33 protein-coding genes, 1 tRNA gene and 1 rRNA gene are annotated in these 43,009 nt (G+C 71.0%); 19 read left to right on the forward strand and 16 right to left on the reverse strand.

Annotated features, from left to right (window positions below; all coding sequences use genetic code 11):
- The first annotated feature begins 201 nt into the window (after window positions 1–201).
- The 3 genes from rrf to ACV530_RS34340 all read left to right on the forward strand — a co-directional run bounded on the left by rrf (window position 202) and on the right by ACV530_RS34340 (window position 1,252).
- A 5S ribosomal RNA gene (gene rrf / locus ACV530_RS34330) occupies window positions 202–318 on the forward strand.
- 119 nt (window positions 319–437) lie between these two features.
- Complete coding sequence (locus ACV530_RS34335; protein ID WP_494336627.1) at window positions 438–1,127, forward strand: DegT/DnrJ/EryC1/StrS family aminotransferase; 690 nt, start codon at window positions 438–440, stop codon at window positions 1,125–1,127.
- A gap of 52 nt (window positions 1,128–1,179) precedes the next feature.
- Window positions 1,180–1,252, forward strand: a tRNA-Thr gene (locus ACV530_RS34340).
- A gap of 65 nt (window positions 1,253–1,317) precedes the next feature.
- Here ACV530_RS34340 and ACV530_RS34345 read toward each other — a convergent pair.
- Window positions 1,318–3,948 carry a SpoIIE family protein phosphatase gene (locus ACV530_RS34345; RefSeq protein ID WP_494336628.1) on the reverse strand — a complete coding sequence of 877 codons (2,631 nt, stop codon included), beginning with the start codon at window positions 3,946–3,948 and terminating at the stop codon, window positions 1,318–1,320.
- Between the two features lie 363 nt (window positions 3,949–4,311).
- On the opposite strand from ACV530_RS34345, the gene ACV530_RS34350 reads away from it, so the two are divergent.
- The 11 genes from ACV530_RS34350 to ACV530_RS34400 all read left to right on the forward strand — a co-directional run bounded on the left by ACV530_RS34350 (window position 4,312) and on the right by ACV530_RS34400 (window position 18,928).
- Window positions 4,312–9,801, forward strand: coding sequence for a hybrid sensor histidine kinase/response regulator (locus tag ACV530_RS34350; protein WP_494336629.1), 5,490 nt, complete (start codon window positions 4,312–4,314; stop codon window positions 9,799–9,801).
- Window positions 9,802–10,075: 274 nt separating this feature from the next.
- Window positions 10,076–10,762, forward strand: a complete 687-nt coding sequence (locus ACV530_RS34355; protein ID WP_494336630.1) for a response regulator — start codon at window positions 10,076–10,078, stop codon at window positions 10,760–10,762.
- A 121-nt stretch (window positions 10,763–10,883) separates the two neighbouring features.
- Window positions 10,884–13,508: a DNA translocase FtsK gene (locus ACV530_RS34360; RefSeq protein WP_494336631.1), complete on the forward strand. Its 2,625-nt coding sequence runs from the start codon at window positions 10,884–10,886 to the stop codon at window positions 13,506–13,508.
- 183 nt (window positions 13,509–13,691) lie between these two features.
- Window positions 13,692–14,513 carry a helix-turn-helix domain-containing protein gene (locus tag ACV530_RS34365; protein ID WP_494336632.1) on the forward strand — a complete coding sequence of 274 codons (822 nt, stop codon included), beginning with the start codon at window positions 13,692–13,694 and terminating at the stop codon, window positions 14,511–14,513.
- A 113-nt stretch (window positions 14,514–14,626) separates the two neighbouring features.
- Window positions 14,627–16,111, forward strand: coding sequence for a 30S ribosomal protein S12 methylthiotransferase RimO (gene rimO / locus ACV530_RS34370; protein WP_494336633.1), 1,485 nt, complete (start codon window positions 14,627–14,629; stop codon window positions 16,109–16,111).
- Window positions 16,108–16,737, forward strand: a complete 630-nt coding sequence (pgsA, locus tag ACV530_RS34375; protein ID WP_494336634.1) for a CDP-diacylglycerol--glycerol-3-phosphate 3-phosphatidyltransferase — start codon at window positions 16,108–16,110, stop codon at window positions 16,735–16,737. Before rimO ends, pgsA begins: the two co-directional genes overlap by 4 nt.
- Window positions 16,734–17,273, forward strand: a complete 540-nt coding sequence (locus ACV530_RS34380; protein ID WP_494336635.1) for a CinA family protein — start codon at window positions 16,734–16,736, stop codon at window positions 17,271–17,273. The genes pgsA and ACV530_RS34380 overlap by 4 nt, the downstream gene beginning before the upstream one ends.
- 94 nt (window positions 17,274–17,367) lie before the next feature.
- The gene (locus ACV530_RS34385; protein WP_494336636.1) at window positions 17,368–17,751 is read left to right on the forward strand and encodes a helix-turn-helix domain-containing protein; all 384 of its coding nucleotides are present in this window, start codon (window positions 17,368–17,370) and stop codon (window positions 17,749–17,751) included.
- 152 nt (window positions 17,752–17,903) lie between these two features.
- Window positions 17,904–18,374, forward strand: coding sequence for a Dps family protein (locus tag ACV530_RS34390; RefSeq protein ID WP_494336637.1), 471 nt, complete (start codon window positions 17,904–17,906; stop codon window positions 18,372–18,374).
- A 63-nt stretch (window positions 18,375–18,437) separates the two neighbouring features.
- A complete protein-coding gene (locus tag ACV530_RS34395) occupies window positions 18,438–18,650 on the forward strand; it encodes a hypothetical protein (RefSeq protein ID WP_494336638.1) in 213 nt (70 codons plus the stop codon).
- Between the two features lie 44 nt (window positions 18,651–18,694).
- Window positions 18,695–18,928 (forward strand): hypothetical protein, encoded by a 234-nt coding sequence (locus tag ACV530_RS34400; RefSeq protein WP_494336639.1) that lies wholly within the window; start codon window positions 18,695–18,697, stop codon window positions 18,926–18,928.
- Between the two features lie 99 nt (window positions 18,929–19,027).
- Here ACV530_RS34400 and ACV530_RS34405 read toward each other — a convergent pair whose 3' ends face one another.
- Window positions 19,028–23,773: an ATP-dependent helicase gene (locus ACV530_RS34405; RefSeq protein WP_494336640.1), complete on the reverse strand. Its 4,746-nt coding sequence runs from the start codon at window positions 23,771–23,773 to the stop codon at window positions 19,028–19,030.
- A gap of 71 nt (window positions 23,774–23,844) precedes the next feature.
- The gene (locus tag ACV530_RS34410) at window positions 23,845–24,765 is read right to left on the reverse strand and encodes a hypothetical protein (RefSeq protein ID WP_494336641.1); all 921 of its coding nucleotides are present in this window, start codon (window positions 24,763–24,765) and stop codon (window positions 23,845–23,847) included.
- Window positions 24,766–24,911: 146 nt separating this feature from the next.
- Here ACV530_RS34410 and ACV530_RS34415 point away from each other — a divergent pair, with 146 nt between their 5' ends.
- The 3 genes from ACV530_RS34415 to recX all read left to right on the forward strand — a co-directional run bounded on the left by ACV530_RS34415 (window position 24,912) and on the right by recX (window position 27,038).
- Entirely contained in the window at window positions 24,912–25,106 is a 195-nt protein-coding gene (locus ACV530_RS34415; RefSeq protein ID WP_494336642.1) for a DUF3046 domain-containing protein, read from the forward strand.
- Between the two features lie 198 nt (window positions 25,107–25,304).
- Window positions 25,305–26,417, forward strand: coding sequence for a recombinase RecA (gene recA, locus ACV530_RS34420; protein WP_494336643.1), 1,113 nt, complete (start codon window positions 25,305–25,307; stop codon window positions 26,415–26,417).
- Between the two features lie 18 nt (window positions 26,418–26,435).
- Window positions 26,436–27,038 carry a recombination regulator RecX gene (recX, locus tag ACV530_RS34425; protein ID WP_494336644.1) on the forward strand — a complete coding sequence of 201 codons (603 nt, stop codon included), beginning with the start codon at window positions 26,436–26,438 and terminating at the stop codon, window positions 27,036–27,038.
- A 72-nt stretch (window positions 27,039–27,110) separates the two neighbouring features.
- On the opposite strand, the gene ACV530_RS34430 is transcribed toward recX, so the two are convergent.
- The 8 genes from ACV530_RS34430 to ACV530_RS34465 form a co-directional block, all read right to left on the reverse strand.
- Entirely contained in the window at window positions 27,111–27,485 is a 375-nt protein-coding gene (locus tag ACV530_RS34430; protein ID WP_494336645.1) for a rhodanese-like domain-containing protein, read from the reverse strand.
- Window positions 27,482–27,964: a cupin domain-containing protein gene (locus ACV530_RS34435; RefSeq protein ID WP_494336657.1), complete on the reverse strand. Its 483-nt coding sequence runs from the start codon at window positions 27,962–27,964 to the stop codon at window positions 27,482–27,484. The genes ACV530_RS34430 and ACV530_RS34435 overlap by 4 nt, the downstream gene beginning before the upstream one ends.
- A gap of 117 nt (window positions 27,965–28,081) precedes the next feature.
- Window positions 28,082–28,168: a putative leader peptide gene (locus tag ACV530_RS34440; RefSeq protein WP_494336658.1), complete on the reverse strand. Its 87-nt coding sequence runs from the start codon at window positions 28,166–28,168 to the stop codon at window positions 28,082–28,084.
- Window positions 28,169–28,201: 33 nt separating this feature from the next.
- Entirely contained in the window at window positions 28,202–29,866 is a 1,665-nt protein-coding gene (locus tag ACV530_RS34445) for an FAD-dependent monooxygenase (protein WP_494336646.1), read from the reverse strand.
- 140 nt (window positions 29,867–30,006) lie between these two features.
- A complete protein-coding gene (locus ACV530_RS34450) occupies window positions 30,007–30,906 on the reverse strand; it encodes an amino acid ABC transporter permease (RefSeq protein ID WP_494336647.1) in 900 nt (299 codons plus the stop codon).
- On the reverse strand, window positions 30,903–31,553 hold the full coding sequence (locus ACV530_RS34455) for an amino acid ABC transporter permease (protein WP_494336648.1): 651 nt from the start codon (window positions 31,551–31,553) through the stop codon (window positions 30,903–30,905). The genes ACV530_RS34450 and ACV530_RS34455 overlap by 4 nt, the downstream gene beginning before the upstream one ends.
- Before the next feature lie 29 nt (window positions 31,554–31,582).
- Complete coding sequence (locus tag ACV530_RS34460; RefSeq protein WP_494336649.1) at window positions 31,583–32,503, reverse strand: glutamate ABC transporter substrate-binding protein; 921 nt, start codon at window positions 32,501–32,503, stop codon at window positions 31,583–31,585.
- Window positions 32,504–32,580: 77 nt separating this feature from the next.
- Entirely contained in the window at window positions 32,581–33,357 is a 777-nt protein-coding gene (locus ACV530_RS34465) for an amino acid ABC transporter ATP-binding protein (RefSeq protein ID WP_494336650.1), read from the reverse strand.
- 252 nt (window positions 33,358–33,609) lie between these two features.
- On the opposite strand from ACV530_RS34465, the gene ACV530_RS34470 reads away from it, so the two are divergent.
- Together ACV530_RS34470 and ACV530_RS34475 are read left to right on the forward strand one after the other, a co-directional pair.
- Complete coding sequence (locus tag ACV530_RS34470) at window positions 33,610–34,323, forward strand: response regulator transcription factor (protein ID WP_494336651.1); 714 nt, start codon at window positions 33,610–33,612, stop codon at window positions 34,321–34,323.
- A gap of 15 nt (window positions 34,324–34,338) precedes the next feature.
- Complete coding sequence (locus tag ACV530_RS34475; protein WP_494336652.1) at window positions 34,339–35,730, forward strand: sensor histidine kinase; 1,392 nt, start codon at window positions 34,339–34,341, stop codon at window positions 35,728–35,730.
- 1 nt (window position 35,731) lies between these two features.
- Here ACV530_RS34475 and ACV530_RS34480 read toward each other — a convergent pair whose 3' ends face one another.
- From ACV530_RS34480 to ACV530_RS34500, 5 genes are all read right to left on the reverse strand, one after another.
- Entirely contained in the window at window positions 35,732–36,733 is a 1,002-nt protein-coding gene (locus tag ACV530_RS34480; RefSeq protein ID WP_494336653.1) for a TAXI family TRAP transporter solute-binding subunit, read from the reverse strand.
- Between the two features lie 18 nt (window positions 36,734–36,751).
- Window positions 36,752–38,080, reverse strand: a complete 1,329-nt coding sequence (dpgC, locus tag ACV530_RS34485) for a (3,5-dihydroxyphenyl)acetyl-CoA 1,2-dioxygenase DpgC (RefSeq protein WP_494336654.1) — start codon at window positions 38,078–38,080, stop codon at window positions 36,752–36,754.
- Complete coding sequence (gene dpgB / locus ACV530_RS34490) at window positions 38,080–38,790, reverse strand: enoyl-CoA-hydratase DpgB (protein ID WP_494336655.1); 711 nt, start codon at window positions 38,788–38,790, stop codon at window positions 38,080–38,082. Before dpgB ends, dpgC begins: the two co-directional genes overlap by 1 nt.
- Window positions 38,791–38,849: 59 nt before the next feature.
- Window positions 38,850–39,953 (reverse strand): 3,5-dihydroxyphenylacetyl-CoA synthase DpgA, encoded by a 1,104-nt coding sequence (gene dpgA, locus ACV530_RS34495; RefSeq protein ID WP_494336659.1) that lies wholly within the window; start codon window positions 39,951–39,953, stop codon window positions 38,850–38,852.
- An 87-nt stretch (window positions 39,954–40,040) separates the two neighbouring features.
- Window positions 40,041–43,009: non-ribosomal peptide synthetase (locus tag ACV530_RS34500; RefSeq protein WP_494336656.1), on the reverse strand; the 2,969-nt coding region annotated here is incomplete at its 5' end.

The following is a 43,009-nucleotide window of genomic DNA, read 5'->3' on the forward strand; positions in this document are numbered from 1 at the left end:
AGATGAGGACTCCCACCACCTTAGAGTGGGTAAGGCTCCCAGTAGACGACTGGGTTGATAGGCCAGGTGTGGAAGACCGGTAACGGTTGGAGCTGACTGGTACTAATAGGCCGAGGGCTTGTCCTCAGTTGCTCGCGTCCACTGTGTTTGTTCTGAAGTAACGAACTCGCCTTTGCTGGCTGGAGTTCAACTTTATAGTGTTTCGGTGGTCATTGCGTTAGGGAAACGCCCGGTTACATTCCGAACCCGGAAGCTAAGCCTTTCAGCGCCGATGGTACTGCATGGGGGACCGTGTGGGAGAGTAGGACGCCGCCGAACAATTTTTCAAATGAGCTCTGGTGTCTGAACGTTGGTTCAGACACCAGAGCTTTTTTGTTTCCGTAATGCAGTGCGGAGCGTCATGTCGAGTTAACGTTCCGCGTCCACCATCCGCTGGTATGGGGACAGCGGAGATGCTGATGGCGGCGGGAGTGCGGGGCGGCAGCGAGGTCATTGTGCCCTCGTACGCAACGGCCGGGGCTGCCGAGGCAGTTCGGAGCGTGGGGGCGGTGCCCGTGTTCGCGGACATCGATGCGGACAGCTTCTGCCTGGAGCCCGCGGCTGTGGCGCAAGCGGTGACACCGCGTACCGCCGCTGTTGTCCCCGTCAGCCCCTTCGGGCAGCCGATTGAACTGACGTCCCTTCAAGTTCGGGCGTACAACGGCATGTTGTTGCCAGTTGTCGAACATGTCGAGCGTGCGGTCCCGGACGCGGAAGTCCGGCGGCAGCGGCGGCTGAATGCCGTGTATCTCGGCGCCCGTCTGACCGGAGTCATAACACCGCGCGTGGCGAGCGGGATTGAGCACAGCTACCACTGCTACGTGGTCCGGGTTCCCGGCAATGGCCGGCCCGACCGGGACGCCTTCGCGCGTGCCCTGCATGCGCGCGGAGTGCGGTGCCACGTGCCCGTACTGACGCCCGTACACCGAACTCCCGCGTACAGGCGGGAATTGTGGCTCCCCGAGACCGAGCGGGCCGCCGACGACTGCCTCGCTCTTCCCGCGGGAGAGGGTGTGACGCGGCGTGAGCTGCAGCGTCTGGTGTCGGTGTGCAACGGGCTCGGCGGGCTCTTGCCCATGGCCGCATAGGTGGTTGGTCAAAAGCACGTGCGAAAGTCGGGTATGCTTTATCTCGTTGCTGGCCCCAATAGCTCAGTCGGCAGAGCGTCTCCATGGTAAGGAGAAGGTCAACGGTTCGATTCCGTTTTGGGGCTCAGAGTAAGGAAGGCCCTCGCCATTCGGCGGGGGCCTTCCTTGTATGTACGGGGAGTTGGGGCGGTCAGGCCTTCGGGGGCTCGGGCACGCGCATGGCGAGGATCGCCATGTCGTCCGAGGCGGGCTCGGCGGCGAACCGTTCGACTGCTCGCAGCACCCGGGCCGCGACCGCGCCGGCGGTGAGGCCGGTGCAGGTGGTGAGGACCTCGGCCAGGCCGTCGTCCCCGAGCATGCGGGTGCCCTCGCGGCGTTCCGTGACCCCGTCCGTGACGCACAGCAGGACATCGCCGGGGTCGAGGGTGACCGTCTGCTCGTACAGCTCCAGGTCCTCCATGACGCCCAGCAGGGGCTGGGGCTCGGCGGCCGCTTCGACGGTGCCGTCCTGGCGCAGCCGCAGGGGCAGCGGGTGGCCCGCGCAGACGACCTTCAGCCGGGCACTGCCGTCCTCCTGGGGCCACAACTCCCCGTAGAGCAGCGTCAGGAAGCGGCTGCGGGCGCCCTCGTCGAGGATGGCGGCGTTGAGCCGCTCGAGGACCGCGGGGCCGCCGAAGCCCTCGCGGGCGAGGAGACGCAGCGCGTGCCGGGCGAGGCCGGTGACGGCGGCGGCCTCCGGGCCCGTACCGCAGACGTCGCCGATGGCGAAGCCGTACGCGCCGTCGCGGATCGGGAAGAGGTCGTAGAAGTCACCGCCGACTTCGTTGCCCTCGCCGGCGGCGCGGTAGATGACCTCGACCTCCACTCCCGGGATGTCCGGCATGCCGGGCGGGAGCAGGCTGCGCTGGAGGCTCTGGCTGATGGCCGTGCGCTCGCTGTAGAGGCGGGCGTTGTCGAGCGCGAGGGCGGCACGGCGGGAGAGGTCCTCCGCGAGTTCGAGGATCTCCTGGCGGAAGTGGTCGTCGGTGGGCTTGCCGAGGGTGAGCATGCCGATGACGCGGTTACGGGCCACGAGCGGCAGGACGACGGTCTCGCCGCCGACGGCCGACGCCGTGGCGAGCGAGATGCCCGGGGCGGGGGAGTGGTGCGTGATGTCCGCGAGGCTCAGGCTGCGCAGTGCGGCGCGGAGCCCCTTCGCGTGGGCGGCATCGGAGGGGGCGGTCCAGATGCGGGCGCCGGGCGTGGGGACCGGGTCGGGCGGTGCGACCTTGGCCAGCAGGGCCTTGAGCCCGTCGATGAGGTCCTCGTCCTCGTGGAGGACGTAGGAGAGCTCGGGCTCCGAGGCCTGGTCGGCAATGGTGTAGACGGCGCACCAGGTGGCGAGCGTGGGGACGGTCATCTGGGCCATGAGCGCCAGCGTCTGGTCGCGGTCGAGGGTGCCGGCCAGCAGGTCGGAGGCCTCGACGAGGAAGGAGAGAGAGCCGCGGCGGAGCCGCTCGAGCTCGCCGAGGCGGGCGGACTCGACGGCGAGGGCGATGCGGTCGGCGGCGAACTGCAGCCGCAGTGCCTCCTCGTTGCCGTACCGGTGGGGGGATTCGGCGGCGACGCCGAGCGAACCGGTGAGCCGGCCCTCGACCTTGAGCGGCACCGTCACGACGGAGCGCATGCCGGTGTCGATGAGAAGGGGCACGGCGCCGGGGACGGCGCTGAGGTCGTCGTGGACGGCGGGCATCCGGGCGGAGCCGTAGCGCCCCGTACCGGCCTCGACGGGGACGCGGGCGAAGCGCTGGCGGGCGGAGGGCAGCCCGGTGGAGGCGCGTACCTCGAGCTCGGTCTCGTCGTCCGTGGCGAGGAGCAGATAGGCGGCGTCGCCGTCGAGCATGTCGCGGGCGCGCTCGACGGTGCGCTGGAGGAGGCCGTCGAGGTCGTCGGGGGCGGGGGAGCCGATGAAGACCTCGAAGGGGTCGGTCGCCGTGCCGCGGTCGGCGGCGGAGTCGGTGGCCGGGGAGCGCTGGGGGCTCTGCAGGACGGCACGTTCCTCGTCGCGCACCAGCAGACAGACGGTGGAGGGGGCGCCCTCGTTGTCACGGACGCGCAGGTGGGAGCCGTAGACGGGGATGACGCGCCCGTCGGCGCCCCTTATGCCGTACGAGCCCTCCCAGCGCGACAGGCGCAGGGCCTCGGCGATGCCGGTGGAGGTGCCCGGGGTGTGCGGCCAGGCGGCGAAGTCGGCGAGGGACTTGCCGGTGACCTGGTCCGCGCTGTGGCCGAAGAGGTGCTCGGCGTCGTCGTTCCAGGCGCTGATGCCGCCTGTCCGGTCGATCTGGACGACCGCGACGCGTACGCGGGCGTCGGCGGCCGGCAGGGCCTCGGTGGGGAGCGCGGGGCCCGCGGAGCGGGTGCCGGCGGGACGGTCGTCGAGGTCGAGGCGGAACCACACCTTTTTGTGGGTGGAGGTGTACTCGACGCCCCAGTGCGCGGCCAGCGCGGTGCACAGCAGCAGGCCGCGCCCGCCCTCGCGGTCGATCCCGCCGAACTGGCGGGCGGGACTCTGCAACGGGAGCTCGCGCTCGGGGTAGCGGTCGCAGACCTCCACGCGCACGCCCGCGTCCGTACGGACGCACAGGACGTCGGCCGCGGTGCCGGCGTGGACGACGGCGTTGGTGACGAGCTCGCTGGTCAGGACGACGGCGTCGTCGATGATGTCGGGGAAGCCCCAGCCCTGGAGCGTGTCCCGGACGAACGCACGGGCGGAAGCGACCGAGCGTCCGACCGGTTCGAAGGTGGCGGCTGCCCGCGCGGTGATCACAGCACTCCCCATTGGCCTCTCATCGCTCCCCCGAGTCCTGTGCCCGATTCCCATGACGGCATTCGTCCGCCAGGCTAAACCGTCGGCCCGGGCAGTGGGGAACGGAGCAGGGGAATGCGGGAGTGAATGCGGTGGTCCTGCGACCCGTCGTGCTTTCTTTCGGTATATGCGAGGGGGAACCGGGAGAGGAGCCCGCACAGTCACGCCGGGTGTGGGGATGCTGTCGCACAAGCCGGATCCGGACAGCTCCCGAACGCGAGCCCGGAGGTCTGGTTAGGCTCTGACGGGCAGCGACTCCGGCGCACCCGGGTGAAACACTGGGAAAGCTGGAAGCGAAAACCCTACGAGGATCGGCGACCCCGCGGGAGGGACACGGTGGAGTCTGGCGCAGCGGCGCGAAGTGGCAGCACGCGCGCGAAGGGCGGACGGCCCCGGCCCAATGGAACGACGGAGGTGGACACGGCGGCCCTGCACCGTCTGCTGGCGGCGCTGGAGGCCATGCGCGACGGTAACTTCCGCAAGCGCCTGACCGTGTCCGGTGACGGAGTACTGGCCGAGATCGGGGCGGTCTTCAACGAGGTCGCGGACCGTAACCTCCAGCTCACGGGTGAGCTGGCGCGGGTACGGCGCGTGGTCGGCCGGGAGGGCAAGCTCACCGAGCGGCTGGAGGTCGGTGCCTGCGAGGGCGCCTGGGCGGCGGCGATCGACGCGTCGAACGCCCTGGTGGACGACCTGGTGCGGCCCGTCTCCGAGGTGGGCCGGGTGCTGTCGGCGGTCGCGGAGGGCGATCTCGAGCAGCGGATGGACCTGCGGGCGCAGGCGCCGGACGGTTCGGCGCACCCGCTGCGCGGCGAGTTCCTCAAGGTCGGGCGTACGGTCAACGGCCTCGTGGACCAGCTGTCGGCGTTCACCGACGAGGTGACGCGGGTCGCGAGCGAGGTGGGCACCGAGGGCAAGCTCGGCGGGCAGGCCCGGGTGCGCGGTATGTCGGGTTCGTGGAAGGACCTCACGGACTCCGTCAACACGATGGCATCGCGACTGACCGCTCAGGTGCGTGACATCGCTCTGGTGACGACGGCGGTGGCGAAGGGCGATCTCTCCCGGAAGGTCACGGTTCATGTGGCCGGGGAGATGCTCGAGCTGAAGAACACCGTCAACACGATGGTCGACCAGCTGTCCTCCTTCGCCTCCGAGGTCACCCGGGTCGCCCGCGAGGTGGGCACCGAGGGCGAGCTCGGCGGGCAGGCGCAGGTGCCGGGCGTGGCGGGGGTCTGGAAGGACCTCACCGACTCGGTCAACCTGATGGCCGGGAACCTCACGGCCCAGGTGCGCGGGATCGCCCAGGTCACGACGGCGGTCGCCAACGGCGACCTGTCGCAGAAGGTCACCGTCAGCGCGCGGGGCGAGATCGCGCAGCTGGCCGAGACGATCAACCAGATGACCGAGACGCTGCGCACGTTCGCCGACGAGGTGACGCGGGTCGCGAGCGAGATCGGTGCCGAGGGGCTGCTGGGCGGTCAGGCGCAGGTGCCGGGTGCGGCGGGGACGTGGAAGGACCTCACGGATTCGGTGAACACGGCCTTCCGCAATCTCACCGGGCAGGTGCGTGACATTGCCCAGGTGACGACGGCGGTGGCCAATGGTGATCTGGGGCAGAAGGTCACCGTCGATGTCTCCGGCGAGATGCTGGAGTTGAAGAACACCGTCAATTCCATGGTGGACCAGCTCCAGTCCTTCAGCGGCGAAGTGACGCGTGTGGCGCGCGAGATCGGTGTTGAAGGCGAGCTCGGTGGTCAGGCGCAGGTGGCCGGTGCGGCGGGGACGTGGAAGGACCTCACGGATTCCGTGAACACCGCCTTCCGCAATCTCACCGGCCAGGTCCGCAATATCGCCCAGGTGACGACGGCGGTGGCCAACGGTGATCTGGGGCAGAAGGTCACCGTCGAAGTGTCCGGCGAAATGCTGCAGTTGAAGAACACCGTCAACACGATGGTCGACCAGCTTTCCGCCTTCGCCGAGCAGGTCACGCGGATGGCCCGGGACGTGGGCACGGAGGGCCGTCTGGGCGGTCAGGCGCGCGTCCCCGGTGTCAGCGGCACCTGGAAGGAGTTGACCGACTCGGTCAACTTCATGGCCGGCAACCTCACTTCGCAGGTGCGGCAGATCGCCCAGGTGACGACGGCGGTGGCGCGGGGTGATCTGTCGCAGAAGATCGATGTGGACGCCCGGGGCGAGATCCTGGAGCTGAAGAACACCATCAACACGATGGTGGATCAGCTCTCCTCCTTCGCCGAGCAAGTGACGCGGGTGGCCCGTGAGGTGGGCACCGACGGCCGTCTCGGCGGTCAGGCGCAGGTGCCCGGAGTGGCGGGCGTCTGGCGCGACCTGACCGACTCGGTGAACGGGATGGCGGGCAACCTCACCACCCAGGTCCGCAACATCGCCCAGGTCGCGACGGCGGTGGCGCGGGGTGATCTGTCGCAGAAGATCGATGTGGACGCCCGGGGCGAGATTCTCGAGCTGAAGAACACCCTCAACACGATGGTGGATCAGCTCTCCTCCTTCGCCGAGCAGGTCACGCGGGTGGCGCGCGAGGTCGGCACCGAGGGCATCCTGGGCGGCCAGGCGGAGGTCCAGGGCGTCTCGGGCACCTGGAAGGACCTCACCCAGTCCGTCAACTTCATGGCGAACAACCTGACATCGCAGGTGCGCAACATCGCCGAGGTCACGACGGCGGTCGCCAAGGGCGACCTGTCGAAGAAGATCACCGTCGACGCGAAGGGCGAGATCCTCGAGCTCGTCACCACGGTGAACACCATGGTCGACCAGCTGTCGGACTTCGCCGAGCAGGTCACGCGGGTGGCCCGTGAGGTCGGTACGGAAGGCCGGCTGGGCGGCCAGGCGCGGGTGCGCGATGTCACCGGCATCTGGAAGGACCTCAGCGACAACGTCAACCTGATGGCCAACAACCTGACCAGTCAGGTCCGTAACATCTCGCAGGTCGCGGGAGCGGTCGCCAACGGCGACCTCACCAAGAAGGTCACCGTCGAGGCGCGCGGCGAGGTCGCGCAGCTGGCCGACACCGTCAACACCATGGTGACGACGCTGTCGTCGTTCGCCGACGAGGTCACCCGCGTCGCGCGCGAAGTGGGTACGGAGGGCCGCCTGGGCGGTCAGGCGCGCGTCCCCGGCGTGAGCGGCACCTGGAAGGACCTCACCGAGTCGGTGAACTCGATGGCGTCCAACCTCACCGGTCAGGTCCGCAACATCGCGATGGTGACGACCGCCATCGCCCAGGGCGACCTCACCAAGAAGATCGACATCGACGCCCGCGGCGAGATCCTCCAGCTGAAGACGACCATCAACACGATGGTCGACCAGCTGTCGGACTTCGCCGAGCAGGTCACGCGCGTCGCCCGTGAGGTGGGCACCGACGGCCAACTCGGCGGCCAGGCGCGGGTGCGCGACGTCGACGGCACCTGGCGCGACCTGACCGAGTCCGTCAACGAGATGGCCGGCAACCTCACCCGTCAGGTGCGCGCCATCGCCGAGGTGGCCACCGCGGTGACCCGCGGCGACCTCAACCTCCGCGTCGACGTGGACGCGGCCGGCGAGATCCTGGAACTCCAGGACAACATCAACACGATGATCGCCAACCTGCGCGAGACCACGCTCGCCAACAAGGAGCAGGACTGGCTCAAGGGCAACCTCGCCCGCATCTCCGGCCTGATGCAGGGCCGCCGGGACCTCGAGGACGTCGCCGGGCTGATCATGAGCGAGCTGACCCCGGTGGTCTCCGCGCAGCACGGCGCGTTCTACTGCGCGATGCCGGCGGGCGGTCTGGAGGCCGACGGCGGCCAGGACGCGTACGAGCTGCGCATGTTCGGCTCGTACGGCTGCTCCCTGGACTCGATGCCCACGTCCTTCAGGCCGGGCGAGACGCTCATCGGGCAGTCCGCGAAGGAGAAGCGCACGATCCTGGTGGAGGATGTGCCGCCGGGCTACCTCAAGATCGCCTCCGGGCTGGGGGAGGCACCGCCGGCCCATCTCATCGTGCTGCCGGTGCTGTTCGAGGGGCAGGTCCTCGGCGTCATCGAGCTGGCGTCGTTCCAGCGCTTCGCGCAGATCCAGCGGGACTTCCTCAGCCAGATCGCCGAGATGATCGGTACGAGCGTCAACACGATCAGCGTCAACACCAAGACCGAGGTGCTGCTCAAGCAGTCGCAGGAGCTGACCGAGCAGCTGCGCGAGCGGTCGGCGGAGCTCGAGAACCGGCAGCGGGCGCTGGAGATGTCCAACGCCGAGCTCGAGGAGAAGTCCGAGCGGCTGGCCCGGCAGAACCGCGACATCGAGGTCAAGAACACCGAGATCGAGGACGCCCGGCAGGTGCTCGAGGAACGGGCCGAGCAGCTCGCCGTCTCGATGCGCTACAAGTCCGAGTTCCTCGCCAACATGTCGCACGAGCTGCGCACCCCGCTCAACTCGCTGCTGATCCTGGCGAAGTTGCTGGCCGACAACGCGGACGGCAACCTCTCCCCGAAGCAGGTGGAGTTCGCCGAGACGATCCACGGCGCGGGCTCCGACCTGCTCCAGCTGATCAACGACATCCTGGACCTGTCGAAGGTCGAGGCGGGCAAGATGGACGTGAGCCCGACCCGCATCGCACTGGTCCAGCTCGTCGACTATGTGGAGGCCACCTTCCGGCCGCTGACCGCGGAGAAGGGACTCGACTTCTCCGTACGGGTCTCGCCGGAACTGCCGGCCACGCTCCACACCGACGAGCAGCGGCTCCTCCAGGTGCTGCGCAACCTGCTGTCCAACGCGGTGAAGTTCACCGACACGGGCGCGGTCGAACTGGTCATCAGGCCGGCCGGTACGGACGTACCGGACTCCATCCGCGAGCAGTTGCTGGAGGCCGGTGCGCTGCGCGAGGCGGACGGGGAGCTGATCGCCTTCTCCGTCACGGACACCGGCATCGGCATCGCGGCGAGCAAGATGCGGGTGATCTTCGAGGCGTTCAAGCAGGCCGACGGGACCACCAGCCGCAAGTACGGCGGCACGGGCCTCGGGCTGTCCATCAGCCGGGAGATCGCGCGGCTGCTCGGCGGCGAGATCCACGCGGCGAGCGAACCGGGCCGGGGCTCCACCTTCACGCTCTATCTGCCGCTCAACGCCGGTGAGTTGCTCACCGAGGGCTACCCGCAGCTCACGTCCGGCGGCCAGATGATCGACGAGGAGGGCATGCCGGTGGCACCGGGGACGGGCGCGGTGGACGAACCGGGCGTCGGCCCGGACACGTTCGCGAGCGGTGCGGCGGGGCTCTTCCTGCGCCGCCGCCGGGCCGCGCAGGCGGCCGGCCGGGCCGCGTCCGGTGCCGGGCAGGCCGCGAAGGCCCCGCAGCCGCAGGCCCCGGCTCCGCACGAGCAGTGGCCGCCGGCCATGGGCGGTGCGGAGGAGGGGACACCGGTGTCCGGCGGCGGGCGCGGTTTCCACGGCGAGAAGGTGCTGATCGTCGACGACGACATCCGCAATGTGTTCGCCCTCACCAGCGTGCTGGAGCAGCACGGACTGTCGGTGCTGTACGCGGAGAACGGCCGGGAGGGAATCGAGGTCCTGGAACAGCACGACGACGTCGTGGTGGTCCTGATGGACATCATGATGCCGGAGATGGACGGCTACGCCACGACGGCCGCGATCCGCAGGATGCCCCAGTTCGCGGGTCTGCCGATCATCGCGCTCACCGCGAAGGCGATGAAGGGCGACCGGGAGAAGAGCATCGAGGCCGGAGCGTCCGACTATGTCACCAAGCCCGTCGATACCGATCAGCTGCTGACGGTGATGGAGCAGTGGATGCGCGCAGAGTGACAGGCGGCCGTCCCGGCTTCGACTGCTCGTTGACAGAGTGTGGCCGAGGACATGTGGGACTGCGGCATTCCGGGAACTTTCACGTCTCCCGGCACGTTTCCGCTAAGTGCGCAGTGACATCGTGGTGACAGGGTGTGGTGACGGCCGGGGTACGGCTACCATGACCGGCACAAGGACGGGCGGCGCAAGGGAGCTGTCCCCTGGGGTGGCGCCCGGAGCTTCCCCAAGCTCTTCGAGCAGGGGAAGCTCCACGCCGGGGCGAGGAGGACGGGCCATGGTGCAGAAGGCCAAGATCCTCCTGGTCGATGACCGGCCGGAAAATCTGCTCGCGCTGGAGGCCATCCTCTCGGCGCTCGATCAGACACTGGTGCGGGCATCGTCAGGGGAGGAAGCGCTCAAGGCGCTGCTGACGGACGACTTCGCGGTGATCCTGCTGGACGTCCAGATGCCTGGGATGGACGGCTTCGAGACCGCGGCGCACATCAAGCGGCGGGAGAGGACGCGGGACATCCCCATCATCTTCCTCACCGCCATCAACCATGGCCCGCATCACACCTTCCGCGGTTACGCCGCGGGTGCGGTGGACTACATCTCCAAGCCCTTCGACCCGTGGGTGCTGCGGGCCAAGGTCTCGGTCTTCGTCGAGCTGTACATGAAGAACTGCCAGCTGCGCGAGCAGGCCGCCCTGCTGCGGCTGCAGCTGGAGAACGGCAGCCAGTCCAGCCGCAGCGTGGCCGAACCGCCCGAGTCCGCGGGTCTGCTCGCCGAGCTCTCGGCGCGGCTGGCGGCCGTCGAGGAGCAGGCGGAGGCGCTGTCCAAGCAGTTGGACGACTCCGCGGACGCGGCGGCCGTCGCCACCGCCGCTCACCTGGAGCGCAAGCTCAACGGCCTGCGGCGCGCGCTGGACGCGCTCGAGCCGGGCGCGGGGAGCAGTGTGCCGCCGGTGCCGTCCCAGACCTGACTGGGCTCGGTGTGCGGCTGCTTGACGCCGCGTCACCGTTCCTGTCGTCGGATCGCGACACGAATGGGTGAACACCGAGGCGCAGGTGTCCCACGCGCCGGACGACGGTAACCTCGGCACCATGGCTTCACGTACGTCCGGCAAGGGTTCCCAGAGCACGGCGGGCAACTCCAGGCAGCGCGCCGGACGCGCGGGGGGTGGCGCCGCGAAGAAACCGGTGGCGAAGAAGGCGGCGGCCAAGCCCGCGGCCAGGAAGGCGCCCGCCCGGAAGCCCGCCGCCAAGGCGGGCGCCGCCCGCGGCGCGGCGCGGGGCGTCGGCTCGATGTTCCGCGGTGTGGGCCGTGGCGCCAAGCGCCTCGACCCCGCGCACCGCAAGGACGGGCTCGCCCTCCTGCTGCTCGGCCTGGCCCTGGTCATCGCCGCCGGCACCTGGTCCAACCTCGACGGCCCGGTGGGCAACCTGGTGAAGATGCTCGTCACCGGGGCGTTCGGCCGGCTCGACCTGGTCGTGCCGATACTGCTCGGTTTCATGGCGATCCGGCTCTTCCGCCACCCCGAGCGGCCGGAGGCCAACGGGCGCATCGTGATCGGCCTGTCCGCACTGGTCCTCGGCGTGCTCGGCCAGGTGCACGTGGCCTGCGGAGCACCCGGCCGTGGCGACGGTTCCCAGGCGATGCAGGACTCCGGCGGCCTGATCGGCTGGGCCGCGTCGAAGCCCTTGATCTACACGGTCGGTGAGGTTCTCGCCGTACCGCTGCTCCTTCTGCTCACCGTCTTCGGGCTGTTGGTGGTCACGGCCACCCCGGTCAACGCCATCCCGCGGCGGCTGCGGCAGCTCGGGATACGGCTCGGGGTCATAGAGCCGATGCCCGGGGAGTACGACGACGACACGGACGGGCACAGCGCCGAGTGGCGTGACGCACCGGCTCGCAAGCCGCGGCGTACGGCCGCTGACAGGGCATCGGATCCGGAGCGGGCCGAGGAGGACGCGCTCGACAGGCGCCGCCGCCCGCGCCGCGCGGACCGTGAACCGGACGCCGTGGACGTGGCGGCGGCCGCCGCGGCCTCGCTCGACGGCGCGGTGCTGCACGGCGTGCAGCCGTCCCCGCTCGTCGCCGGGCTCAGCAGCGGCATCGCGCCGGAGGACGAACGTACGGTCCCCGTCCCGCAGCCCGAGGAGCCCTCCGCCCCCGTCCTCGACCTCACCAAGCCCGCGCCCGAACCGGCCCAGGGCCTGCCCTCGCGGGCCGAACAGCTCCAGCTCGCGGGCGACATCACCTATGCGCTGCCCACGCTCGACCTGCTCGAGCGCGGCGGCCCCGGCAAGGCCCGGAGCGCCGCGAACGACGCCATAGTGGCCGCGCTGACGAACGTCTTCGCGGAGTTCAAGGTCGATGCCAAGGTCACCGGCTTCACCCGGGGCCCGACGGTCACGCGCTACGAGATCGAGCTCGGCCCCGCGGTCAAGGTCGAGCGGATCACCGCGCTCGCCAAGAACATCGCCTACGCCGTCGCCAGCCCGGACGTACGGATCATCAGCCCGATCCCCGGCAAGTCCGCGGTGGGCATCGAGATCCCCAACAGCGACCGGGAGATGGTCAACCTCGGCGACGTGCTGAGGCTCGCGGAGGCCGCCGGCGACGAGCATCCGATGCTGGTGGCGCTGGGCAAGGACGTCGAGGGCGGCTATGTGATGGCCAACCTGGCGAAGATGCCGCACATCCTGGTCGCCGGTGCCACCGGCTCCGGCAAGTCGTCCTGCATCAACTGCCTGATCACCTCGGTGATGGTGCGTGCCACCCCCGAGGACGTACGGATGGTGCTCGTCGACCCCAAGCGCGTCGAGCTGACCGCGTACGAGGGCATCCCGCACCTGATCACGCCGATCATCACCAACCCCAAGCGGGCGGCGGAGGCCCTCCAGTGGGTCGTGCGCGAGATGGACCTGCGCTACGACGACCTCGCGGCCTACGGCTTCCGGCACATCGACGACTTCAACGCCGCCGTGCGCGCGGGCAAGGTGACCCCGCCGGACGGCAGCGGCCGGGAGCTCGCGCCGTACCCGTACCTGCTCGTCATCGTCGACGAGCTGGCGGACCTGATGATGGTGGCGCCGCGCGACGTCGAGGACTCGATCGTCCGCATCACCCAGCTCGCGCGGGCGGCCGGCATCCACCTCGTGCTCGCCACCCAGCGGCCCTCGGTCGATGTCGTCACCGGTCTCATCAAGGCGAACGTGCCGTCCCGGCTCGCCTTCGCGACCTCCTCGCTGGCCGACAGCCGGGTCATCCTGGACCAGCCGGGTGCCGAGAAGCTGATGGGCAAGGGCGACGGCCTCTTCCTGCCGATGGGGGCGAGCAACCCGGTCCGTATGCAGGGAGCCTTCGTCACGGAGGCCGAGGTCGCGTCCGTCGTCCAGCACTGCAAGGACCAGATGACGCCGGTCTTCCGGGAAGACGTCACGGTCGGGACGGCGAAGAAGAAGGAGATCGACGAGGACATCGGGGACGACCTCGATCTGTTGTGCCAGGCGGCCGAACTGGTCGTCTCCACCCAGTTCGGTTCGACTTCGATGCTCCAGCGCAAACTGCGTGTGGGCTTCGCGAAAGCGGGCAGGCTCATGGACCTGATGGAGTCGCGCAATATCGTGGGCCCGAGCGAGGGTTCCAAGGCCCGGGACGTGCTCGTCAAACCCGACGAACTGGACGGGGTCCTCGCGCTGATCCGCGGTGACGGCGGTTCCTGACACCGGTTCCGTTTCCCTGGGCCACGCACACAGTTGAGAGGGCGGGGAGGGGCGAAGAGCCACTGTCGGTCCGGCAGGGCCTTCTGTTGGCGTACAAAGTCCGGCTTTCCGCTTGCCGGACCCTTTCGCATCCCCCCTAGACTGATATTCCAGCAGGTGGCTGCACGCTCGAAAGGCGCCCACGTGTCCATCGGCAACTCTCCCCCGGATACTCCGGACGACGAGCGGCCCTCGATCGGCCGTTCCCTCCAGCAGGCCCGAATCAACGCCGGACTGACGGTAGACGAGGTCAGTTCGACCACCCGTGTACGCATTCCGATCGTGCATGCGATCGAGCAGGACGACTTCTCCCGCTGCGGCGGCGACGTCTATGCCCGAGGCCATATCCGTACGCTGGCGCGCGCCGTCGGCATCGATGCCACGGACCTCGTGGCGCGGTACGACGCCGAGCACGGCGGGCGTCCCAGGCCCAGCCGGGCCGCACCGGTCTTCGAGGCCGAGCGGATCCGGTCCGAACCCCGGCGACCCAACTGGACGGCCGCCATGGTCGCTGCGATCGTCGCGGTCGTCGGCTTCGTCGGGTTCACGCTCTTCAACGGCGGGGCGAAGGGGTCCGACGACCCGGTCGCGGCTCCGTCCGGCAAGCCGTCGAAGGCCCCGGGCAAGCCCGCCGCCAGCAAGCCGGCGGACGCGAAGCCGGACCCCTCCAACAGCGCGGACAGCGCCATCGCCGGCGTCCCGGCCAACAAGGTCACGGTCAAGCTCACGGCCGAGAAGGATCAGACCTGGGTGTCCGCCAAGGACCACAACGGCAAGACCCTGGAGGAGGGCGTGCTCAAGCGCGGCGTCTCCAGGACCTTCACCGACAGCAAGCGGATCGATCTGGTGCTGGGCAACGCCGGAGCCGTACAGCTGTTCGTGAACGGCAAGCAGATCAAGAAGGTCGGCGGCGACGGCCAGGTCCAGAAACTGACCTACACCAAGGGTGATCCGGTGGCGGGCTGACCGGCCGGGCGGCACCTGCGGGCGGGCGCGGAGAGCCATGGGTGACCAGGCTCTCCGCGCAGGCATGCCACTCGGCAGCGGAAGGGGTGCCGGGACAAAGTAGGCTGAGCCCTATGCCCGAACGCCGTACCGTCGCTCTTGTCACACTTGGCTGCGCCCGTAACGAGGTGGACTCGGAGGAGCTGGCAGGCCGCTTGGCGGCGGATGGCTGGGACCTCGTCGAGGACGCCGCCGACGCCGACGTCGCCGTCGTCAACACCTGCGGCTTCGTCGAAGCCGCGAAGAAGGACTCCGTCGATGCCCTCCTCGAGGCCAACGACCTGAAGGACCAAGGACGTACCCAGGCCGTGGTGGCGGTCGGCTGCATGGCCGAGCGGTACGGCAAGGAGCTCGCCGAGGCGCTGCCCGAGGCCGACGGAGTGCTCGGCTTCGACGACTACGCCGACATCTCCGACCGGCTCCAGACCATCCTCTCCGGCGGCGTCCACGCCTCCCACACCCCGCGCGACCGGCGCAAGCTGCTGCCGATCAGCCCCGCCGAGCGCCAGGCCTCCGCCGTGGCCCTGCCGGGGCACGCCCAGGACACTCCCCCCGCCGACCTGCCGGACGGGATCGCCCCGGCCTCCGGGCCGCGGGCCCCGCTGCGCCGCAGGCTCGGCACCAGCCCCGTCGCCTCCGTGAAGCTCGCGTCGGGCTGCGACCGCCGGTGCTCGTTCTGCGCCATCCCCTCCTTCCGCGGGTCCTTCATCTCCCGCCGCCCCTCGGACGTGCTGGGCGAGACCCGCTGGCTCGCGGAGCAGGGCGTGAAGGAGATCATGCTGGTCTCCGAGAACAACACCTCGTACGGCAAGGACCTCGGCGACATCCGGCTGCTGGAGACCCTGCTCCCCGAGCTCGCGGCCGTGGACGGCCTCGAGCGGGTGCGGGTGAGCTACCTCCAGCCCGCGGAGATGCGGCCCGGCCTGATCGACGTGCTGACCTCCACGGAGAAGGTCGCCCCGTACTTCGACCTCTCCTTCCAGCACTCGGCCCCCGGCGTGCTGCGGGCGATGCGCCGCTTCGGCGACACCGACCGCTTCCTCGGCCTGCTCGAGCAGATCCGTGCCAAGGCGCCGCAGGCCGGCGCCCGCTCCAACTTCATCGTCGGCTTCCCCGGCGAGACCGAGGACGACCTCGCTGAGCTGGAACGTTTCCTGTCCGAGGCGCGGCTGGACGCCATCGGCGTCTTCGGCTACTCCGACGAGGACGGCACCGAGGCGGCCGGCTACGGGAACAAGCTCGACCCCGAGGTCGTCGCGGAGCGCCTCGCGCGCGTCTCGCGGCTGGCCGAGGAGCTCACCGCGCAGCGCGCCGAGGAGCGGATCGGGGAGACAATCGAAGTACTGGTCGACCGCGTCGACGACGAGGACGGGGTCATCGGCCGGGCCGCCCACCAGGCGCCCGAGACCGATGGCCAGGTGCTCCTCACCATGGACAGCACGCCCGTCCCCGGTCGTATGGTCGTGGCAAAGGTGGTGGCGAGCGAGGGAGTCGACCTCGTCGCCGAGCCCGTCGGGTACGACGGGGACGGCGGGTGTACCGAGGAGGCGGGCAGATGAGCGGAGTCCCGGCCTCGGCCGCGGGCGGGCCGGCCAGGGCGGCCGCCGCCAGGCGTCCGGTTCGGTTGTGGAACATCGCCAACATCCTCACCATGGTGCGGCTGTGCCTGGTGCCGGGATTCGTCCTGCTGATGATGCACGACGGTGGCGAGGACCCGGCCTGGCGCTCGTTCGCCTGGGCCGCGTTCGCCGTCGCCATGATCACGGACCTCTTCGACGGCCATCTGGCCCGTACGTACAACCTGGTCACCGACTTCGGCAAGATCGCCGACCCGATCGCGGACAAGGCGATCATGGGTGCGGCCCTGATCTGCCTGTCGGTCCTGACGATCCTGCCCTGGTGGGTCACGAGCGTGATCCTCTTCCGCGAGATCGGCATCACCCTGATGCGCTTCTGGGTGATCAGGCACGGGGTCATCCCGGCCAGCCGCGGCGGCAAGATGAAGACGCTCGCGCAGGGGGTGGGCGTGGGGATGTACATCCTGCCGCTCACCGAGTGGCTCGCCACCCTGCGCTTCTGGGTGATGGCGGTCGCCGTGGTGCTGACCGTTCTCACCGGGCTCGACTATGTGCGGCAGGCGATCGTGCTGCGCCGCGCCTCCCGTGCGGGGGAGTCCGGGAAGTGAGCGCGGCGGGCCCCGGCGCCGCCGGGGAGGTGCTGGCGGCGCTGGTGCGGGCGGGGCGTACGGTCGCCGTCGCCGAGTCGCTCACCGGTGGTCTGGTCGCGGCCGCGCTCACCACCGTCCCCGGCGCCTCGCGTGTGGTGCGGGGTTCGGTCACCGCGTACGCGACCGAGGTCAAGCGCGATGTGCTGGGCGTGGACGCGCGGCTGCTCGCCGAGCGCGGAGCGGTCGACGCCGAGGTCGCCCGTCAGATGGCCCGGGGCGTACGGTCGCTGCTGGCCGCGGACTGGGGACTCGCCACGACCGGGGTCGCCGGTCCCACCGCGCAGGACGGCAAGGCCGTCGGGACGGTGTTCGTCGCGGCCGTGGGTCCGGGCGGCGCCGAGACGGTGCGCGAGCTGTCGCTCGACGGGGACCGGGAGCGCGTCAGGACCGCGAGCGTCACCGCGGTGCTCGCCCTGCTGCTGGGCGAACTGGCCGGGAACACGGGGGCAAAGGATAAGGAACACAACGGGGGGAATGGATGTTTGCAGCCCTGAGTGAACACGACATAGCTCCCCGCACGGCCGCACCCCGAGGCGGTACGGTGGGGCGTGAAGGATCCGGATTCGCGGTCCAAGGAGGGAGCCACCGATGATTCTGCTCCGTCGCCTGCTGGGTGACGTGCTGCGTCGGCAGCGCCAACGCCAGGGCCGCACTCTGCGCGAGGTCTCCTCATCGGCCAGGGTCTCGCTCGGTTACCTCTCCGAGGTCGAGCGCGGGCAGAAAGAGGCGTCCTCCGAGCTTCTCTCCGCAATCTGCGACGCTCTGGACGTACGGATGTCCGAGGTCATGCGCGAGGTGAGTGATGAACTGTCGCTCGCCGAGCTGGCGCAGTCGGCGGCGGCGAGCGAGCCGGTACCCGCGCCGATGCGGCCGATGTTCAATTCCATGTCCGTGGCGTCCGTTTCGGGCGTTCCGGGCGAGCGTGTGACCATCAAGGCACCGGCGGAAGCCGTGGATGTGGTCGCGGCCTGACGCCGTTCCAAAGCGTTTGGATATCTCCACCGGGAGCCCCGGTCAGCAGGAAGGCTGACCGGGGCTCCGGCGTATTCGGGCCCCATTCCCGCCTTTGTGTCATGGTGGAAAAACGGGAGTAAACGGATCGGACGCTGGAGAGGAGAAACCGGATGTCTGTCGTGAAAAGCCCGTTGCCGGAACAGGACCGCAAGGTCGTCGCCGATGCCCTCCAGGGTGCGCTCGTCGACCTGGTGGATCTCTCCCTCGTCGCCAAGCAGGTTCACTGGACCGTGCTCGGCGCCCACTTCCGTCCCGTGCACCTGCAACTCGACGAGGTCGTCGCGTCAGCACGCGAGCACGCGGACACGGTGGCGGAGCGCGCCTCGGCGCTGGGCGTCGCCCCGGACGGCCGGGCCGGGACGGTGGCCGAGACCAGTGGGATCGCCCCGGTCGGGGGCGGGTGGAACGAGGACGCGGAGGCCGTGCGCATCCTCGTCGCGGCACTCGCCGTCGTGATCAAGCGGATGCGCGAGCGCATCGCCGCCACGGACGAGCCGGATCCGGTCACCCAGGACATCCTGATCGGGCTGACGGCCGATCTGGAGAAGCACCACTGGATGTTCCAGGCGCAGACCGGCTGAGGGCGGTGCGGTGCGGTGGCGGCCCGGGTGGCGGGTGGGCACCGGAAGAGTTCTCCTGGGGGCATGAACGAGCAGCCCGTCGTCCGCTTCACCGAGGAGCTGATGGTGGTCACGGAGCTCGACCAGCGGACGGCCGGGGCCTTTGTGCGCAGCGTCTACCAGGAGGGCATGCACGAGGGCGAGCAGCGGGTGATCGTCGAACTGCACCGGCGGGACCGCCTGATCCGGGAGCTCGAGCAGGAGCTGGAGCTGCTCCGCGGGCAGTCCTTCGGCTGACGGCGGGGAGGACGGGTCCGGGAGGTCAGCCGAAGGAGGCAGCCATGCTGTGGCACGGCATACGGAGCCGCCTTCGGTCGTGCGGGCCGGTGCGCGGGCTGCTCGCGCTCGTCGCCTGCGGGGTGTGGGCGTGGACGGTGCTCCGGCTGATGATGCCGCCGGGCGGCCGGGGCGGGATCGTGGAAGGGCTGGTGGCGGCGGGGGGTTGGGGGCTGAGCCTGCTGCCCGTGCATTGTGTGCCGCGCCCGCGGAAGCGGGGACGGGCGCGGAGGCGATGAGTCTGCGGGGGCTCGGCTTCACTCGAACGGCTTATTCACGTTTCCCGCGTGATGGCCCCTCCGGGTGCCCCGCTCGACCGCACAGTCTCGACCGCACCGTCAGGGTGCGCGCAGGCGCAGGCCGCGTGGGGTGGCGTGGAAGCCCGCGGACTCCAGGAGAGCGCCCAGTGGTGCGGTGAGCGCGGGGGAGCCGTTGACGCGCTCGACCGTGACGGTGCCCAGCGAGCCGGCCCGGGCCGCCTCGGCCAGGGCCGCCGCCGCTTCGCGCAGGACGGGGTCGTCGGCGCTCGGCTCCTCGGAGCCCTCCGCCTGCGGCCAGGCCAGGAGGGTCTTGCCGCCGCGCTCCATGTAGAGGGCGAGCGCGCCGTCGACGAGGACCACGAGGGAGCCCGCCTTGCGTCCCGGCTTGTGGGAGGCGTCACTTGGCGGGTCCGGCCAGGGCAGGGCGGCGCCGTAGGCGTTGGCGGGATCCGCCGCGGCGAGAACGACCGCGCGGCCGTGGCCGGTTCGCCCGGCGGTGCGTATCCCCGGGTGCCCGACGGGCCCGGCCTCGCCCGCCCTCTCGCGTGCCGTGCTGACGGCACGCAGTCTGTCGATCGCGCCCTCCACCGCGAACTGGGCGGCGCCCAGGCCCTCGACGACATAGCCGCGGCGGGCCTGCCCGCTGTCCTCGAAGGCGGAGAGCACGCGGTAGGCCGCGGAGAAGCCGCCCTCCACCCCCTCGGCGGCGACCGCGCCCCGGGTCACCACGCCGTGCCGGTCGAGGAGCGTACGGGCCAGGGCATGCGCCCGGTGCGTGGGATCGGGCGCGCGCTCGGGGAGCAGGGACCAGCGGCCCGCGACGGTCGGGGGTCCGCCACGGGAGGCGGTGGGCCGGCCCGCCAGGGCCGCGCGGCCGGCGAAGGCGCCGTAACGCCCGCGCGGGACCGTGCGCTTGGCGCGGTGCGCGGTGGAACCCGCCGTGCGACCGGAGCCGAGGAGCGAACGGAGCGGTGCGAGCGTGTCGTTGGTGAGCCGGCCGGACCAGGCGAGATCCCAGACCGCCTCGGCGATACGGGCGTCGGCACCGGCGGAGCCGTCGAGATCGGGGAGCTCCGCGCGGACTCTCTCGGCGATCTGACGGAAGAACAGGCCGTATCCGCCGGAGAGGGCGCCGAGCACCGCCCGGTGCACGGGGGTGAGTTCGAGCGGGTGCGGGGCGGGCAGCAGAAGCGGGGCCGCGTCGGCGGGGAGCAGCGCGATCCAGCCGTCCTTGCCGGGCAGGGCACCCGCGCCGACCCACACCACCTCGCCGGCCGCGGTGAGTTCGTCGAGCATCGCCGGGGCGTAGTCGCTCACGCGGGCGGGCAGGACCAGCTTCTCCAGGGCGGAAGCGGGGACGGGCGCGCCCTGCAACTGCTCGACGGCGCGCACCAGTCCGTCGATGCCGCGCAGGCTGTGGCCGCCGATGTGCTGCCATTGGGGGAGGAAGGCGGCGAGCGCGGTGGGCGGCACGGGCTCGAGCTCCTGCCGCAGCGCCGCGAGGGAGCGGCGGCGCAGCCTGCGCAGGACAGCCGCATCGCACCACTCCTGCCCCAGGCCGGAGGGGTGGAACTCGCCCTGGACGATGCGCCCGGACGCCGCCAGGCGGTGCAGGGCGCCTTCGGTCACCGCGGTGCCGAGGCCGAAGCGTGCGGCGGCCTGTGCCGAGGTGAACGGGCCGTGGGTGCGGGCGTATCGGGAGAGCAGGTCGCCGAGCGGGTCCTTGACGGGCTCGGTGAAGGCCTCGGGCACGCCGACGGGCAGGGCCGTGCCCAGGGCGTCGCGCAGGCGCCCGGCATCCTCGACGGCGGCCCAGTGGTCCCGGCCGGCGATGCGGACGCTGAGCGCGCGCCGCGCCCCGGACAGCTCCTGTGCCCACTGCGGTTCGGCGCCGCGCTCGGCGAGTTCCCCGTCGGTGAGGGGGCCGAGGAGTCGCAGCAGGTCGGCGACGCCCTCGGCGTCCTTGATCCGGCGGTCCTCGGTCAGCCACTGCAGCTCGCGCTCGAGTTCCGCGAGGACCTCCGGGTCGAGCAGCTCGCGCAGCTCGGCCTGGCCCAGCAGTTCGGCCAGCAGTCTCGAGTCGAGGGAGAGGGCCGCGGCGCGGCGCTCGGCGAGCGGGGAGTCGCCCTCGTAGAGGAACTGGGCGACGTAGCCGAAGAGGAGGGAGCGGGCGAACGGCGAGGGCTCGGGGGTGGTCACCTCGACGAGCCGGACGCGGCGCGCCTCGATGTCGCCCATCAGCTCGGTGAGCCCGGGGACGTCGAAGACGTCCTGGAGGCATTCGCGGACGGCTTCGAGGACGATGGGGAACGACCCGAACTCGCCGGCCACCTGGAGCAGTTGGGCGGCGCGCTGGCGCTGCTGCCACAGGGGGGTGCGTCTGCCGGGGGAGCGGCGCGGCAGGAGCAGGGCTCTGGCGGCGCACTCGCGGAAGCGGGAGGCGAACAGGGCGGAGCCGCCGACCTGTTCGGTGACGATCCCGCCGACTTCCTCCTTGTCGAAGGTGACGTCGGCGGCCGAGACGGGGGACTGCTCGGCGTCGAACTCCGTGCCCTGCCGGGCCGGGTCGGCGTCCAGCAGGTCCAGGCCCGCCAGGTCGGTGTCGGGCAGGCGCAGCACGATGCCGTCGTCGGCGTGCATCACCTGGGTGTCCATGCCGTACCGCTTGGCGAGGCGGGCGCCGAGGGCGAGCGCCCAGGGGGCGTGCACCTGGGCGCCGAAGGGGGAGTGGACGACGACCCGCCAGTCGCCCAGCTCGTCGCGGAACCGCTCGACGACGATGGTCCGGTCGTCGGGCACGTGCCCGCAGGCGCGGCGTTGCTCGGCGAGGTAGGAGAGGACGTTGTCCGCGGCGAGGGTGTCGAGGCCGGCGGCGGTGAGGCGCCGGCGGGCGGCCTCGGGCGGCTGGCCGCCGACCTCCCGCAGGAACGCGCCCAGCGCGCGCCCGAGTTCGAGGGGGCGGCCCAGCTGGTCGCCCTTCCAGAACGGCAGCCGGCCGGGGACGCCGGGGGCGGGGGTGACGAGGACGCGGTCGCGGGTGATGTCCTCGATCCGCCATGAGGTGGTGCCAAGCGTGAACACGTCGCCGACGCGCGACTCGTAGACCATCTCCTCGTCGAGCTCGCCGACGCGGGTGCCGCCCTTCTTGGGGTCCGCGCCCGCCAGGAAGACGCCGAAGAGGCCGCGGTCCGGGATGGTGCCGCCGGAGGTGACGGCGAGGCGCTGCGCCCCGGGGCGGCCCGTGACCGTGCCGGCCGTGCGGTCCCAGACGAGGCGGGGCCGCAACTCGGCGAAGGCGTCGGAGGGATAGCGCCCGGCGAGCATGTCGAGCACGCCGGTGTAGGCGGATTCGGGCAGCGCGGCGAAGGGAGCCGCGCGGCGGACCAGGGCCAGGAGCTCGCCGACGTCCCAGGTGTCCACGGCGGTCATGGCGACGATCTGCTGGGCGAGCACGTCCAGCGGGTTGGCGGGCACGCGCAGGGACTCGATGGCCCCCTGGCGCATCCGCTCCGTCACCACCGCGGCCTGCACCAGGTCGCCGCGGTACTTGGGGAAGACGACGCCCGTGGAGACGGCGCCGACCTGGTGACCGGCGCGGCCGACGCGCTGCAGCCCGGAGGCGACCGAGGGCGGCGACTCGACCTGGACGACGAGGTCGACCGCGCCCATGTCGATGCCCAGCTCCAGGCTGGAGGTGGCCACGACGGCGGGCAGCCGGCCCGCCTTGAGGTCCTCCTCGACCAGGGCCCGCTGCTCCTTGGAGACCGAGCCGTGGTGGGCACGGGCGATGACGGCCGGGGCGCCCGACGCCGCGCCGGAGCCGCCCATCAGCTCGGCGGGGGAGTGGTGTTCGGGCAGGGGTGCCCCGGCGGCCCGCTCGTGCGCGATCTCGTTGAGCCGGTTGCACAGGCGCTCGGCGAGGCGGCGGGAGTTGGCGAAGACGATGGTGGAGCGGTGGGCCTGGACGAGGTCGGCGATGTGCTGCTCGACGTGGGGCCAGATCGACGGCCGCTCCTTGTCGTCCCCCTCCCGCACGGGCGAGGCGCCCAGCTCCCCGAGATCCTCGACGGGCACGACCACCGACAGGTCGAACTCCTTGCCCGAGGGCGGCTGGACGATCTCCACCTTGCGTTGCGGCGACAGATAGCGGGCCACCTCGTCGACCGGCCGGACTGTGGCGGACAGGCCGATGCGCCGGGCGGGGCGGGGGAGCAGGGTGTCGAGGCGCTCCAGGGAGAGCGCGAGGTGCGCGCCCCGCTTGGTCCCGGCGACGGCGTGCACCTCGTCGAGGATGACGGTCTCCACGCCGGTGAGCGCCTCCCGGGCCGCGGAGGTGAGCATCAGGAACAGCGACTCGGGAGTGGTGATCAGGATGTCGGGCGGCCGGGTGACCAGGGCGCGCCGCTCGGCGGCCGGGGTGTCGCCGGAGCGGATGCCGACGCGGACGTCCGGCTCCGGCAGGCCCAGCCGCACCGACTCCTGGCGGATGCCGGTGAGCGGGCTGCGGAGGTTGCGCTCGACGTCGACCGCGAGGGCCTTGAGCGGGGACACGTACAGCACGCGGCAGCGCTTGTGGCGCTCGGCGGGCGGCGGGGCGCTCGCCAGCCGGTCCAGCGAGGCGAGGAAGGCGGCGAGCGTCTTGCCGGAGCCCGTCGGCGCGACGACCAGCACGTCGGAGCCCTCGCCGATCGCCCGCCAGGCCCCCGCCTGCGCGGGGGTGGGCGCGGTGAAGGCTCCCGTGAACCAGGAGCGGGTCGCGGGCGAGAACGCGGCGAGGGCCGTGGCAGGGCCCCCGGGCGTCGCTTCCGCCGGGTCGTTGGCCATGTCCCCCATCGTGCACCGCACCACTGACAATGCCCCGGACGGGCAGGCCGGGGGCGGTGCCCGGGCCGTGGCTAGAGCCGGCGGCCGTAGGAGCGCAGGGTCAGGAGCGCGTCGATGGTCGCCACCGGCCGGTACTCCAGGGCGGTGCCCGGTGCCCATGCGTGCCTGCGGTGCGGCCAGCCGCCGTCGTCCTCCTGGGCGGCGGCGAGGAAGTCCAGTGATCGGGTGAGCTCCGCGTCGGTGAACCAGGAGCGGGCCAGGGAGTCGGGCGTCCGCGCGAAGTCGTGCGGGAAGTGGTGTTCGCCGGGGGCGTAGCCGTCCGGCAGGGGGTGGCCGCCCAGCCGCTCCGGGTCCAGCACGGCCAGCCGCTGCTCCCGGACCGCCCGGCCGAGGCGGTCGGCGGCGGCCTCGGCGCGCGTGCGGTCGGGGGCGCCGTCGAGGAACGCGACGGCGGCCCGGACCTCGTGGGGGTGCGTCCTGGTGCCCAGGCCGAGCGCGTCGACCGCCGCCCAGCAGAAGTCGGTGGCGCGGAACAGCCAGGCGTGCCACACGTCGTTGCGGTGCAGCAGGCCCACCACGGGGCCGGTGGTGAGCAGGGCGCTCGGGGGGACCTCCAGGACGGGGAGCCACGGGGGCGCCGGGCAGCCGTGCAGGGAGGGGTGGAGTGCGGGCAGGGCGCCGTCGGGGGTGGAGACGGCCGTGAGGTAGCGGCACACGAGCTCGGCACGGCGGTCGCCGCAGCGGCCGATCTCGTCCAGGACGCGCAAGGCGTGCGCCGTGTGCAGGGGTTGGCTCGCCGGGCCGCGCAGATCGGGTTCCAGAGCGTGCCCGTAGCCTCCGTCGTCGCCCAGGTAGGCCGTCAGAGCCGCCTCGACGGCATCGGGACTGCCGTTCAGGAAGTGATAGGCGAATCTGCGTTGTTCGAGGACGCGGGCGGTCAGCCAGATGAACTGTTCTGCACGGACTACGGCGGATGCTCCGGATGGGGCCATGCACAAGACCGTAGAGCCGAATACGCCGCCGGTCAGTGGCTCGCGCCCGGCTGCACCCGCAGGGGCGGGGGCCGGTGCGTACGGGGTTGACGTCCCGGGCGTCGGCGGCGTCCGGGCACCGGCCCGTGACGCCTTACGCTGCGTGTATGAGGTTGACGGTGTTCTGGCAGCGCATGGCTGATCATTTCGGCCCGGCGTATGCCGATTCCTTTGCACGTGATCACGTGATGTCCGAGCTCGGGGGCAGGACGGTGCACCAGGCACTGGACGCGGGCTGGAACGCGAAGGACGTGTGGCGTGCGGTGTGCCGGGCGATGGAGATCCCCGAGAGCATGCGCTGACGCACGTCCGCCCGCCGCTCCGCCGGGGGCGGCGGGTTCCGCTTGACACGAAAATCGAACATCTATTCTGATTGGTGCTCCGCCCCGGTGGGATGACGGTTGTTCCCGGGCCAGGGGCGGCGTCCGGGCCCATTGTCAGTGGCAGGCATTAGCGTCGTGGACGTGAAGCGATCGACTCAAACACACCGGGTGGAAGCCATGGCAGGCACGGACCGCGAGAAGGCACTGGATGCCGCGCTCGCACAGATTGAACGGCAGTTCGGCAAGGGCGCCGTGATGCGCCTCGGCGAGCGGCCCAACGAACCCATCGAGGTCATCCCCACCGGATCGACCGCGCTGGACGTCGCCCTCGGCGTCGGCGGGCTGCCCCGCGGCCGTGTGGTCGAGGTGTACGGGCCGGAGTCCTCCGGCAAGACGACCCTGACCCTGCACGCCGTGGCCAACGCCCAGCGAGCGGGCGGCACGGTCGCCTTCGTGGACGCGGAGCACGCGCTCGACCCCGAGTACGCCAAGAAGCTGGGCGTCGACATCGACAACCTGATCCTGTCCCAGCCGGACAACGGCGAGCAGGCGCTGGAGATCGTCGACATGCTGGTCCGCTCCGGCGCGCTCGACCTGATCGTCATCGACTCCGTGGCGGCCCTGGTGCCCCGCGCGGAGATCGAGGGCGAGATGGGCGACTCGCACGTCGGCCTCCAGGCCCGCCTGATGAGCCAGGCGCTCCGGAAGATCACCAGCGCGCTCAACCAGTCCAAGACCACCGCGATCTTCATCAACCAGCTCCGCGAGAAGATCGGCGTGATGTTCGGTTCCCCCGAGACCACGACCGGTGGCCGGGCGCTGAAGTTCTACGCCTCGGTGCGCATCGACATCCGCCGCATCGAGACGCTCAAGGACGGCACGGAGGCGGTCGGCAACCGCACCCGTTGCAAGGTCGTCAAGAACAAGGTCGCGCCGCCCTTCAAGCAGGCCGAGTTCGACATCCTCTACGGCCAGGGCATCAGCCGCGAGGGCGGCCTGATCGACATGGGCGTGGAGCACGGCTTCGTCCGCAAGGCCGGCGCCTGGTACACGTACGAGGGCGACCAGCTCGGCCAGGGCAAGGAGAACGCCCGCAACTTCCTCAAGGACAACCCCGACCTCGCCAACGAGATCGAGAAGAAGATCAAGGAGAAGCTGGGCGTGGGCGTCAAGCCCGAGACCCCGGGTGCCGAGCCCGGCGCGGACGCGGCCACCGCCGAGCCGGCCAAGTCGGTGCCCGCCCCGGCCAAGTCCTCGGGGAAGGCGGCCAAGGCGACGGCCAAGAGCTAGCGGGCCGGGTCCGATCCCATGACACGGCGAAGCAACTGGCCTGAGCCGCAAGCCGGCAACCGGACGGGCGGTGATGGCGTGTCCCCGTCGAGGGCCGGGGGCGCACCATCACCGCCGCCGGAGGAGCAGGCGCGGGCGATCTGCCTGCGCCTGCTCACCGGATCCCCGCGCACCCGCGGGCAACTCGCGGAGGCGCTGGCCAAGCGGGGGATCGCCGACGAGGTGGCGGAGGAGGTGCTGTCCCGCTTCGAGGAAGTGGGGCTGATCGACGACGCGGCGTTCGCCGGCGCCTGGGTGGAGTCCCGGCACCACGGCCGTGGGCTGGCCCGCCGCGCACTGGCGCGTGAGCTGCGCACCAAGGGCGTGGACTCGGCGGTGATCGACGAGGCCCTGGGGCAGCTCGACTCCGAGCAGGAGGAGCGCACGGCACGGGAGTTGATCGACCGCAAGCTGCGCAGCACGCGGGGCATGGAGCGGGAGAAGCGGCTGCGCCGGCTCGCCGGCATGCTGGCCCGCAAGGGGTACGGCGAGGGGCTCGCCCTGCGGGTGGTGCGGCAGGCCCTCGCGGAGGAGGGGGATGACGCCGAGGAGCTGCTGGATGCGTACGGGGCGGGGGAGTAGGGCGGCCCGCCCAGGGCTCCTCCGCCCAGGAACTCCCCGCCCAAGGCCTCCCCGCTCAGGGTTTCTCCGCCGTCAGGGTGTCACCGGCAGGCCGGCCGAGCGCCATGCCTGGAAGCCGCCCGCCACATCCGTGGCGCGGTGCAGGCCCAACTGCCGCAAGGAGACGGCCGCCAGCGAGGACGCATACCCCTCGTCACAGATCACGACCACCCGAAGACCGTGCCCGGTGGCCTCGGGCGCGCGGTGGGCGCAGTCCGGATCGAGCCGCCACTCCAGCTCATTGCGTTCCACGACGAGCGCTCCGGGAATGACCCCGTCGCGCTCGCGCAGCGCCGCATAGCGGATGTCCACCAACAGCCCGCCCTCGGCCTGGACTTGGGCCGCCTGCGCCGGGCTCAGGCGGTCGAGTTCCGCACGGGCGGCGGCCAGGAGCTCCTCGACCCTCATCCCCAGTCCTCCGGCCACTCCACCTGCTCGAGCCGCAGCACCGGCCCGGTCCTGCTGTACCGCCGCATCATCGGCAGCGGCGGGTGATAGGCGTGCACCGACACCGCATGCCGCTCCGGAGAGGCGTTGAACACCTGGTGCACATGGTGCGGCCCGAACGCCCGGCCGTTCCCGTCGGCGAGCCGCCGCTCACGGTCGACGCCGTCGGCCAGCTCGAGCACCTTCCAACCCTCGGTGGGCAGTTGAGCCGCGAGCGACTGCTCGGTCAGCACGCCCGCCGCCGTGGCGAAGGCGCCGTTGGAACCGCCGTGATCGTGCCAGCCGGTGCCCGAACCGGGTGGCCAGCCGATGAGCCAGGCCTCGCTCCCGGCCGGTCCCGTCAACCGGATCCAGGTACGCCCCTCGGGATCGAGGGGAAGCGAGGAGACGAGCGCGGCATCGGCGGCGACCGCGCGCACAAAACCGAGCAGACCGGCCATGTCCGGGGTGCCGGGCGGGGTCAGGGACGCAGACAGAGGGAGAGACACGACAACCGTCCTGAGTGATCGCACGAGTTGCGCGTGCCGGGCAGCCGGCCGCGCGCACAGGGAAACGGATCAACAGGACGGACGACAGACGCAGCCCGCGTAGCGGAGGAGGTCCACATGGACCCTCCGCCAGAAACGCGCACCGCTCTCCGTCATGTGCCGGAGTGAACCACGGTGCTCACGGGCCGGTCAACGCTTGGCCGTAGCCTCACTGGCCTCGCCGTCGAGCTCCGGGACCTCCCGGCCGGACTCCGCTGTGTCCGCGTCCGCGTCCGCGTCCACGGGCGCCGGCGCCGCCGCACCGCCGCGCGTCGCGTCCGCGCACGCGTACAGCTCCGCGGCCCGTACCCCGGAGAACGCGGCCACCAGACGGCCGTCCGGCCGCACCACCAGCACCATGTGCGCCGCGGCCCCCGGATAGCCCTCGGCCACCAGCAGTTCGGCCTTCATCGGCAGGGCGCCGACGGCGGAGGCCAGCCGCGGCATGAGACCCGCGCCCAGCCAGTGCCGGCGCTCCCACACGCCCGTACCCGGGGCGATCAGCACCACCAGCAGGTCCCCGTTCAGCCGGTCGTGCAGCGACGCCGCCGATCCGTCCGGCGCGGTCACCGGTACGTCCGCCACCAGATCCCCCACGGCGGTGCCGACCTCGGGGGAGTCGGCGGCCGGGGTGAGGGGCGTACGGGCGTACACCGTCGGCGCGCCCAGCGCGCCGCGCCCCAAGTGCCCTTCCGTCAGCAGCACATCGTGGCCGCGCACGGCGCCGGGCACGACCGTGCGCCGTACCGTGCGCCACCCGCCCTCGCCGCGCACCGCGGGCAGCGCCCGGTCGGCGGCGCGCAGCCGTGCCACGACCGCCCCCCTCCGTTCGGCCTGGTAGCTGTCGAGCAGTGTGTCCGAGGCACCGTGGTGCCAGGCGAGTGCCAGCTTCCAGGCGAGGTTCTCCGCGTCCTGCAGCCCCTCGTCGAGCCCCTGGACCCCGAGCGTCCCGAGCACATGCGCGGCGTCCCCGGCGAGGAAGGCGCGTCCGCTGCGCCAGCGGCGCGCGAGCCGGTGGTGCACGATGTGCACGCCGGTGTCCAGGAGGTCGTACGCCGGGACGCCTCCGCACCACAGGGCCAGGGAGTCGTGGACGCGGGCGAGCAGGGCGTCGGGAGTGACCAGTTCGCCGTCCGGCGGCAGCAGCCAGTCCAGCCGCCACACCCCGTCCGGCAGCGGACGGGCCGTCACCTCGTCGCCGCGCCCCGGGGACCGGTGCAGAACGGCCTCGCCGGGCCACGGCAGTTCGGCCCGCAGCGCGGCGACCGCGTACCGCTCCACCGCCGTGCGTCCGGGGAAGCGGCCGCCCAGCAGCTTGCGGACGACGGAACGGGCGCCGTCGCAGCCGACCAGGTAACCGGCGCGCCAGGACGACCCGTTGTCGCCCCGGGTCTGCACGGTGACCCCGTCGGGGTCCTGCTTCAGCACGGTCACCCGGCTGTCGGGGACGACCCGCACCCCTTCGTGCGCGGCGAGCGCGGCACGCAGTTCACGCACCAGGATGTGCTGGGGAAGATGCAGAGGCGAGGCCATTTCCCCCTCGCCCTCCTGCAACGGCACCCGGGCCACCACCGACCGGCGGCGCAGCGTGCGCCAGCCCGTCCAGCGCGTCCCCCCCGTGGTGGCGCACCCGAACCGCTCGAGCATGCGGGCGGTCTCCGGTCGCAGCACGACCGTACGGGCCAGGCGCCCGTCGTCCTGGTCCGTGGAGCCGGGGGCCTCGTCGAGGACGACGACGGGCACGTCGCGCCGGGCCAGGGCCAGGGCCAGCGTGAGGCCGACCGGGCCGGCCCCGACGACGATCACCGGGTCCACGGCACGCGGGAGGGGAGAAGACGGAGCACGATCACAGAACGTATGCAACCCATTGCCGCTGCATGCGTCAAGTGATCGGAGTCGGCCGCACGGTGTGCCGGTGACACGCGCCCCGCCGCCCGTACGCGGGCGACGGGACGTCAGCTGTCGTGCGGTCGGTCCGGCTTGGGCGCGTCCGCGCCGGAGGCGCCCTCGAGGGCCGCGCCCGTCCCGGCCGGCACGGTCGGGGTGCCCTTGCGCGAGCGCTGTGTGCGCCGTTCGACCCATGTGGCGAGGCCCGACAGGGCCAGGCACAGCAGGACGTAGACCGAGCCGAAGACGATCACCATCGGGATGAAGGCGTAGACGCCGTTCACGGGGTCCACCTGGGTGGCGAACCGCTTGCCGGTGAACAGCAGTTCCTCGAAAAGGATGATGGAGCCGAGCGAGGTGTCCTTGAGGGTCACCACGAGCTGGCTGATGATCGAGGGCAGCATCGACCGGACGGCCTGCGGGACGAGGATGCTCGTCATCACCTGGGTCTTGCGCAGTCCCAGCGCATAGCCGGCCTCGCTCTGTCCCTTGGGCACGGCGTTGATGCCGGAGCGGAAGATCTCCGCCTGGACCGAGCCGTTGTACAGCATCAGCCCGATGACCACGGCCCACAGAGGGTCGGTGGTGAAGAACGCCGCGGACAGCAGGAACATCATGATGAGCAGCGGCATGGCGCGGAAGAACTCCACGACCAGCGTGGCCGCCCAGCGGACCGGCCGGTGATCGGAGAGCCGGGCCGTGGCGAGGAGCACGCCCGCCACGAGCGAGAGCACCGCCGCGAGGGCAAACGCCTTGAGCGTCGTCCCCAGGGCGTCGACGATCTGCTGCTGGGTGTCGGTGTACTCGTACGCCTTCCACAGCCCGTACTGGAACTGCCCGGTCACATCCAGCCGGTGGACGACGAAGGCGATGAGGCCGAGGATCGCGGCGACGGACACCACGCCGTAGATCCGGTTGCGCTTGCGTGCCTTGGGGCCGGGCACGTCGTAGAGGACGCTGCCGCTCATCGGGCCACCGCCAGCCGGTTCTCGAGCAGCCGGAACAGGGCGCCGATCAGGAACGTGATGATGAGGTAACACGCCGCGATCCAGAGGAAGATCACGTAGATGTTGTAGCCCATGTCGGCGTTGAGCTGTTTCTGCAGCGCACCGAGTTCGGCCACATTGAAGCCCGAGGCGATCGCCGTGTTCTTGGTGAGGGCGATCATCAGGCTCCCTATGGGCGGTATCGCGGTGCGGACGGCCTGCGGCAGCACGATCTGCCCCAGGGTCTGCGTGAAGGTCATCCCGATGGACCGGGCCGCCTCCGCCTGGCCGACCGGCACGGTGTTGATGCCGGACCTGACGGCTTCGCAGATGAACGCCGAGGTGTAACAGCCCATGGCCAGCACGGCGAGCCAGAAGGAGTCCCAGCCCTTGAGTCCGAGCTGCGGCAGCCCCAGGGTGACGGCGAGGAACAGCAGCACGAGCGGGGTGTTGCGCAGCAGCGTCACCCACCCGGTGCCGAACGCGCGCAGCGCGGGCACCGGGGAGACACGGAACGCCGCGATGAGGGTGCCCAGGACGAGAGCGAGCAGTGCGCTGAACGCCGTCAGTTCGACGGTGTTGATGAAGCCTGCGCGGAAGTCGTCGAAGTTGTCCGTCAGAACGTTCACGTCACTTCTCCCGGGAATCGCATGACGGGTCAGTAACGTTCGATCGCGGGCGGGTTCTGCGCGGGAGAACCCGAGAGGCCCAGCGTCGCGTCGAAGGCCCTCTTCCAGTCGCCGTTCTTCTCATGGGCCTCGATGGCGTTGTCGACCGCCTCGCGCAGCGCCTTGTCCCCCTTGTTCAGGCCGACACCGTAGGGCTCCTTGGAGAAAGGCTTGCCGACGACCTTCAACGCGCCCTTGTTCTGGGCCGCGTAGCCCATGAGGATCGCGTCGTCCGTGGTGACGGCGTCCACGGATCCGTTGACCAGCTCCTGGACGCACAGCTGGTAGCCGGACTGCGCCTTCACCTCGGCGGCACCGTACTTGGGCTCCTTGATCCGCTTCAGCGGGGTGGCGCCGGTCGCCGAACAGACCTTCTTGCCCTTGATGTCATCCGGGCCGTTGATGCTGCTGTCCTTCTTGACCAGCAGGTCCTGGCCCGCGACGTAGTACGGGCCCGCGAAGGAGATCTGCTTCTTGCGCTCGTCGTTGATCGTGTACGTGCCGACGTACAAGTCCACGCCGCCATTGGCGATCTGGGTCTCGCGCGCCTCCGACTGGATCGTCTTGAACTTGATGTGGTCCTCGTCGAAGCCCAGATCCGCCGCGATCATGCGGGCGATCTCCACGTCGAATCCGGAGCGCTTCTTGGTGCTCGGGTTCTCGTAGCCGAGGTAGGGCTGGTCGGCCTTGGTGCCGATGGTGATGGTCTTGCCCTTGATCCGCTGGAAGACGGGCGAGTCCTTGATGTCGGCCGCGGTGTTCACCTTGTACGCCGGCAGCGGGGCCGCCGACTTGCCGTTGCCCGGCTTGTCCTTGTCGTCGTCCGGGCTGCCCGACTTTCCGCAGGCGGTCGCGGACGCGGTGAGTGCCAGCACCACGGCGGCCACGGCGGCGGTGTTGCGGAGCTTCATGGTGAACATCCTTTGCGTCGCCCTGAGTTGCGAGACGGGTGGAGACGGGTGGGGAGGGGGAGCCGATGAAGGCGGAGTCAGTGGTGCAGGATCTTCGACAGGAAGTCCTTCGCCCGGTCGCTGCGCGGGTTGCTGAAGAACCGGTCCGGCCGCGCCTCCTCGAGGATCCGGCCGTCCGCCATGAAGACCACGCGGTTGGCGGCGGAGCGCGCGAAGCCCATCTCGTGCGTGACGACGACCATCGTCATGCCGTCCCGCGCGAGCTGTTGCATGACCTCCAGCACCTCGTTGATCATCTCCGGGTCCAGCGCCGAGGTCGGCTCGTCGAAGAGCATCACCTTCGGGTCCATGGCCAGCGCACGGGCGATCGCCACGCGCTGCTGCTGCCCGCCGGACAGCTGCGCCGGGTACTTGTCCGCCTGGGCGCCCACGCCCACCCGGTCCAGCAGGGTCCGGGCCGTCGACTCGGCCGATCTCCGGTCCTTCTTGCGGACCTTGACCTGGCCGAGCGTCACATTTTCCAGGACGGTCTTGTGCGCGAAGAGGTTGAAGGACTGGAAGACCATGCCCACGTCGGCGCGCAGCCGCGCCAGTTCACGGCCCTCCTGGGGCAGCGGTCTGCCGTCGATGGTGATGGAACCGGAGTCGGTCGTCTCCAGGCGGTTGATCGTCCGGCAGAGCGTGGACTTGCCGGAGCCGGAGGGCCCGATGACGACCACGACTTCACCGCGTGCGACGGCCAAGTCGATGTCCTGGAGGACATGGAGGGTGCCGAAGTGCTTGTTCACCTTGTCCAGGACGACCAGTGCGTCCGCAGGGGTGGGCTCGTCGTTGGTCACCGGCGCTCCGCTCATCGGCGTTCCTCGCTTCGTCCTCCTCGGTTGAGGGGGACCCTAATGAGCCGTGGCGACCAGCGTCATTACATCTGAGCTGAAATTGAGGATAACGATCCGGCTGCAAGCGGAAGCGCTGCGTACAGGGGGCGTGCGGAGTGCACCGGGGGTACCGGCTGCGTAACAGAAGCCTCCCTGCGTACGGGACCCCCTTGACGGGCCGGGTGTCCATCGGCGTGGATGCGAGCTGACCGCAGCCGCACGGAGGGGCCGATGAGACTGCTGCTCGTGGAGGATGACGACCATGTCGCCGCGGCGCTGTCGGCCGTGCTCGCCCGGCACGGCTTCGCCGTCACCCACGCCCGGAGCGGCGAGGAGGCCCTGAAGGCGCTGCTGCCGGACGGGGGCACGCCGTTCGGCGTCGTCCTGCTCGACCTCGGCCTGCCCGACCAGGACGGTTTCGAGGTCTGCGGCAGGATCCGCAAGCGCACGGGAACGCCCGTCATCATGGTGACCGCCCGCGCCGACACCCGCTCGAAGATCCACGGCCTGAACCTCGGTGCCGACGACTATGTCGTGAAGCCGTACGACACCGGCGAGTTGCTCGCGCGCATCCACGCCGTCGCCCGGCGCACCCCGCCGGGCGACGGCGACCAGCGGCAGCAGCCCGGCGACGGCCCCGGGGCTGCCCTGCGGCTGGGGGCGCTGACCATCGAACTCCCCAACCGCCGCGTCTGCGTGGACGGCGTCCCCGTTCCGCTCACGCGCAAGGAGTTCGACCTGCTGGCGCTGCTCGCCCAGCGCCCCGGTGTGGTCTTCCGCCGCGAACAGATCATCAGCGAGGTGTGGCGCACCAGTTGGGAGGGGACCGGCCGCACGCTGGAGGTGCACATCGCCTCGCTCCGCTCGAAGCTGCGCATGCCCGCACTGATAGAGACCGTGCGCGGCGTGGGCTACAAAATCGTGGTCCCCGCGGACACCCCCTAGAGGCCTGACGAGACCATGCGAACCCGACTGTTTCCGCTCCTCATCGTCCTCATGGCAGGCGTCCTGGTCGCCCTCGGCCTGCCGCTCGCCACGGGGATCGCCGCGGTGAACCAGCAGGGCGTGGTCGTCGACCGGATCGACGACACCGCCCGCTTCGCCTCGCTCGCCCAGTACGTCACGACCGATTCCGACCGGACCGCGCACGAACGGTTCCTCACCCTCCGGTACGAACTCGAGCGCTACCAGACCCTCTACGGCATCAAGGCCGGTGTCTTCCTGCGCAACCGCGACGCTCTGGCCGTGTCGCCCCACGACTGGAAAGTGCCTCCCGGCGGCGAAGGGGCGCAGGCCTTCGACGAGGCCCTCGCCGGCCGCCGCAGCCACGATCCGCGGCAGGTGTGGCCGTGGCGGCGCAGCAGGCTCACGGTCGCGTCCCCCGTCGTCCGGGACGGGGACGTGGTGGCGGTCGTCCTCACCGACTCGCCCACCGGGCGGCTGCGTTCGCGGATCCTGCACCAGTGGCTGCTGCTCGCGGCGGGCGAGACGGCGGCGATGCTGCTCGCCGTCGCGGCGGCGTTCCGGCTCACCGGATGGGTGCTGCGGCCCGTACGGACCCTTGACGCGGCGGCGCACAGCATGGCGACCGGCCGGATGAACTCACGGGTCAGAGCGGACAGCGGTCCGCCGGAACTCCGGCACCTGGCCCGGTCGTTCAACGAGATGGCCGACAACGTCGAGGACGTCCTGGAACAGCAGCGCGCCTTCGTCGCCGACGCCTCGCACCAACTGCGCAATCCGCTCGCCGCTCTGCTGCTCCGTATCGACCTCCTGGCCCTGGACCTCCCCGAGGGGCACGAGGAGGTCGCATCGGTGCGGGCCGAGGGCAAGAGGCTGGGCCGGGTCCTGGACGACCTCCTGGACCTGGCGCTGGCCGAGTACTCCGGCGCCGACGCGCGGCTGGCGGACATCGCCGAGATCGTCACCGACCGGGTCGGCGCCTGGTCCCCGGTCGCCGACCGCGCGCGGGTCGCCCTGCGGTACGACGGCCCGTCGGCGGCGACAGGCTGGGCCGACCCGGTCGCGTTCTCCAGCGCCCTCGACGCGGTCGTGGACAACGCGCTCAAGTTCACGCCCGAGGGCGCCCGCGTGGACGTCTCCGTCGCGGCCGCGGGGAGCGTCGTCGTCGTGACGGTCGCGGACGGCGGACCCGGCCTCACCAAGGACGAACTCGCCCGCGTCGGCGACCGTTTCTGGCGCAGCGGCAGACACCAGAACGTCGCCGGCTCCGGGCTCGGCCTGTCCATCTCCCGCGCCCTGCTCGTGGCGTCCGGCGCCACCCTTTCGTTCGCGCAGAACAAGCCCCAGGGGCTGCGCGTGACGATCGAAGTCCCGCGGGAACAGCCCTGATTCAGGGCTTGACCGACACGTAATAGCGGCGTGCTCCCGTGTGCAGCGACAGCGGGTCGGTGAACACCGCGGTGCGCAGATCCACCAGCTGTGCGGCGTGCACCTCACGGCCGATCCGGTCCCGGCCCCTGATCACGGTACGGGTCACGCCCTCCGCGAGGTCGGGGTCGGTACGGTCCATGGTCACCAGGAGGTTGGCGACCGCGATCGTCTTGACGGGCTCGGAAGACGCCCCCAGCTTCGGGTACACGTCGGGCGCGATGACGGCCGCCCGGTAGAAGCGCGTCACGGGGTCCTGCTGGTGCAACTGGTTGATCAGGTAGCCGAGCTCGACGAGACGGACCGGCGTACGGTCGGTGAGCGACCGGATGGGGACGGTCGGCAGCCCGCCGGACCAGAAGAAGGCATCGATCTCGCCCTTCTCCAGCATCGTGGGCATCGCGTCGATGCCCACCTCCACACGCGTGATGTCCTTGCGGTAGTCCAGCCCCCCGGCCTTCAGCAGCCGCCAGGAGATCGGCTGCACCCCGGATCCCGGCGTGCCGATGCCCACCCGCAGCCCCTTGAGGTCGCGCACCGACCGCACCCGTGACGCCTTGGGGACGACCAGCTGGATGTAGTCGTCGTACAGCCGCGCACAGGCGCGCAGATGCTCCCCGCCGGGCTTTCCCCGGTTGCGGTAGTCGGCGACCGCGTCGGCGGTGGCGATGGCGAAGGCGGCCCGGCCGGAGGTGACCCGGCGCAGGTTGTCGAGGGAGCCCATGCTGTTCGTGAGCCGTACGTCCAGGTCCGGCAGGTCCCGCGCGAGGTCCTGCTTGAGCAGGGCACCGTACTTCGCGTAGACCCCTGTCGGCACCCCCGTGGCGATCGTCATCCGCCCGCTCGGCGCCGCCTGTTCCGGCCGGCCGGTCAGCCACCACACCAGCAGCGCGAGCACGGCGGCGGCTGCCACGGCCGCCTGGACGGCACGGCGCCTGCCGAGGCGCGGGAGCCCGGGGGTCATGGGCGGATCCTGCCAGAGTCACCCCCGCAGCGGCACTGTCCGGGACGCGGAGAACCTGCCCACCTTGCCGATGACGTCCTCGCTGTAGAGCCGCAGAGCCTGCTGCACGGCGAAGTGCGCCATATAGACGCGGAAGGCGTCCGGCGGCTCCTCCGCCAGGTTCAGCATCCTCCGGTTGGCGACGACGGCAGGATGGTCCAGGCGTTCCAGGCTCGATGCCACGGTCCGGTCCATTTCCGGAGTGTCGACCACCTCGTCGATGAAGAGCCCGGCATCGGGCTCGGTCGCCTGGATCCTGCGTCCCCACAGCACGAGCTGGCGTGACAGCCGTGCGCCTGCCGCACGCTGGAGACGGAAGTTGGACGCCCCCGGAATGATGCCTTCCTGCGCTGCCGGGAGGCTCAGATAGGAGTCGGACGCCGCGATGACCCGGTCGCAGACCAGCAGCAGCTGTGCCCCGCCACCGATGGCAAAGGTGTCCACGGCGGCCACCCATGGCTTGGCCACGGTCGGGGTGGACCAGCTCGCTGCGTGGTCGGGCACCAGTCCCCGGATCAGCTTGCCGATGTAGCCCAGTTCGCGGCGCAGCAGGAAGCCGGTCAGTGAAATCCGGCCCGCATGGAGGGCCTTCAGGTTGATGCCCGAGCTGAAGACCCTCCGGCCGCGGTAGCGCGGATGCGTCATCTCGCCGCCGCGTATCGCTCCGACATGGACCGCGGGGTCCAGCAGGGCCAGATCGACAGCGGTCTCCATGTCGTCGACCTGCCGGTCGTCCTCGGCGTTGAGGCTGTCCTCACGGCACATCGTCAGGTGTGCGGCGGTCCCGTGGCGCTCCAGCCGGACCGAGCCCAGGTCCGCGTGGCCCGTACGCCGGAAGCCGTCGAGGTTCTCCAGGGCCCGGGCGGTGGGCCGGAGCATGGAGTTCATCAGGTGGTTTCCCGCGACGGCGGACTCCAGCAACCGGCCGAAGAAGAGCCCCTGGTCGATCTCCCGGCCCTCCTTCTGCCCCTGGGCCCGGCCGTGTTCCCCGGCCATCTGCTGCGGGGTCGGCAGCAGGCCGGGGAACATCACGGCCGCGGCGTCGGCCAGTTCGTTCAGCCGCGGGTGCCGGCTGCGCCCCTCGGTCAGCCGGTCGTAGACCGCCTCGGCGTGCACCTCGAGGAAGCGGCTGCGCAGTGATCTCACGGAGTTCTTGGCCGCTGCCGCGACAGCGTGCTGTTCGGCGGAGCGCCGGGCCGGTTCGGGAAGGGAGGCCAGCAGCTCGTCCACCGCCGTGGCAGCGCTCTCGAGCGCCTTGCCGGATGCGGAGAGCTCTCCGCCGGCCTCCTCGGACAGGCATGCGGTCATCAGGCGGTGCCCTCCTGTGTGCCGCTTCGGCGCAGCGAACGGTCGCAGGCGGAAAGGTGGCTTCCGAGGGCCTCCTCGAAGCTGGTGCCGGCCGCGTCGATCAGCAGCCGGCGGCGGATGGCCACCTCGGAGCCCGGGACGGCGGAGAGCCGTTCCAGCGCGGCCCGTAGCGCGGAGCCGACGTCCTCGGTGATCTCGTCCAGGACGCCGGCATCGAGGGCCCTGGCGGCCGGGATGACGGTGCCGAACAGCACGGCTCGCCGCGCCCAGGCCGCTCCCGCGTGGCCGGCGAGGCGGAAGACCGCCATCCCGGGCCAGACGCCGTCCTGGCGGCTGTACAGCCGCAGCCGGACGTCGGGAGTGGCCAGCCGGTAGTCGGTGGCGAGCAGGGTGTCGAGGGCGACACCGCCGCACTCGCCCTCGACCAGTGCCACGGTGGCCGCGTCGAGCCGCTCCAGCCGCCGCAGTGTGCGCTCCCACTTGCTCACCAGATGGACGTCGACGCCGTCCGGCGGCTCATGGACCGGCGGGCCGTCCGGTGCGCCGGTGAGGTGGAAGAGGCCGATGGGAACCCCCGCCGCGTCGCCGGAGTCCGCCTCCAGGCGGTCGCATGTCTCGTTCAGTGCCGCGACCAGCCGGGGGGAGAGCGGCTGGGCGGAATCGATGTGCAGTCGGAAGCCGGTGGACGCCTCGGTGGCGATGACACTCATGGGGCCTTGCCCTTCCTTGCCAATGACGTGGTTCTGACTGTCCGTTGCCCATGCACGAGTCACCAGCGCACGAGTGCGGTCTCGATCGTCGACCCCGGGCCCATGGTCATCAGGACTCCGTACTCGCCCGGCCGGACGACGCCCTCGTCGATCAATCGCCGGTAGGAGAACAGGAAGGAACCGCTGGAGAGGTTTCCGTAGTCGCGCAGCACGGCGGTGGTGTGCCGGACGTCGTGCCGGGTCAGACCGAGGTTGACCATGACCGACTCGATGACCTTCTTGCCGCCCGAGTGCACCAGCCAGTGCCCGATGTCGCTGCGGCGCAGGCCGGTTCCGGAGAGGAGTCTGCCGACGGCGAGTTCGGCGTGCGCGCCGATGACATAGGGGATGTCGGGGTCGAGGAAGAAGCTGAAGAGGTGCTGTGCGTCGTCCCAGTCGTAGCGCATCGCGTCGAGTGCCTCCGGGATGAGGCAGCTGGCGAACTTGAGGAGTGCGGGTCCGCGGTCCGCAGCGCTCCTGCCGGGGTGCTCTCTTCCGCCGCCGACCACACAGACCGCTGCCGCGCCGTCGCCGAAGAGGCTGTTGACCACCGCGGTGCGCATGGTGCCGTCGAACACATAGGCCGCCGAGCACACTTCGATGCACACCATCACGGCGAGCTCACCCGGGTGCGCATGCGCCCAGCCGGCTGCGGCGTTGAGGGCGTTGAGACCGGCGTTGCAGCCCATGCCGACGACATCCAGGCGGCCGCAGTGCCTGTCGAGGCCGAGCTCCCGGATCAAACGGGCGCTGAAACCGGGGGTGAGGAAGCCGGTCGTGGTCACACAGGTCAGGTGGCGGACGTCCGAGAGGTTCGCGCCGGTGTGGCCGAGGGCCGCCCGGACGGCCCGTATGCCCATGCCGATTCCCTCGGCCTTGTGCTTGGCCAGCAGCGCTCCCTGAGTCTCCTGGGCCCGTTCCCCGTCCGGCAGTCGCGGCGGGAGCGTGAGAAAGCGCCGGTCGATGGCGCTGTTGAGGAACACGGAGCGGATCCTGCGGTCGGCGATCCCGAAAATGTCCAGGAGCTCTTCCTGGGCGTACGCATGGGCCGTTGTCGCCGTAGCGACGCCGGTGAGGTGCGCGATCGGGGGGCCCGCCGCCGGGGCGGCCCCGGCGGTCCGCAGTACGCCGGGGTGCGGGGAAGGCGCAGTCAACAATATGTCCACCCCCACCTGCGCGGTGCGCTCCTGATGAGTTCCTTGGCCTCTTCCTCAGCCAACGTCCTTCACCTCGCCCTTCAGAATCGGTCCGATGGTGTTCATGGCCTGGCTCCTGACCATGTCGAAGTGCCCGTATGGCAGGTGATGTGCCGTCAACTTGCCGGTGAGAAAGGGTTTCCATGCATCGGAAGGAGACGGTTCCGGGCGCCGGGGTTCGGTGGCATCGAAGATCAGCACGGGACCCCCATAGGGCTTCGGGCGGTGCGCGGCTGCTGCCGCGAGGTTCTCCCTGGTGATCTGCAGGAGCCGGTCGAGGACGTCGTCCGGCAGCGTGGCCAGGGGGTTGTCCGCGGATGCGGTGGCACCGTCCAGGGCGACGCGCGCCACCTCCGCGTCGCTGACGGGCGGGGCTCCGTCTCCGCCCGGAGGGGAGTCCAGCAGGACCAGCAGGGCGACCCTTTCCCCCTGCCGTTCGAGATCGACGGCCATTTGCTGCGCGATCACGCCGCCCAGTGACCAGCCGGCCAGGATGTACGGTCCGCTCTTCTGGAGCGCACGCACCTGGGCGAGGTGTTCCTCGGCGATCCCGGCCACGCTCGTGGGCGCGACCGGGCCGGAGCCGGTGAGCCGGGGGTCCTGCAGCGCATAGACCGGGTGCTCCGGCGCGATGTGCCGCGCCATCGCCGGGTAGGCCCAGCCCAGCCCGTTCACCGGGGGAAGCAGGAAGACCGGACGGGCTCCGCCGCCGGTCCGGAGGGGGAGGACGGGACCGAGGCCCGCGCCTGCGGTGCGGCCTTCCTCCTCCGGACCCCCGGCCTCCAGAGAGCGGCTCAGCCGGGCCACGGTCGGCATCTCGAAGAGCGTCCGCACCCCGACGTCCAGGCCGAGCCGCTCATGGATCAGGCCGACCAGCCGGGTGACGAGCAGGGAATGACCGCCGAGGTCGAAGAAGCCGTCGTCGACGCCCACTTCCGGGATGCCGAGGACCTCGGCGAACAGCGGGCACAGGGCCTTCTCGAGCCGGGTCCGCGGCGGACGTCCGGCCGAGGGGCCTGTCATGTCCGGCTCGGGCAGTGCGGAGCGGTCGAGTTTTCCGTTCGCCGTCAGGGGCAGGGCGTCGAGCTGCACCAGGTGTGCGGGAACCATGTACTCGGGGAGCCGTGCCGCCAGATACTCGCGCACCGAGGCCCGGTCCACCGGGCCCGTCCCGGCGCCCACCACGCAGCCCACCAGGAACCGGTCGCCGGTGTGGCTCCGGCGCACGGTCACCACGGCTTGTGCGATGTCCGGGTGCGCGGCCAACGCCGCCTCGATCTCGCCCGGTTCGATCCGGAAGCCCCGGATCTTGACCTGGTGATCGGCGCGCCCCAGGTACTCCAGCGCGCCGTCCGCGGACCGGCGCACCAGGTCGCCGGTACGGTACAGGCGGGACCCGGGCGGCCCGAACGGGTCCGCCACGAACCGGCTTGCCGTCAGCGCCGGTTGGCGCAGATAGCCACGGGTCACCCCGGCGCCCGAGATGTACAGCTCGCCGGCCGATCCGGTGGGAACCGGGCTCAGCCCGTCGTCCAGCACATACAGCCGGGTGTTCGCCAGCGGGCGGCCCAGGGGGACCTTGGCGGGCCGTTCCTCCAGCACGGCGAGGGTGGAGTAGACGGTGGTCTCCGTCGGTCCGTAGCCATTGACGACCTGGGCACCGAGCGCGGTCATCTCCCCGGCCAGGCTTTCGGGCAGGGCCTCGCCGGCGGTCAGCATGCGCAGCCCGCGCACCGCCTCGCGCTCCGCGCTCAGCAGCTGCTGCCACAGGCCGGGCGTGGCCTGCAGTACGGTGACGCCGTTCCGGGCGATCAGACCGGCCAGTTCGGCCGGGTCCCGTACGGTCTCCCGGTCGGCGAGGACAAGGGCCGAGCCGGTCAGCAGCGGGACGAACAGCTCCGTCACCGAGATGTCGAAGGTGGTGGTGGTGACCGCCGCCACTCTGTCCTCGGGGCCCAGGGCCAGGAGGTCTCGCACGGCGAGCACCAGGTTCACCATGTTGGCGTGGGTGACGACGACGCCCTTCGGCCGGCCGGTGGAGCCGGAGGTGTACAGGACATAGGCGGCGGTGTCCGGGGTCACCGGGCCGGTGAGTTCCGTGTCGGCCAGGCCGAGCGGGGACCGGGCCGCGATCTGCTCCGCTGCCGCCGGGGTGTCGAGCAGGATGCCCCGGGCGGCGGGCACCGCCGTCCGCGACTCCATGAGCACAAGAGCCGGACGGGCGTCGTCGAGCGTGGAGTTGATGCGGTCCGGCGGGTGGGTGAGGTCGAGGGGCAGGTACGCGGCGCCTGTCTTCAGCACCGCGAGCATGGCCACGACCATCCGTTCCGACCGGGGCAGCGCAAGGGCGACCAGGTGCTCGGGCCCCGCGCCCTCGCTCCGCAGCCGGCGCGCCAGGCGGTTCGCGCTCTCGTCGAGTTCGCGATACGTGAGCGTGACGGAGCCATGGACCAGTGCCGTACGGTCCGGGGTGCGCGCTGCCTGCTCCTCGAAGAGCCGGGTCACCGTGGTACGGGGGACGGCCCGCGCGGTGTCGTTCCATTCGACGAGCATGCGGTGGCGCTCGGATCCGTCCAGCACATCGATCTCGTGGATGCGCAACTCCGGGTCGGCCGCCACCTGTTCCAGCACGCGCACGAGCCGTGCGGCCATCGTCTCGACCGTGCCGTGGTCGAAGAGATCGGTGGAGTACTCGATGACTCCGTCGAGGCCGGCCGGACCGTGGTCGTCGTTCCAGCACTCCCTGAGCAGGAACGACAGGTCGAACTTGGCGGCCGCGCCGGTGGACGGCAGGGCACGGCAGTCGAGGCCCGCGAGTTGGAGGCCTGCACGGCCACCGCTCTGCATGGAGAAGTGCACCTGGAAGAGGGGGTTGCGGGCGAGGGAGCGGGCAGGCTGGAGTTCCTCCACCAACCGCTCGAACGGCAGATCCTGATGATCAAACGCAGCCAGATCCACCGCACGCGTACGGTCCAGCAACTCAC

It is taken from the genome of Streptomyces sp. SX-6 (assembly GCF_059089585.1).

Bases quoted from the DNA above. Each gene is read 5' to 3' on its own strand.
- ACV530_RS34335 (WP_494336627.1), top strand. From the start codon at position 438: ATGGGGACAGCGGAGATGCTGATGGCGGCGGGAGTGCGGGGCGGCAGC.
- ACV530_RS34345 (WP_494336628.1), bottom strand. From the start codon at position 3,948: ATGGGGAGTGCTGTGATCACCGCGCGGGCAGCCGCCACCTTCGAACCG.
- ACV530_RS34355 (WP_494336630.1), top strand. From the start codon at position 10,076: ATGGTGCAGAAGGCCAAGATCCTCCTGGTCGATGACCGGCCGGAAAAT.
- ACV530_RS34360 (WP_494336631.1), top strand. From the start codon at position 10,884: ATGGCTTCACGTACGTCCGGCAAGGGTTCCCAGAGCACGGCGGGCAAC.
- rimO (WP_494336633.1), top strand. From the start codon at position 14,627: ATGCCCGAACGCCGTACCGTCGCTCTTGTCACACTTGGCTGCGCCCGT.
- pgsA (WP_494336634.1), top strand. From the start codon at position 16,108: ATGAGCGGAGTCCCGGCCTCGGCCGCGGGCGGGCCGGCCAGGGCGGCC.
- ACV530_RS34385 (WP_494336636.1), top strand. From the start codon at position 17,368: ATGATTCTGCTCCGTCGCCTGCTGGGTGACGTGCTGCGTCGGCAGCGC.
- ACV530_RS34390 (WP_494336637.1), top strand. From the start codon at position 17,904: ATGTCTGTCGTGAAAAGCCCGTTGCCGGAACAGGACCGCAAGGTCGTC.
- ACV530_RS34395 (WP_494336638.1), top strand. From the start codon at position 18,438: ATGAACGAGCAGCCCGTCGTCCGCTTCACCGAGGAGCTGATGGTGGTC.
- ACV530_RS34400 (WP_494336639.1), top strand. From the start codon at position 18,695: ATGCTGTGGCACGGCATACGGAGCCGCCTTCGGTCGTGCGGGCCGGTG.
- ACV530_RS34405 (WP_494336640.1), bottom strand. From the start codon at position 23,773: ATGGCCAACGACCCGGCGGAAGCGACGCCCGGGGGCCCTGCCACGGCC.
- ACV530_RS34410 (WP_494336641.1), bottom strand. From the start codon at position 24,765: ATGGCCCCATCCGGAGCATCCGCCGTAGTCCGTGCAGAACAGTTCATC.
- ACV530_RS34415 (WP_494336642.1), top strand. From the start codon at position 24,912: ATGAGGTTGACGGTGTTCTGGCAGCGCATGGCTGATCATTTCGGCCCG.
- recA (WP_494336643.1), top strand. From the start codon at position 25,305: ATGGCAGGCACGGACCGCGAGAAGGCACTGGATGCCGCGCTCGCACAG.
- recX (WP_494336644.1), top strand. From the start codon at position 26,436: ATGACACGGCGAAGCAACTGGCCTGAGCCGCAAGCCGGCAACCGGACG.
- ACV530_RS34430 (WP_494336645.1), bottom strand. From the start codon at position 27,485: ATGAGGGTCGAGGAGCTCCTGGCCGCCGCCCGTGCGGAACTCGACCGC.
- ACV530_RS34435 (WP_494336657.1), bottom strand. From the start codon at position 27,964: ATGGCCGGTCTGCTCGGTTTTGTGCGCGCGGTCGCCGCCGATGCCGCG.
- ACV530_RS34440 (WP_494336658.1), bottom strand. From the start codon at position 28,168: ATGACGGAGAGCGGTGCGCGTTTCTGGCGGAGGGTCCATGTGGACCTC.
- ACV530_RS34450 (WP_494336647.1), bottom strand. From the start codon at position 30,906: ATGAGCGGCAGCGTCCTCTACGACGTGCCCGGCCCCAAGGCACGCAAG.
- ACV530_RS34460 (WP_494336649.1), bottom strand. From the start codon at position 32,503: ATGAAGCTCCGCAACACCGCCGCCGTGGCCGCCGTGGTGCTGGCACTC.
- ACV530_RS34465 (WP_494336650.1), bottom strand. From the start codon at position 33,357: ATGAGCGGAGCGCCGGTGACCAACGACGAGCCCACCCCTGCGGACGCA.
- ACV530_RS34470 (WP_494336651.1), top strand. From the start codon at position 33,610: ATGAGACTGCTGCTCGTGGAGGATGACGACCATGTCGCCGCGGCGCTG.
- ACV530_RS34475 (WP_494336652.1), top strand. From the start codon at position 34,339: ATGCGAACCCGACTGTTTCCGCTCCTCATCGTCCTCATGGCAGGCGTC.
- ACV530_RS34480 (WP_494336653.1), bottom strand. From the start codon at position 36,733: ATGACCCCCGGGCTCCCGCGCCTCGGCAGGCGCCGTGCCGTCCAGGCG.
- dpgC (WP_494336654.1), bottom strand. From the start codon at position 38,080: ATGACCGCATGCCTGTCCGAGGAGGCCGGCGGAGAGCTCTCCGCATCC.
- dpgB (WP_494336655.1), bottom strand. From the start codon at position 38,790: ATGAGTGTCATCGCCACCGAGGCGTCCACCGGCTTCCGACTGCACATC.